This window comes from Armatimonadota bacterium (genome assembly GCA_020354555.1).
Taxonomy (GTDB): domain Bacteria; phylum Armatimonadota; class Hebobacteria.
In genome coordinates, this window is the sequence record CP070648.1 from 2,543,842 (window position 1) to 2,601,512 (window position 57,671).

The 57,671-nt window shown below is 66.6% G+C and carries 45 protein-coding genes and 1 tRNA gene (1 of these 46 running past the window's edge); 20 read left to right on the forward strand and 26 right to left on the reverse strand.

Annotation, left to right across the window (positions count from 1 at the left end):
• The first annotated feature begins 188 nt into the window (after positions 1–188).
• Positions 189–1,166 carry a Gfo/Idh/MocA family oxidoreductase gene (locus JSV65_10405; GenBank protein UCH33004.1) on the forward strand — a complete coding sequence of 326 codons (978 nt, stop codon included), beginning with the start codon at positions 189–191 and terminating at the stop codon, positions 1,164–1,166.
• A 140-nt stretch (positions 1,167–1,306) separates the two neighbouring features.
• The gene (locus JSV65_10410; protein UCH33005.1) at positions 1,307–3,943 is read left to right on the forward strand and encodes a PD40 domain-containing protein; all 2,637 of its coding nucleotides are present in this window, start codon (positions 1,307–1,309) and stop codon (positions 3,941–3,943) included.
• Between the two features lie 44 nt (positions 3,944–3,987).
• Here JSV65_10410 and JSV65_10415 read toward each other — a convergent pair whose 3' ends face one another.
• Entirely contained in the window at positions 3,988–7,203 is a 3,216-nt protein-coding gene (locus JSV65_10415; GenBank protein UCH33006.1) for a heparinase II/III family protein, read from the reverse strand.
• A 256-nt stretch (positions 7,204–7,459) separates the two neighbouring features.
• Between JSV65_10415 and JSV65_10420 the strand changes: the two genes are divergently transcribed.
• The 5 genes from JSV65_10420 to JSV65_10440 all read left to right on the forward strand — a co-directional run bounded on the left by JSV65_10420 (position 7,460) and on the right by JSV65_10440 (position 13,862).
• Entirely contained in the window at positions 7,460–8,584 is a 1,125-nt protein-coding gene (locus tag JSV65_10420) for a hypothetical protein (GenBank protein ID UCH33007.1), read from the forward strand.
• 144 nt (positions 8,585–8,728) lie between these two features.
• Positions 8,729–9,439: a hypothetical protein gene (locus JSV65_10425; protein UCH33008.1), complete on the forward strand. Its 711-nt coding sequence runs from the start codon at positions 8,729–8,731 to the stop codon at positions 9,437–9,439.
• Positions 9,440–9,464: 25 nt separating this feature from the next.
• On the forward strand, positions 9,465–9,926 hold the full coding sequence (locus tag JSV65_10430) for an FHA domain-containing protein (GenBank protein UCH33009.1): 462 nt from the start codon (positions 9,465–9,467) through the stop codon (positions 9,924–9,926).
• A 125-nt stretch (positions 9,927–10,051) separates the two neighbouring features.
• Positions 10,052–12,964, forward strand: coding sequence for a phosphotransferase (locus JSV65_10435; GenBank protein ID UCH33010.1), 2,913 nt, complete (start codon positions 10,052–10,054; stop codon positions 12,962–12,964).
• 112 nt (positions 12,965–13,076) lie between these two features.
• On the forward strand, positions 13,077–13,862 hold the full coding sequence (locus tag JSV65_10440) for a class I SAM-dependent methyltransferase (protein ID UCH33011.1): 786 nt from the start codon (positions 13,077–13,079) through the stop codon (positions 13,860–13,862).
• Between the two features lie 245 nt (positions 13,863–14,107).
• Here the strand turns inward: JSV65_10440 and JSV65_10445 are convergent, their stop codons facing one another.
• Positions 14,108–14,875 (reverse strand): PEP-CTERM sorting domain-containing protein, encoded by a 768-nt coding sequence (locus JSV65_10445; protein UCH33012.1) that lies wholly within the window; start codon positions 14,873–14,875, stop codon positions 14,108–14,110.
• On the reverse strand, positions 14,872–15,717 hold the full coding sequence (locus tag JSV65_10450; GenBank protein UCH33013.1) for a hypothetical protein: 846 nt from the start codon (positions 15,715–15,717) through the stop codon (positions 14,872–14,874). The genes JSV65_10445 and JSV65_10450 overlap by 4 nt, the downstream gene beginning before the upstream one ends.
• Before the next feature lie 472 nt (positions 15,718–16,189).
• Here JSV65_10450 and JSV65_10455 point away from each other — a divergent pair, with 472 nt between their 5' ends.
• The 4 genes from JSV65_10455 to JSV65_10470 all read left to right on the forward strand — a co-directional run bounded on the left by JSV65_10455 (position 16,190) and on the right by JSV65_10470 (position 20,800).
• Complete coding sequence (locus JSV65_10455; protein ID UCH33014.1) at positions 16,190–17,248, forward strand: deoxyguanosinetriphosphate triphosphohydrolase; 1,059 nt, start codon at positions 16,190–16,192, stop codon at positions 17,246–17,248.
• Positions 17,249–17,475: 227 nt separating this feature from the next.
• Positions 17,476–18,732, forward strand: a complete 1,257-nt coding sequence (locus JSV65_10460) for an adenosylhomocysteinase (protein ID UCH33015.1) — start codon at positions 17,476–17,478, stop codon at positions 18,730–18,732.
• 116 nt (positions 18,733–18,848) lie between these two features.
• Positions 18,849–20,663, forward strand: a complete 1,815-nt coding sequence (locus tag JSV65_10465; GenBank protein UCH33016.1) for a WecB/TagA/CpsF family glycosyltransferase — start codon at positions 18,849–18,851, stop codon at positions 20,661–20,663.
• A 61-nt stretch (positions 20,664–20,724) separates the two neighbouring features.
• A tRNA-Arg gene (locus JSV65_10470) sits at positions 20,725–20,800 on the forward strand.
• A 104-nt stretch (positions 20,801–20,904) separates the two neighbouring features.
• Here the strand turns inward: JSV65_10470 and JSV65_10475 are convergent.
• The 3 genes from JSV65_10475 to JSV65_10485 form a co-directional block, all read right to left on the reverse strand.
• A complete protein-coding gene (locus tag JSV65_10475) occupies positions 20,905–22,293 on the reverse strand; it encodes a hypothetical protein (GenBank protein UCH33017.1) in 1,389 nt (462 codons plus the stop codon).
• 268 nt (positions 22,294–22,561) lie between these two features.
• Positions 22,562–23,521, reverse strand: a complete 960-nt coding sequence (locus tag JSV65_10480; GenBank protein ID UCH33018.1) for an ABC transporter substrate-binding protein — start codon at positions 23,519–23,521, stop codon at positions 22,562–22,564.
• A gap of 74 nt (positions 23,522–23,595) precedes the next feature.
• On the reverse strand, positions 23,596–24,576 hold the full coding sequence (locus JSV65_10485) for an ABC transporter permease (protein ID UCH33019.1): 981 nt from the start codon (positions 24,574–24,576) through the stop codon (positions 23,596–23,598).
• Between the two features lie 113 nt (positions 24,577–24,689).
• Between JSV65_10485 and JSV65_10490 the strand changes: the two genes are divergently transcribed.
• A complete protein-coding gene (locus tag JSV65_10490; GenBank protein ID UCH33020.1) occupies positions 24,690–25,793 on the forward strand; it encodes a hypothetical protein in 1,104 nt (367 codons plus the stop codon).
• A 108-nt stretch (positions 25,794–25,901) separates the two neighbouring features.
• Positions 25,902–26,636 (forward strand): ThuA domain-containing protein, encoded by a 735-nt coding sequence (locus tag JSV65_10495; GenBank protein ID UCH33021.1) that lies wholly within the window; start codon positions 25,902–25,904, stop codon positions 26,634–26,636.
• A 160-nt stretch (positions 26,637–26,796) separates the two neighbouring features.
• Here the strand turns inward: JSV65_10495 and JSV65_10500 are convergent, their stop codons facing one another.
• Both JSV65_10500 and JSV65_10505 read right to left on the reverse strand, forming a co-directional pair.
• On the reverse strand, positions 26,797–27,174 hold the full coding sequence (locus tag JSV65_10500; protein UCH33022.1) for an RNA-binding protein: 378 nt from the start codon (positions 27,172–27,174) through the stop codon (positions 26,797–26,799).
• Between the two features lie 569 nt (positions 27,175–27,743).
• Complete coding sequence (locus tag JSV65_10505) at positions 27,744–28,211, reverse strand: YbhB/YbcL family Raf kinase inhibitor-like protein (GenBank protein ID UCH36748.1); 468 nt, start codon at positions 28,209–28,211, stop codon at positions 27,744–27,746.
• Positions 28,212–28,636: 425 nt separating this feature from the next.
• Between JSV65_10505 and gcvH the strand changes: the two genes are divergently transcribed.
• Together gcvH and JSV65_10515 are read left to right on the forward strand one after the other, a co-directional pair.
• Complete coding sequence (gene gcvH / locus JSV65_10510; GenBank protein UCH33023.1) at positions 28,637–29,026, forward strand: glycine cleavage system protein GcvH; 390 nt, start codon at positions 28,637–28,639, stop codon at positions 29,024–29,026.
• 104 nt (positions 29,027–29,130) lie between these two features.
• Entirely contained in the window at positions 29,131–30,030 is a 900-nt protein-coding gene (locus tag JSV65_10515) for a DMT family transporter (GenBank protein ID UCH33024.1), read from the forward strand.
• Positions 30,031–30,090: 60 nt separating this feature from the next.
• Here JSV65_10515 and JSV65_10520 read toward each other — a convergent pair whose 3' ends face one another.
• The 3 genes from JSV65_10520 to JSV65_10530 all read right to left on the reverse strand — a co-directional run bounded on the left by JSV65_10520 (position 30,091) and on the right by JSV65_10530 (position 33,621).
• Positions 30,091–31,890: an ABC transporter ATP-binding protein gene (locus tag JSV65_10520; protein UCH33025.1), complete on the reverse strand. Its 1,800-nt coding sequence runs from the start codon at positions 31,888–31,890 to the stop codon at positions 30,091–30,093.
• Positions 31,891–31,984: 94 nt separating this feature from the next.
• The gene (locus JSV65_10525; protein ID UCH33026.1) at positions 31,985–32,617 is read right to left on the reverse strand and encodes a 1-acyl-sn-glycerol-3-phosphate acyltransferase; all 633 of its coding nucleotides are present in this window, start codon (positions 32,615–32,617) and stop codon (positions 31,985–31,987) included.
• Positions 32,618–32,685: 68 nt separating this feature from the next.
• Positions 32,686–33,621, reverse strand: a complete 936-nt coding sequence (locus JSV65_10530; protein UCH33027.1) for an ADP-ribosylglycohydrolase family protein — start codon at positions 33,619–33,621, stop codon at positions 32,686–32,688.
• A 230-nt stretch (positions 33,622–33,851) separates the two neighbouring features.
• Here JSV65_10530 and JSV65_10535 point away from each other — a divergent pair, with 230 nt between their 5' ends.
• Both JSV65_10535 and JSV65_10540 read left to right on the forward strand, forming a co-directional pair.
• Positions 33,852–34,268 carry a hypothetical protein gene (locus JSV65_10535; GenBank protein ID UCH33028.1) on the forward strand — a complete coding sequence of 139 codons (417 nt, stop codon included), beginning with the start codon at positions 33,852–33,854 and terminating at the stop codon, positions 34,266–34,268.
• 6 nt (positions 34,269–34,274) lie between these two features.
• Positions 34,275–35,276: an NDP-sugar synthase gene (locus JSV65_10540; GenBank protein ID UCH33029.1), complete on the forward strand. Its 1,002-nt coding sequence runs from the start codon at positions 34,275–34,277 to the stop codon at positions 35,274–35,276.
• 68 nt (positions 35,277–35,344) lie between these two features.
• Here the strand turns inward: JSV65_10540 and JSV65_10545 are convergent, their stop codons facing one another.
• The 4 genes from JSV65_10545 to JSV65_10560 all read right to left on the reverse strand — a co-directional run bounded on the left by JSV65_10545 (position 35,345) and on the right by JSV65_10560 (position 37,928).
• On the reverse strand, positions 35,345–35,614 hold the full coding sequence (locus tag JSV65_10545) for a DUF3467 domain-containing protein (GenBank protein UCH33030.1): 270 nt from the start codon (positions 35,612–35,614) through the stop codon (positions 35,345–35,347).
• Positions 35,604–35,870: a hypothetical protein gene (locus JSV65_10550; GenBank protein ID UCH33031.1), complete on the reverse strand. Its 267-nt coding sequence runs from the start codon at positions 35,868–35,870 to the stop codon at positions 35,604–35,606. The genes JSV65_10545 and JSV65_10550 overlap by 11 nt, the downstream gene beginning before the upstream one ends.
• Before the next feature lie 142 nt (positions 35,871–36,012).
• Positions 36,013–36,933 carry an NAD-dependent epimerase/dehydratase family protein gene (locus tag JSV65_10555; GenBank protein UCH33032.1) on the reverse strand — a complete coding sequence of 307 codons (921 nt, stop codon included), beginning with the start codon at positions 36,931–36,933 and terminating at the stop codon, positions 36,013–36,015.
• Positions 36,930–37,928, reverse strand: coding sequence for an ROK family protein (locus JSV65_10560; protein UCH33033.1), 999 nt, complete (start codon positions 37,926–37,928; stop codon positions 36,930–36,932). Before JSV65_10560 ends, JSV65_10555 begins: the two co-directional genes overlap by 4 nt.
• A 214-nt stretch (positions 37,929–38,142) precedes the next feature.
• On the opposite strand from JSV65_10560, the gene JSV65_10565 reads away from it, so the two are divergent.
• Entirely contained in the window at positions 38,143–39,189 is a 1,047-nt protein-coding gene (locus JSV65_10565) for a polyprenyl synthetase family protein (GenBank protein ID UCH33034.1), read from the forward strand.
• 125 nt (positions 39,190–39,314) lie between these two features.
• Positions 39,315–40,664, forward strand: coding sequence for a tetratricopeptide repeat protein (locus JSV65_10570; GenBank protein UCH33035.1), 1,350 nt, complete (start codon positions 39,315–39,317; stop codon positions 40,662–40,664).
• A 35-nt stretch (positions 40,665–40,699) separates the two neighbouring features.
• Here the strand turns inward: JSV65_10570 and JSV65_10575 are convergent, their stop codons facing one another.
• The 4 genes from JSV65_10575 to JSV65_10590 form a co-directional block, all read right to left on the reverse strand.
• A complete protein-coding gene (locus tag JSV65_10575) occupies positions 40,700–41,980 on the reverse strand; it encodes a hypothetical protein (GenBank protein UCH33036.1) in 1,281 nt (426 codons plus the stop codon).
• The gene (locus JSV65_10580) at positions 41,977–44,148 is read right to left on the reverse strand and encodes a DUF4129 domain-containing protein (protein UCH33037.1); all 2,172 of its coding nucleotides are present in this window, start codon (positions 44,146–44,148) and stop codon (positions 41,977–41,979) included. The genes JSV65_10575 and JSV65_10580 overlap by 4 nt, the downstream gene beginning before the upstream one ends.
• Complete coding sequence (locus JSV65_10585) at positions 44,139–45,377, reverse strand: DUF58 domain-containing protein (protein ID UCH33038.1); 1,239 nt, start codon at positions 45,375–45,377, stop codon at positions 44,139–44,141. Before JSV65_10585 ends, JSV65_10580 begins: the two co-directional genes overlap by 10 nt.
• A 198-nt stretch (positions 45,378–45,575) precedes the next feature.
• Complete coding sequence (locus JSV65_10590; GenBank protein UCH33039.1) at positions 45,576–46,991, reverse strand: 2-isopropylmalate synthase; 1,416 nt, start codon at positions 46,989–46,991, stop codon at positions 45,576–45,578.
• 298 nt (positions 46,992–47,289) lie between these two features.
• Between JSV65_10590 and JSV65_10595 the strand changes: the two genes are divergently transcribed.
• Entirely contained in the window at positions 47,290–48,405 is a 1,116-nt protein-coding gene (locus JSV65_10595; protein UCH33040.1) for a trypsin-like peptidase domain-containing protein, read from the forward strand.
• A gap of 52 nt (positions 48,406–48,457) precedes the next feature.
• On the opposite strand, the gene larC is transcribed toward JSV65_10595, so the two are convergent.
• From larC to JSV65_10630, 7 genes are all read right to left on the reverse strand, one after another.
• Positions 48,458–49,627, reverse strand: a complete 1,170-nt coding sequence (gene larC / locus JSV65_10600) for a nickel pincer cofactor biosynthesis protein LarC (GenBank protein ID UCH33041.1) — start codon at positions 49,625–49,627, stop codon at positions 48,458–48,460.
• Positions 49,628–49,688: 61 nt separating this feature from the next.
• Positions 49,689–50,744 carry a hypothetical protein gene (locus JSV65_10605; protein ID UCH33042.1) on the reverse strand — a complete coding sequence of 352 codons (1,056 nt, stop codon included), beginning with the start codon at positions 50,742–50,744 and terminating at the stop codon, positions 49,689–49,691.
• A gap of 5 nt (positions 50,745–50,749) precedes the next feature.
• On the reverse strand, positions 50,750–51,628 hold the full coding sequence (locus JSV65_10610; protein UCH33043.1) for a hypothetical protein: 879 nt from the start codon (positions 51,626–51,628) through the stop codon (positions 50,750–50,752).
• A gap of 142 nt (positions 51,629–51,770) precedes the next feature.
• Complete coding sequence (larB, locus tag JSV65_10615) at positions 51,771–52,556, reverse strand: nickel pincer cofactor biosynthesis protein LarB (GenBank protein ID UCH33044.1); 786 nt, start codon at positions 52,554–52,556, stop codon at positions 51,771–51,773.
• Positions 52,557–52,708: 152 nt separating this feature from the next.
• Entirely contained in the window at positions 52,709–55,390 is a 2,682-nt protein-coding gene (locus JSV65_10620) for a pyruvate, phosphate dikinase (GenBank protein ID UCH33045.1), read from the reverse strand.
• A gap of 90 nt (positions 55,391–55,480) precedes the next feature.
• Entirely contained in the window at positions 55,481–56,602 is a 1,122-nt protein-coding gene (gene mazG / locus JSV65_10625) for a nucleoside triphosphate pyrophosphohydrolase (protein UCH33046.1), read from the reverse strand.
• Between the two features lie 141 nt (positions 56,603–56,743).
• Positions 56,744–57,671, reverse strand: the 3' portion of a protein-coding gene (locus JSV65_10630) for a peptidyl-prolyl cis-trans isomerase (protein ID UCH33047.1). It continues 56 nt past the right edge of the window; only the last 928 of its 984 coding nucleotides appear in the window; its start codon lies beyond the right edge, outside the window; it ends in the stop codon at positions 56,744–56,746.

A 57,671-nucleotide genomic window follows, 5' to 3' on the forward strand; every position in this document is an offset into this window, starting at 1 on the left:
CCACGGCGCACGATCTGGTCGCGCCCGGCGAACTGGAGGCGCTCAAGCGCAGAGACTTGCGCGCGCTGGACGAGGGAATCCGCGTGACGTTCATGCCGGTATTCTGGGCGGTCGGCCGCAAGGGCACGTGAGGCCGTGCCTCGTCGGCGGAGATCCGATCGGCGCGCGGAGCGGCAGCGGAGGTCAGAGTGACGGAGAAACCCAAGGTCGCCATCGTTGGGGCGAGCGGCATCGGCAAGCATCACGGGAAATGGTACGCCATGGAAGGCTGCGAGGTCGTCGCCTTTGTCGGGACCTCGGCGGAGTCGGTGGCCCGGACCCAGGAAGCGATGGCGCAGATATTCGACTTTCAGGGGCAGGGATACACGGACATCAGCCGGATGCTGGCGCAACACGAGTTGGACGCGGCCAGTGTGTGCAGTCCGCATCAACTCCACCGCGAGCACTCCCTGGCCTGTCTCGAGGCCGGGGCGCACGTGTTGTGTGAGAAGCCCCTGGTGTGGGACGTCGCCAAGTCGCCCGAGGATGTGCTGGCGGACGCCAAATCCATGATCTCGGCCGCCGAGCGAGTGGGCCGCATGCTCGCAGCCAACACGCAGTATGTGGCCGCCATCAAGCCGTACCTCGCGCTCTACGAGCAACACCGCGGACCGCTGAACCGATGCGAGCGTCTCGATTTTCGGATGGAGTCGAAGGGCGGCGCGAGCGGCCCCAACCAATACGACGAGATCTGGATAGACCTCGCGAGCCATCCGCTGAGCCTGATGCTCAGGCTGCTGCCGGGCGCGATGTTCGTCGCGGACTCCGCTGACTGCGTGATCCGGCGCGACGAGGTCGTAGCCGTGTTCGCGATGGAACTGCCGGGCGGTGAGCGCTGCCCGGTGACGATAGAGCTGCGCAACGTCTACGACGGCCCGATGGTGCGCCGGCTTGGCGCCGACGGCTTCACGGCTGACCTCTCGGGCGCGAATGACGAGCGCGGCATCTATCGAACTCACGTCACCGTCGGTGACGAGCGGGTGGTGTGCGAGGACCTCGTGCACACCTCGGTGCGGCGGTTCGCGGAGGCGGTGCGAGGCGAGGGCGGACCCCTCGCGACGGCGGCGGAGGCGTACGCCAATCTCGAGATCCAACTTGCGTTGTACGGGGCGGCGCGTCGGGAATAGGCCACGCCGCAGTCCGCGCGCGGGGCTGCCGCATCGCGGCCGTCGCTGGACGGCCCCCGTATGCGATTGCCGCATTCGGCGGGCCGGGGTATAATGACAGGTGGCGCGGAGCAGCTCTCCCGCGCGCAGGAGGAAGTGCTATGCTAGCCAGGGCCAGGCTGTGTCGTGTTGCGGTGACGGCCCTTGTCGCGATGTGGTTGTTGGCGCAGATGTGCGGCGCCGACCGTATCGCGTATCAGGGCCGTCTCGTGATGGGCAGCCGAGGCATTGTCGTCATGAGCGGCAACGGGGACAACCCGGTTGAATTGCCGCACCCCTCCGCGTCGGATCGCATCACGCCCGCTCTCAGCCCCGACGGCACCATGCTCGCCTACGCGGCCATGGCCGACGATGCGTACAAGATATGGATCGTGCGGCTCGGCGACAACAACTCGCCCGCCGCCGCGCCGGTTCAGGTGACCACCGGCGACCCCGACGACGAGCAGCCCGCCTGGTCGCCCGATGGTCGGCGCATCGCCTATGTGTCCGGGAAGGCCGAGGAACGAGGGCTCTACACCATATCGGTCGAAGGCGGCTCGCCGTCGTTCGTGACGGCCCTCGGGAGCGATTTCCGCAGCGCGTGCCCCCACTGGTCGCCGGACGGATCGCGACTCGTCTTTACGCGTGACGAGAAGCTCTTCATCGTGGGAGCGGACGGCGGCAGCGCACGCGAGCTGACCGATGACGGCATGTACCCGTCGTGGTCGCCCGACGGAAGCCAGATCGCATTCTTCAGACAGAAGCAGGAATCAGCGCTCAGCCTCATCTCCCCGGGAGGCGGAGCGCCTCGTACGCTGGTCAACCACGTGGGCTTCTTCGGCGAGACCGCATGGTCGCCCGACGGGAAGTCCATCGCCTTCAAGGCGGACGAGGTTGACGGCGTCGAGGGGAGCCTGTGGGTCGTCACCGCCGCTGGGGGCGAGGCGAAGCCTCTGCGGTCGTACGGCGTGCCCCACGGGTATCTCGACTGGTCGGCGAGCCCGGTGCAGGTCGCAGCGGCACCGACTCCGGAAGAGGTAGTCGTCTCTGACGCCAGCCCACGTCCCTCCGGCGAACAGGCCTCTGGGACAGCGGCGACGACGCCGAAGCCCGCGCCGATGCGGCTTGCCATGGCGACCGAGGAATCGAGCAAGCAACCGCCGAAGCCCGCGTCGGTCAAGCCGTCTCCGCAAGTGACGGCGTCAGTGAAGGCGAGCCCCAAGCCGGCGGCATCGGTGACGCCGACGTCGCCGCCGCCGGAGCCCGTGCAGTCGGCGTCCGCGTCCGAGGAACCGGCCAAGCCCGTCGAGGCGCTGGCGCAGCAGCCACCCGTGCGGATACTTTCGCCTGCCGACAATGCGACGGTACGCGGCCTGACCAAGGTGACGGTCAGCAAAGACTCGCCGGGCGGCTATGTCGGCTTCTTCGTGGACGGCACGTTCGCCAAGGCGACCGTAGCGCCCTTCGAGATGGAGTGGGACACGCGGCCGAGCGGGGATGGGCCCCATACGATTCAGGTGACGGCATACGGCGAAGCGGGCCGTATCGAGGGCACGGCTGAAGCGCGGGTAGAGGTCCGGAATGCGATTAGCGCTGACACGCTGCCCGAAGAGGGAGTGGCACTGCGCTATCGCTACAAGGAAAAGGAGAAGTGGGATTACGGGATCCGCGTCACGGCTCAGGCGGGCGCCAAAGGAGAGGTCCCAATGGCTGCCGTGGCCGCTCAGGCCGGGACGCTGGATGCTCTCATCACACAGCGTGTGGAGTCGGTAGGCGAGGCCCCGCAACAGGAATCGGGGCGCCCGGGAACGCCGGGGGCTGCCCCGCCCGGCGCGGCGGGGCCCCCGGCCGGCGGGGAGCCGGCCGAGATGGAAACGATAGCGACCATCATCACGCAAGTCAGGACTGGGAGATTGGACGCCCCAGGCACCGGAGGACGGTTGCCACAAGTGGGGCAGGCTGGGCGGTCGAGGCAGAACTTGGAGGGCGAGCTGACGCCCCTGGCGGGAGGAGGGAGCCAGCCGATCGCGCTGGGGAATCTGTCCATCGTGTTCCCGGAGGAACCGATCAAGATAGGTGACAAGTGGACCGCGCCGATGACCGTGCTGCCGCTGCTGCGGTCGAACGCGGTGGCGCGCGTGACCGCAGAGCACACCGCCGAGGCGCTGCAGTGGGAGCAGGGGCTGGAAACCATCCGCATCGTCTCCACCTTCAAGGTGGGATCGCTTCCGGTCGGACTCGCTGGCATGTCCATGCTCAACGTTACGGGCACGCGGACAACGTGGTTCGCGTACAAGGAGCATCAGGTCCTGCGGATAGAAGACACGGTTCAAGGCGTTTTCAATCAGAAGGCAGCGCTTGCGGCGGCGCAGACGGCCGCAGCGCCGGCGACGCGCACGACCGGTGCCGGACAGGTGGGGCGGCGCACCGCAGGCCCGGGCACTGCACGAACCGCCCGGCCGTCAGGAGGGTTGGCGCTGCGCCTCGGAGGGGGACGCGACAGGCAGCCCGCTGGGACCCGGCCGAGCCCCGCGACCCGCCCCCGCGGAGCGGTTGGGCCGGGCGCTCTGCAACTGCGCCTCGGCGGTGCCCGGGGTGGCCGACAGGCGCCTCGCACAACCACGCGGCGGCAGCCCGCTGCGACGGCGCGCACAAGCCAAGGCGCCGTTGCCGCTGCCACCGCTGCACAGCCGGCGGCGAAGCCGCCGACCCCGACGCTTCGCTACACGCTGACGTTGGCTGCGGCGCGCCAGAAGTAAAGCGCTGGGGTGAGAGCGGCGCGAGCGATGCTGGCTCACTCGGCCTAGCGCGCCGCTAGGCGCAGCTCGCCGTACCCATTGCCCACGTCCTGGGCAGTGATGACGACGCGCAGGAGACCGCGTTCGCTTCGCGTCTCGACGCTTCGAGCCGCCTCGCCTTCCCTCTGCCACAGCGCGCGCGTGCCCTCCTCGACAGGCAGAGAGATCTCGACGGTGCCCGTCGCCTCGATTCGATAGCGCCCGTGGGCAGTGCGCTCAACGTGGGCGGTGGGCTTGACCTCCACGGCGTCGCCGACCCCGAAATCGAACAGCCGCACGAAGGTCCTGCCGTCACCATCGGCATCGGTCGGCCTGGCGTCGGAGTTGTCGAAAGTAATGCGAGCGGCCTCGATGCCAGTAACCCGCCCGAGTCGCCGTCCCTCCTCGTCGAGGGCCGTCATCCCGTCGTAGAAGTCGAGGCCGGCAAGGTGAAGGTGGTTCGGCGTATTCACCCAGCCCGGACCGCTCTCCGATACCAGGAGGAGTGCTGTCTGCGGATCCAAGTCCTCCAGGCGCAGGATCACCGTGCCGTCGCCAGCCGCAGTGGCATCCACGATGCCCCACGCCGTTGAGCGCCCGCCGCCGCCGAAGACCACGGTGCTGCCGGCCAATGCCGGCAAAGATGCACCGCAGGCGCTTGGCCTCATCGTCACGGTCCGCGCCTCGTAATCAGCAGCGATAACGCGTCCCCGCAGTCCCTCCGAAAGGGTGAATCGCAGGTCGCCGATGCCTATATGTCCGGGGCCGCAGAGAAAGGCGCGGTTGATCCGGTTGGCGGAGTGCGAAATGAGGCCAAAGCTGCCGGCGAACGTGAAGCCTCCCTCCGCCTCCAAGCTGCCGCCGCGCGGACAGCTTCCGATGTAGTCATCTCCGTCGGCGGTCTGGACGCGCGCCGCGAAAGACAGCGGATCGGCGTTCCTGACGGGCAGGCTGCGCGCGCTGATCGCCGGAGGGCGCTCGCGGTATGGTTCGAATAGGGAGGCGAATACGCTCGTCAGCGGCTCGCGGGCGGACTCACTGCCGACCTCTTGTCGACGGCACAGGACATACTTGAGCTGGTCGGGATTGCCGGGCCGGAACGGCGGGGTCCCGTCGCACACGAAGACCTGCTGCGACTGCTGCGGAAGCCATGTGATCCGGAGATGGCCGGCGTCCTCGGGCAGGGTCCACAGCGCGCTCCACGGGTTCTCAGCTTCGCCTCGCTGTACGTTGGTCAGGAAACTGAACCCGCTTCCCGCATAACCGTAGAACGGGCCGTCGTAATCGAGGGCGCTGCGCTCGGGATCATCGTAGAAGTTGGCGAATGGCACCTCCGGCCCGGCGAGCGTTCCTGCGGTCTGCGGCGGGGACAGGTCGAGGCCGGTCGCCTCGAACTCGCCGTCCGGCCCGTGGAGCGAATAGTCATGCTGTGTGCCGCCGACGACGCGGAAGATGTCGAGAGCGTAGGGGCCCGCGGGATTATCAACGAGCGCGACGGTGCGGCGATACATCTCCACCTCTTCGCGATAGGCGTCGGGCGCGTCCACCTCGACGAGCTGCACAGTAGCGGACGACGCGAAAGCGACGATCTCGCCGCAGTCGCCGGTCGTCTGCCCCTTGGCGTTCACGACCACCGTGTTGTGGCTCACCGTGTTGCGCGACCAGCCAGGCGGCTCGGGGTCATCCGCCGCGAACTGCGGGTAGCCGAGATCGGGCATGAGCTTGCGCCCGAGCGCGAACAGCTCGATGTTGAGGCGATCGGCGTGGCCGTGGCCGACACCGGTGCCGTAGAACAGCGAGATATCGGCGGGGTGCTCCAGGTCGCGGCCGCGCAGCAGCGCGAGGCCGTAACCCCCGAGATTCTCCGAATCGCGGGGGAAAGCTGGCGGCGGCATCTCGGCCGACGCAGCGGGCTCGTCGAAGATATCCTCATACGTCGCGAAGCCCGGCGCAGTGACCGGCTTCACGCCCGGGAGCGCGTCGAATACATCCGGCCCGTACTCGCGAATCGCGATGCGGGTCATCCACGCGGGAATCGTGACCGAGCCCGCGGTGACACTGCTCGAGTCGCCGATGGCAGGAGTGAAGCCGCCGTGGACGATCATGCGCGGCGGGCCGAGGTAGAGCTGGCGCATGCGCGGCTCGCGGTACAGGTCAACCCCGGCGCCGCGCAGCACCTCCGCGATGCGCGTCAGCGTATTGGCCCAGATGAAGCAGTACCCCGGCGCGGTCTCATGCACCGACAGCCCGTCGCGTGAGAGCAAGTTGACCAGCGCGTAGCGAATGCCTTCGTATTGCATGCCCCGGCCCGTCGTGTGCAGGAGGAAGTCCACGACATCCCCGAGATCCTTCTCGCCTACCATCGCAGCAGTCAGCAGCGTCTCTTGGTGCATCCCGTAGTTGCCGCGGATCGTGGCGTCGTATACACCTTTGACCACTTCATCCACTACGTTGCGCTCGATGTTGGCGCGTATGTCGGCGCCGGACTTGCCCAGGAAACGCTGCGCGGCGCCCGCTTCGTCAATTGCATCGTACACGTTGTCGTACGCCTCGGCCAGCGTTGCCCCGGTGTACGTCTCCCAGATCAGGTTCAGGATCTTGCCGGTGTACGACGGAGAGAACTCCTGCGCGTAACGGGACTGCTTGTTATAGTCCATCGCCGGGTAAACTTCCGCGATGCGGTCGAGCAGAATGATCGCCTGCTGCGCGTAGTGCGGATCGCCGGTCAGCAGGTAGGCGCGGGACAGGTTCAGGGTCATCGGCAGAACATGCCATCGCCACGCCCAGTGATTGTAGTACGCGACGAACCAGTACTTCTTCTCTTCGCCGGGCTTGTGCCAGCCCCAGCCGTCGTCGGGGTAGTCGCCCGTCAGCAGCGACCGGTCGGTCATGCCGGAATCGAGGAACGCCCGGAAGTCGTTGGATGGGTACTCCTCGCCCCCGACCGGACACTTGACCTTGAACGGGCGGTCGAGGTCTATCGAGAAGGAGTAGTTACCGTGCTTGAACGCGTCGCGCCCATGGATGGGGCAGCCGGAGAAGCTGATGTTGAAAGCCCGCGGCGCCTCCGGCGGCGTGACGAGGCCGGCGACCCATTCGTCGCTGCGACCGCGCCATGCATCGGCCGCTTTGACAATGGAATCGGCAATCGCCTGCGCCCCCGGGTATTCGGCGATGTTGCGGCGGGCGCGGGCGATCTCTGCGCCTGTGTGCAGCGCGCGGCGGGTCTTGACTGAGCGCATAGGTGCCTCCTCGGGGACGGCGGGCATCGCGAACGCGATCGCGAGGGCAAGGGTGAGCGAGGGGGTGATGCAATTCACAGCGATCCTCCGCGAGGTGATTCGGCATGCGCCGGGGCCCGCCCTGCCGAGGCTGTCTGGAGGATGAATCCACTCCACAGCGAAGTTAGAGCCCAAGCCATGAATGGCGAGAAGCCTTGGCGAGATCCTGCGCTTCGTTTGGCACAGCATCTCGGCTGACGACACGGGAGGGTCACGCATGACCTCGCGGGAACGCCTGCTGGCGCTGCTTCAGGGCAGGCCGGTTGATCGCTGCGGCGTGTGCACCTACACCCACGACGGGCTCAACAACTCCCGCCTGAGAGAGGAGCCGAGTTGTGCGGAGATGATGCCGGTCATCGACGCGGAAACAGAGATCTTCCTCGGCTGGGGGCCCAAGGTTGAGCCCAACGTATTCCTGTCCACATCACCCGACATCTCCATCTCCGAGGAGGAGCACCCCGAAGACGACCACGTCGTGATTCGCTCCACGCTCCACACGCCGAAGGATGATCTGCATTCCCTGTGCGTGAGGCACGACGGCGTCGCGACGACGTGGAAAGTGGAGCACTATCTCAAGACCGACGAAGACGTCGAGCGGTTCCTCTCCATGCCGTACGTTCGCCCGCGCGTTGAAGACAATGATTTCGCTGGGGCCCTGGCGCGCGTTGGCGAGCGGGGGCTGGTCGAAATCGGGATGGCCGACCCGATCTGCTACGTTGCGGACCTCTTCGAATTCGGCGACTGGACGATAAGAGCGTGGCAGGACCGCAAGACGATCCGCCGGTTGCTCGACGCGATAGCGCCTCGCGTGTACGATTGGCTCGACGGCGTGCTCGCGCTGGGTATCAGCGGCACGGTGTTCAGGCTGTGTGGCCCGGAATACGCGAGCGAGCCGTACGTGAGCCCTGCGCTGTTCCGCGAGTTCGTGACCGAGTATGATCTGCCCATCGCGCGCAAGATGCATGACGCCGGATGCTACCTGCGCCTGCACAGCCATGGGCGGCTCGGCAACGTGCTCGACCACATCATGGAACTGGAGCCGGATATTCTCGAGCCCGTCGAAGGACCGCCGAGCGGAGACATCACCATCGGCGAAGTGGCGCGGCGCGTGGGGCGCGACTGCGTGCTCATGGGCAACCTCGAGCCGCGCGAGTTGGAGTTCGCCGATGCCGAGGTGGTTGACGCGCTCGTGCGTGAGATCATGGCATCGGTGGCCGGTCATTCGCCGTTGATCGTCGCTCCGACCGATATGCCGATCGCCTTCCCGCTGTCGCCTGTCTACGCGCGCAACATCCGACGCTACGTCGAGGTGGTGTTGGAAGAGGCGGGCGAGTATAATTGAGGATAAGCTCGGCGCGAGTCGAGTCACGCCGCGTGCTGCTTGCGGAGAGCTGACGGCTCGGGCCCGAGGGGAACCGCGACGCAGCAGACAAGGAACGCAATGAGTGGCGGCTGTGCTGCGAGGAGACGGACGCGCGAGTGGCGTGTGGAACGCGTGGTGGCTCCGGGGCGAGGGTACCACGCCGCGCTGACGCTCGTATCCGACGGTACGGAGCAGGCGTTGGTCAAGGACTACTCGGGCAGCGGGCCCTTGTTCCGCTTGGTCGCGGCGCCGTGGCTTGCGGCGCGGGAGGCGCGAATATACCGGCGATTGGCGGGCACCCGCGGGGTGCCGCGCTCCTACGGCCGGTGGGGGCGCACCGGGGTGCTGCTCGAATACGTCGACGGGCGCAACTGCCAGGAAGTCGCGCAAGGCGAAGTCGGCTCGTGTTTCTTCGACCGCCTGCGCGAGGTGGTGAGCGCGATCCACGGGCGCGGCGTGGCGCACTGCGACCTCAAGACGGCAGACAATATCGTGGTGACGCCCACGGGCGAACCGATCATCGTGGATTTCGCGCAAGCCATCAGACGTCCAGCGCGATGGAATCTTCTGGCGCAGGCGATCTATCAGCGCTTCGAGCGCGACGATTGGCTGGCACTCTCGAAGCTCAAGGCACGGCTGGCGCCGGGACTGTTGACCGAAGTGGAGATTCGCGCGCTGCGGTGGCGCAGCCCGGCTGAGCGGTTCGTCCGCGCGGTACGTGACCGCCTGCGGGCGCTGTCCCAGTGGGCGTTCGAGGCGGACGCGCGCGTCTCGCGCGCGCAGGAGAGAACTCGCGAGCGCGGCGCGTCGGCGCGAGTGCTGGCGCGGAAATAGAGATCGCTGTCTGAGGTCATTCCCTATGCCGAGATGCGTCAGATGCGGCACCGAGAATCCTGACGGCCGCTCGCTGTGTTCCCAGTGCGGGGACGATCTGGCCGCTCAAGCGCAGATCGAGGACGACGACACGCTGATCATGCGCCTCGTTACCGGGGAAACGGCACGCCCACGGGAGCAGGCGGCGCGCGCGTACCTGTGGCTCCTCGACCCGACCGGGGAGCAGGTCGAGCGTGCCGCGGAGATCTCAGACGATGAATCGGTGATCATCGGACGGCGGGCGGATTGTACGGTGGTCCTGCCCTCTAACACGGTCTCGCGGCGCCACGCGCGCATCTGGCGTGACGGCGACGACTACCTTCTCGCCGATCTCGGAAGCACCAATGGGACGCTGCTCAACGGCGAGCCCGCCATCGGCGCGGAGCGACTGAACGACCGCGACGAGATCGCAGTGGGCATCTACAAGTTGATATTCCGCAAGACCTGATGCGACAAGGTCGTTGCGTTACCGGAGAGTCCCAGGCCGGGCCGATCATGCCCGAGGGCTGCATTGCGGAAGAGCTTCGGGCCCTGCGATGACAGCCGAAACTCCATAATTGCGTCACACGACCTATGCTCTATCCTGCGGCGGCTTTCGCTATCGCTTTCGTCGTGACCCTCGGCGGCACAGCGCTGCTGCGCCGCCGGCTCGGGGCATTCGTCTCGCGCGAGGCCAAGCCGGGCAAGGAGAGGATTCACCGGCTGTTCCCCAAGCCGCGCAAGCCCCTCGGGGGCGGCGTCGGCATGATGGCGGCCTTCGCCGCCGGTACCCTGGTCGCGGCGTGGCTGCGCGGCGATCCGCCCCGGATGATTGAAGCCGCCCTCGTCATCGTCGCAGGTGCTTGGCTGTTCGCCGCCATCGGCATCGGCGATGACCTGCGCAAGGCGCGCGGGGCGGGCATGTCGGAGCGGAGCAAGTTGCTGCTGCAGATTGCGGCGGGGCTCGCGCTCGGCCTCTACCTCAAGCTGCGCGTGATGGGCGCGGGCGACGTGTACGTCCCGCTCGTCCGCTACACGCTTCACACCGGATGGCTCTATGTCCCGTTCGCGGCGCTGGTGATTATCGCGACGGCCAACGGCGTCAACCTGGCGGACGGCGTGGACGGGCTCGCGGCGGGCAGTGTCGCGATCGCGGGGTTCGCTTACTTCGTCATCGGGTCGTTCTGGAACCCGCAGGTGATGGTCGCGGCCCCGGCGTTGACGGGGGCGTGCCTCGGCTTCCTGGTGCTGAATTACCCGCCGGCGCGCGTGCTCATGGGCGACACGGGTGCGTTGGGCCTCGGCGCCGCGCTGGCCATGATGGCGCTGCTCTCGATGGGCGAGTGGGCGCTGGTGCTCATCGGCGGCGTGTTCGTAATTGACGCGATGTCTGTCATCCTCCAAACCGGAGCGATACGCCTGGTGCGCGGGCCGGTGCAACTCCTGCGCCACCGCACGACGGAGGCCTGGCGGCCGTTCCTGTGCACGCCGCTGCACCATCATTTTCAGTGGTTGGGCTGGCGCGAGCCGCGCATCCTTGCGTTGTTCTGGAGCGTCGGCTTGCTGCTCGTCCTGCTCGGGTTTGCCGACTACGCGCTGCGCGTGGATTGGCCATGGCTCGTCGGGCTGGGGGTGATGGCCGCCTTCCTGGCCGGGGCGGCGTGGCAGAAGGTGGCGCGCGCCAACTTCTTCCTCGGGCTCATGCCGTCGCAGGAAGGGGAGGACCTGCTCGCGCTGTTCCGCGGCATACCCGTGCGCCTGCTCGGCCGTAGGCTGTATCAGCCCTGCAAGGTGACGCCGATACCCGAGAGCGCGGTCGAGTCGGTGGCGGAGGAGAATCTGTGGCGGCCGATGGGGGAGGTCGAGGCGGAGATCATCCTCGGCAAAGTCTACTGCGATCATAAGCTTTACGACCAGGCGATTGGGGAGTGGGAGCAGGTGCCGGTGCGCAACTTGATGCTGCGCGAGGACGTCGTGCTGCGCCTGGCGCGGATCTACTACGCGCGCAATCGGATTCTCGACGCCGTGCGGCTGTGGGAGAGGCTGCCGTCGGCGCGACAGGACAACGGCGAAGGTCTGGGCTCGGTCGTGGCACGCGCCAAGGCCCGCCTCGCCGACCTCGCAGGCAAGTCCTATCGCCAGGCGATGCGCTCCGGTGTCCGCGCCGAACTGGCACAGGCGCGCCGACTCAACCAGGACCTGCTCGAACTCCTGGTTTACGAGCGGGAGAAGCTGGAGGCTCCTGGGGCAGGCGCCCAGGTGCCGCAGGCGACGCACGAGCGCGGCCTCTTCCGACGGATGGAGCGGGCGGTGCTGCGGCGCATCGGCGACCTCGACCAGCGACTGGAAACCCCGGCGCCCGCCGTGCGCGCCGTGCCGGCGGCCGCACTCGACGAGCAGACCGAGGCTGTCGCGCGTCGTCTCGGGATCAGCACACAGGAACTCGTCGAGGCCTTCGCCGCCTGTCCCTACGGAGTCCCTCGCCTGCGATGGTGCGAGGCGGTGGCCGGAGCGTCGCGCAACGAAATCTACCGCATGGAGGCGGAGTGGGCCGGCCCGGAGACCATGATCGCGAAGCGCTATGACCCGGCGCGCATTCAGTTCTTTTCGGCGTGCTACCGGCGGGAGGCCGAGGTCGTGCGCTTACTCCATCAGTACGCGGTCAGCGTGCCGGAGTTCTACGGAGGAGTGGATAACGAGAAGCGTGCGGTGGGGTTCTTCGAGGATCTCGGTGCGGTGACCCTCGCCGGGCGCCTACGCGAGAACAAGCGCGAGGCGCGAGCACGACTGCTGGAGGAGGCGGTCAGAGCGGTCGCGCGGATGCACGCCGTGGCGCGGCGCAACCTGCCGCGGCTTCGCGAGGAGATCCTGCGCATCGACAAGGAAGCATTGAGCGAGCGGTATTACATGGACGCGTTCCGCATCGCGCTCGAACGGCTCGTGGAGACCGCTGGCGCGGAGCTGTCCGCCGATGAGCGGCGGATTGTGGAGGGCCAACTGAGCGAAGTGGCGGCGACCCTCGCGACTCAGCCCAAGACATTCATCCACTTCGAGCTCACGCCGCATCATCTGGCGGTTCGCGGCGATGACTTCGTGGCGTTCGACTTCGAGCAGGCGACGCTCGGCCCGCCCGAGTTCGACCTCGTGACGCTGCTGCGCTCCCCGGACAGCGACTTGCAGGATTCGGAAATCGAGCGCCTGCTCGAACGCTATCGGCTGTGCATGACGGAGTCGGATCCCGATCCCCTGCCTCCTCGCGCGCCCGCAGCCGCAGACTACGCGGCATTGTTCAAGGGACTGTTCTACGCCGGGGCCGCGGCGAATTTCTGGCGCAAATTCGACGACGAGGCGTGGCTGACTCGCTTGCGCTGGTACCTCAAGGACTGGCAGGCCGTGGCGGCGCGCTACCCCGGGCTGGCGGAAGTGGGGCACATGCTGCGCTCCCGCTTCGGGCGCATGCCGCGCGCTTCGGGGCAGGGCAACGGCACAGGTGGCGGAGCGACCTAGCCGGCGCTGCCTCGGGCCCCAATGGCGCGCCTGCGAACCGGGACCCCCTCGGGAAGCGTTCGAGGCGTTCCCGTCTCGGCGCGGGTTCAGCATATGGAGGAGCACCCCACAGATGAGCGACGACGAGGTGGGCCGCTGCTGGGACGAGAACGCGGAGGTGTGGGCGCGGCACGTCCGCGCCGGCTACGATCACTACCGCGATCTCTACAACAACCCGGCGTTCTTCGAGTTCGTCGGTGACCTGGCGGGCCGGATGGTTCTTGACGCCGGCTGCGGCGAGGGCTACAACACCCGGCTCCTGGCGCGCCAGGGCGCGACGATGACCGGCGCGGATATCTCGACGAAGATGATCGAGTTGGCCCGCGCGGAGGAGCAGCGCGAGCCGCTGGGGATACGGTATGAGGCCGCTTCGATCAGCGACCTGTCGCTGTTCGCCGACGCGACCTTCGACGCTGTGGTCTCCACAATGGCGCTGATGGACTGCGCCGATTACGAGGGCACGATTCGCGAGTTCCAGCGCGTTCTGCGACCGGGCGGCTTGCTCGCCTTCAACGTGTGTCACCCGTGCTTCACCTACGCGATTCGCGACTGGGACTACGATGAGAAGGGCGACGTCGTTGGCATTCGGCTCGGGGCGTACTTCCAGCGGGGCTCCCACGTCGAGCGCTGGCGGTTCGGCGCCGCACCCGACTCCGAGGATGCAGATCCGTTCACGGTGATCTACTTCCACCGGACGTTGGCAGAGTTCTTCAACCCCTTTTGCGCGGCTGGGTTCAGCATTGAAGCTGTCGCCGAGCCGCAGCCAACGGAAGAAGCGTGTCAGGCTGATCCACGGCTGCGCAAGCACCGCCTCGTCCCGCAAACGCTCTGTGTCAAGGCGCGCAAGGCCGAGCGGTGAGGAGGGTCGCCGGCAGGCGCAGTGACACAGGACGCGCGGCCCCGCTTGCGTGTGAACTGCGCAGAGGCAAATCCGCGCAGCGCGGACCTCATATGGCACCAGAGCGGCGCGTTCGGACGTGGATCATCGTGAGACCGTCGTGCGCGGTAGTGCCGGTTGCGCGGGGATGAACGAATCTGCCCGGCGCTGTGCCGAAATGCAGGGCGGGGACTCAGCAGGGCGCTCTGTCACCGCAGACACGCCTGCTAGGAACGGCGTCGGCGGCGCAGCCCGCCAAGCACTGCGAGGCCACCCGCCAAGAGCAGAATGCTCGTGGGCTCGGGAATCACCCGGGGGACTATGATGCCGTGGTGATGCTCCAGCAGCGGGATGCCGGCCGCCAAGGGCCACGCCGGGAACCCGCGCTTGCCTGCTTCAACCGCTTGCGCCAGAGGAACCTCGAGTGCCGCCGCGCGCGGCAACTCCACCAGCAGCGTGTACTCCTCGGGACAGTGAACCGCCGTCGCGCTGGGCATCTCGAACGTCGGCGCAACGGGGAGCGATACCACCTGGGTATACTCTTCCGGCGCGTGAGTGCTGGGTGCTTCCCACGTTACCACGGGTGCGACTGTTGGGAGTTCTGTGACGATGGGGTTGGCGCACGCGTATTTCATCAGCGGCGTTCCGTCGCTCAGGCCGAATACCTTGCCGCCCTTGCGGAAGTAATCGCGGCTCTTGTAGATCCGTCCCGTGCGGGTGACGCCGTAGACCGGCCGCCAGCCGGACTCAGAGAACGTAATGACTTGGATGTTGTCACGCAGATACTTGACCAGATCCGCTTGCGAAACGTGGAAGTGCTTGGCGAGCCGCTGGCAAACGACCGCGTCACTCTCGACCTGCGCCACCAGCTCGTCTACCGTATAGGCGCGGTAGGGGACAAACGAATCCGGTCCGGTTCGTTCCTTGGCGGCGAGAGCAGGCAACGCCAAGAGGCCGAGCAGAACCACCGCCAGCAATCGCGCGGGCACTCTCACTCGGCTGCCTCCAGGGCTTTGACGTCTACCGTGACCCAGGCCGGTGCACCGAACCGCCCCGCTCCGTCACCCGCCCGCATCGTGAAGATGAGCCTGCCGGGCTCCTGCCCTTGGCCCTCCTCGTTCCGCGGCTCGAGCAAGACGTGAGTCTCAATCGGCAGTTTGGGGGAGACATAGGTCACTCGGCCGTCGCGGGTCAGGGTGTAGAAGAACTCTCTGACCGCGGGACCGGCGGAAACGAAGAACAACGTCGCCTTGGACACAGTCGTCGGGGCCGCGGCCTCTGTGAGTTGCTCGTCCGCCTTCGGATCACGTGACCGGATGGTGCAGGCCAGTCGTTCCTCGTCGGTCACGGGCGGACCGCTTTCCGCAGTCGCGCCGCCGAGGGCGCGCAGCAGGGGATCGGTCTCGGGGACGACGAGAAAAGTCGCGGTCGCGCTGTTCTCCATGGCATTCGGCTTCTTAGTTGCCGCCCATACTTCGACCATGTGATAACCGGCCTCGACGTCGGCGGTGTTGACCTTCACCCGCCATGGGGGCTCAGCCTTCGACGACAACTCATCGTTGTCGAGGCGCACCCGCAGTTCGGCCAACTCGGCCCCGCCGGTGGTGATCATCGGATTGATCGTCAACTCGTCGCCTTGCACTACCGGTAGTTCCTGCGCCCAATAGGTGGGAGGCTCTCCGGCGCGTTGGAAACTGCGCAGGTCTCCCTGCGGACTGCGCACCTCAAACACGACCTTGATTGCGGGCACGTAGGCTTTCTCGTCGGCCTGCGCGGACAAGGGCGCGACGCACAACAGGGTTGTCGCGACGACGGCACAAATAAGCCATTTCATCATGTCGCACCAGCACCTCTCACTCATGTTTTACTAGCACGAATCGTGCCAAGCCCCTGCAAACGGGCGTTTCGGAGAGCAAAAAACGCCGCTCACCGACGCCTGCCGCCCCACCCCTGGTCTTAATGCGGCATGATGGACGGATCTTCCTTCAACTCCAGCGGATTGCACCCGGGCGCGATCCGCCCAGTCCAAGATCTCACCGTAAGCCAGACGCATCGCGGCCAAGTACCATCTCGGCGCACAGGCGCTGACGCCCGCGCGATCGCAGTGGTTGCCGATGAGCCGGGCCGATTCGTGACGGTGTCCGGTCGAGCTTCGTCCCGCACTTGCGGCACTACCTGCGCTGTGGTATGATGCGCGGCGAGGCCTCACGGTATTACGCCGAGGCCTTCACGCTCATGCGCAGGCCGGAGGCAGGCATGCAGCAGCGCCGCCCGTTTACCCCGACGACCGCACTTGGTGACGCCAAGCGATGACGATCCGCGAGCAGACGGAGGAGTTGGAGGCTGAGCTGCTGTCACCTCGTGCTGCGAAGGCGGCGGCGAGCCGCGGGCGCGAGCGCGACGAACCAAGGTGTCCGCTGCGAACCGATTTCCAGCGCGACCGCGACCGCATTATCCACAGCAAGTCGTTCCGCCGCCTCACCTACAAGACCCAGGTCTTCATTGCCCCCGAGCGCGATCATTACCGCACCAGGCTCACCCACACGCTCGAGGTAGCGCAGATCGCGCGCACCATCGCCCGAGCGCTGCGCCTCAACGAGGATCTGACCGAAGCCATCGCCCTCGGCCATGATCTGGGTCATACTCCGTTTGGCCACGCGGGCGAGCAGGCGCTGGATCAGGCGTATCGCCGCTTCGATCCCGACGCTCGGTTCACCCATTGGCGGCAGAGCCTGCGCGTGGTGGAGGTCCTCGAAAACGACGGCCAGGGATTGAATCTGACGTGGGAGACGCGCGACGGCATTGCCCGGCACAGTAAAGGGCAGGACGACCTTCCCCGCCACGGCGAGCAGCGCGGCGGCGACCAACCCGCAACCGTGGAGGGCAGAGTCGTCATGATCGCCGACCGCATCGCTTACATCAATCACGACATTGACGACTCCATTCGCGGGAACCTCATTGCCCTGAATGAGCTGCCCGAGCGCTGCCTGCGGGTGCTCGGCAACACGCATTCGCAGCGCATCACGACCATGGTCGCCGACCTCGTCCATTACACTGCGGACGGCGACGACATCAAAATGGGAGAGGACGTCCTCGCGGCCACGAACGAGTTGAAGGACTTCCTGTTCGAGCGGGTGTACGGCGGCTCCCGCGCGGTACAGGGGCTGCGCAAGGTATCCGAAGTGGTGGGCAATCTCTTCCGCTACTACATGGAGAACTCGCACGGGATTCCCGGCGGCGCCCGCCCCGGCGAATCTCAGCCGGAGCTTGCTCGGCGGGTCTGCGATCACATCGCAGGCATGACGGACCGGTACGCGAAGCAGCAGTTCATCACGCACTTCCTGCCCGAGGAGTGGCGGGCCGAGTAGCCCCGCCGCGCGATGGTGCGCGCGGTGCCCACACCGCGCGCGGGAGTCTATCGCCTTCGCTCGCTTGACCCCGCATTTCCGGCGCTGCTATAATCCGACCGTCTCCCGCCTGCCGCGATAGTGCGCGAACCGAGGGGTGACTTGCCCGCGCTGCGCGTTGCGGATGCGGACGTCGTCGCTCTGCTGCACAGGACTGGAGCTATTCCCGACGATGATTGGAGGGGTGCATGGCATATGATGTGACTGATATCGGCCTCGCGGAGCAGGGCCGTCTGCGGTCGGAATGGGCGGGTCGCGAGATGCCCGTGCTCGGCCTGCTGGCGGAGCGATTCGCGCGCGAGCGGCCGCTCGACGGGATACGCGTTGGCGCGTGCCTCCACGTGACCACGGAAACCGTCAACTTGATGCGCCTGCTCAAGGCTGGCGGCGCGGAGCTTGCGCTGTGCGCCTCGAATCCGCTGAGCACGCAGGATGATGCCGCGGCGTATCTCGCCACCGAGCTGGGCGTGCCCACGTTCGCGCGCAAGGGCGAGGACGAGGAGACTTACTACCAGCATCTCGACGCCGTGCTCGACGCGCGCCCGCACGTGACGATTGACGACGGCGCGGACTTCACGTACACGCTGATCATGAAGCGATCGGAGCTGGCGTCTGACGTCATCGGCGGATGCGAGGAGACCACGACGGGCGTGATCCGGCTGCGCAATATGGCGCGCGACGGTGCGCTCGCTTATCCCGTGATCGCCGTCAACGACGCGAATACGAAGCACCTCTTCGACAACCGCTACGGCACCGGGCAAAGTTCGATTGACGGTATCCTGCGCGCGACGAACCTGCTCCTCGCGGGCAAGCGCTTCGTTGTCGCTGGCTACGGCCTGTGCGGGCGCGGGGTGGCGATGCGAGCGCGCGGCATGGGCGCGCACGTCGTCGTTACCGAGGTGGATCCGCTGCGCGCGCTGGAGGCGGTAATGGATGGCTACGAGGTCATGCCTATCGCCGAGGCCGCGCGCACGGGGGATATCTTCATCACCGTGACCGGCGACACGAGCGTGATCCGGCGCGAGCATTTCGAAGCCATGCACGATGGCGCCGTCATCTGCAACACGGGCCACTTCAACGTCGAGGTGGATATCCCGGACCTCGAGGCGATGTCGCGGTCGCGACGGAAGGTGCGGCCATTCGTGGAGGAATTCGAGCTGAAGGACGGCCGGTGCCTGTATCTGCTGGGTGAGGGGCGTCTGGTCAATCTCGCGGCTGCGGAGGGCCACCCGTCGAGCGTGATGGACATGAGCTTCGCCAACCAGGCGTTGTGCTGCGTGCACCTCGTGAAGCACGGGCGGGAAATGACCAAGGCCGTGCACCCCGTGCCGACCGAGATAGACGAGGAGATCGCCCGCCTCAAGCTGTCGGCGATGGGCGTCGAGATAGACACGCTGACCGGGGAGCAGGAGAAGTATCTCGCGGCCTGGGAGGAAGGGACGTAGGCTCGGTCGCGGTCGGCCGCACGGCGCCTTGAGAGCGAGTACGAGGCGCCCGGTCGGCGGGCCCGCAAGGTTCGGACTATTGACGACGGCCGACAGACGTCGTGGAGGCCACGTTGGTGTTGGCGCTCGGTAATGTGCCGCCGCTGGTTATCGGACTCGCCGCCGCAGCTCTGGGCTATGCGCTGCCGGCGATATGGCTGCGCGTGACGGCGAGGCGTTGGCGCAAAGCCCCTCATTCGCGCACGGTGCGCATCGTATCCGGCGCAGGGGTGTTCGCCGCCTTCGTCGTTCCCCTGGTCGTGCTGGCTTCGGGTGAGGCGATACGCCCGGTCGCCCTCGCGTGCGCTGCCGTGTTCGTCGTCGGCGTCGCCGACGACGTCCACACGCTGCCGCGCTGGCTCAAGCTCCTGTTGTTTGCAGCGGTCGCCTATTGGGCGCACTCGCTCGGGATCCGCATCGACACGGTCAAGCCGCCGTTCACCACGGCATACGCGAACCTGGGACTGTGGTCGGCCCCGGTGACCGTGATCTGGCTGCTCGGCGTGATGTGGGCCATCGCGCTCAGCCGCCGAGTACCGGGCCTCACCCCGGGGCTGGTGGCCCTCATATCACTGACGTTCGCCGCGGCTGCGGGAATCGCGCCGGGCAGCCCGAGGGCGGTCACGGTAGCGATTACGTTCCCCCTGGCCGGCGCGGCGCTCGGTTATCTGCGCTATGAGCTGCCGCCGGCGCGGATGATGCTCGGCAGCAGCGGACACTATGCGCTCGGCTTCGCGCTCGCCGCCGTGAGCGTCATCGGCGCGCTCAAGAACACCGCCTTTCTCGTTGTCGGGCTGCCGTTGCTGGTGCTGGCGGTGCCGCTGCTCAATACGACCTATGCGGCGGTGTACGCGTCTCGCCGCGGCCGCGCAGCTTTCACCATCGCGCCGCGCGCGGAATACCTGCACCAGATCATGCTCCGCGAGGGCGTGCGCTTGCGCCACGTCGTGCTCTTGTTCTACATGATGACGGCATACCTGTGCCTCGTGGGTCTGATCCTTGTCGTCGTCATCGAGGTGTCGTTCCTGGTCAAGTTCGCGCTGCTGGCGGTTCTGGTCGCCATCGGGCTGGTTGGATTCTATGTCACGGCGCGAGTTCTCTCGCATCCCGACGCAGTCGGGCACAGCGCCGTCGAGCTCCTGGGCGTGGCGGTGCATCGCACCGACGTCGCCGGCGCGCTGCATCGCATAACGCAGTTCGTCGAGGAAGGCGCGCCGCATCATGTCGTGACTCCGGATTCCTCGGCACTGGTGCGCGCTCAGGAGGACCCGGAGTTGATGGATATTCTGCGCTCGGCCGACCTCGTCACCGCCGATGGCGCCGGCGTCGTGTGGATGGCCAAGGTGCTGGGCTTGCCGCTGTGGGAGCGCGTCTCGGGCGTGGATCTGATGGATCACATCTGCGAACTCGCCGCGGAGAAGCGCTACTCCGTTTACCTGCTCGGGGCCGCGCCCGGCGTCGCCAAAGCCGCCGCGCAGAAGCTTCAGGAGTGTTACCCGGGCCTGACCGTGGCGGGCACGACGCACGGCTATTTCAACGAGACTCAGGAGTCGCAGGTGGTGCACCGCATCGCCGAGGCGAAGCCGGACATCCTCTTCGTGGCGCTCGGCGTGCCGAAACAGGAGAAATGGATCCGGCGCCATCTCGACGATCTCAAAGCGCCGGTGGCGATCGGCGTCGGCGGCAGCTTCGACGTCATCTCGGGGCGCGTGAGGCGAGCGCCCGCGTTTATGCGGCGGTGGGGCTTGGAGTGGCTGTGGCGAACGCTGTGGCAGCCGTCGCGCCTGCCGAGGCTCGCGGCGTTGCCGAGGTTCGTATGGATGGCCGCCGCCGACCGGATACGCCGCCGCGGGCAGGCCGGACGCCCTGGGCAGTCGGCGCCCCCCGGTTGAACCGGTTAGAGTATCACGGTATAATCGTAGCAGTTCCCGTGTACTGCCACACTAGTCCTGCGCCCCCGTAGCTCAGCGGATAGAGCGAGGGCGTCCTAAGCCCTGCGTCGCCCGTTCGATTCGGGCCGGGGGCGCCATGATCACTCGGCGACCGCATCCCGCGGTACGCGTGGACTGCCGGCACGGAGCCCAGACGGGTCGTGGCGGCTAGGTTGGCCCGAGCAGGAGGCGGACTCCTGCCCTACGACTCCGCGTCCGCAAGCCGCGCCGGCATCACCTCCCGCGACTTGAACCGCCCGCCCTGCGTCACCAGCCCCCAGTGCAGGCTGTCCTCATTCATGTAGTGGTCGCGCCATACCCACCAGCACCAGCCGAGCATGTCATTCGCGCGGGCGAAGCGCTCCACTTCCCGCACATATTCGGCACGGCGCCGGTCGCGCTCCGCCTCCGCCGCCTCGGGATAGACGTGAAAGACATCCATGCCGACCTCCCACACCAGGAACGGCTTCGGGCGCGTCGCGCGGCTGCGAATCGCATCTATCTCGCGAAGCAGATGGCTCTGGGCGTCATCGAGTTCCTCTTGCGACCACGGATACCAGCCCTGGCAGTAGAAGTCCACGCTGCCGACACCCCAGGTCATCTCGCGCCAGTACCCGAAGCGCCACGGATCAACGCGCTGCACGACGAGAGTGTCGGGAGCCCCTCGCCGCAAGGCGGCGGTGATGGCCTCTATGACCTTGATGGACAGCGGATTGTGCCAGCGATTGAAATCCTGCCACTTCTCTTCTTCGTAAGGCGTGACCGGCAGGTCACGGTACGGCGTCCCCTCGAGCCTGCAGATCGAGTCGCGCGCCCATTCGTCAACGGGAAACAGCACGTCATCCCACGACGGGTTGCTCTCGCCCCAGCGTTTGTTCCAGTAACCGAGGTCCGGGTTATCCCGGCGCAGGAAATCGCGCCACGAGCGCAGGTTGAGCGGATCGTTGAAGTTCCAGTGATTCAGGTTGAGATGCTGCCAGTCCAGCGGGTCGAAGATGACGTTGTCGTAGCTGCGGCACACGCGCGCGACGCGTTCGTGAAAGCGCAGGAACGCCTGCCAGGAGTAGGTGTCGTAGTCCGCAATGGCCGGCCAGTCAGTCACCAACCAACCGTAGTACGCATCGTGTTTCCGGCCGCCCAGATCGGTAAACGCAGCGTTGAAGAGGCCGTTCACCCCGGCGGGAACGCGCGACATCCCGAACCACAGGTCAACATAGAGCCCGTGGCGCTGCGCCGAGTCGAGCAGATGAACCAGCTTGCGCTGCGCGTTCCGGCTCCACTCGTAGCGCCCGCCCTCGACGTCCACGCTCGGCATGAAGCTGCCCCAGTTGACCTGCACTGCCGCCAGGTTAAACCCCTGGCGCTGCATCGCCGCGAAATCGCGCTCCACCATCGCCTCGTCGAGGTCCTCCCAGAAGCAGTGGTGGAAGGCGTGCGGCTGCCAGTACATCGCGCCGCGGATGAACACGGGCGCCCCGCCGTCTACGAGTCGGCCGTCTTGCAGCTCTAGGCCCGCCGGAGCGCCGGTCGCGGCCAGCGTCAGGGCCACAGCGGTGACTGCGACGGTCAGAGATGCGATACGTGCCGTCATTCGTAACCCTCCGCGTTCACGTCTGGTTGTCAGTCGTACTGCTGACGCAACGGCGAACGCATGCCGTCGTGAGGTGTGTGGGTGATCGAGAGCCGCCGGTGTCGTGCGCGCCGGTCACGTAGAGCAATCGCCCTCGATAGAGACACCACCGAGCCCTCGCCATGTCGTCCGTACGGAGATACGCAACGGACGAAGCGAAGCGTCCCCGCCCCGTCACGACAGTTATTCAGGCAGGGCGTAACGAGACCCCGCGAGCGCGGCCCGCCCGCTATCGCCCGAGCAGGCTCTTGATCTCCGGCGTGTCGAGATTCTCCTTCGTCACCGCGCTGACGCCGGTATCAACGTAGCGCGGAACCGGCTCGCCGCGGATCGCCTTGACGACAGTTTGCACGCCCTCGTACCCCATCTTGAACGGGTTCTGCACGATGAGCGCTTGAATGGTGCCGCGCTCGAGCGCGGCAATCTGGCTGTCGGCGGCATCGAACGCGACGAGCTTCACCTTCCCCGCCAGGCCTCGCTGCTCAATCGCCCGCGCCGCGCCGATTGCGCCCGGCTCATTGGCGGCGAAGATGCCGGCGAGGTCGGGGTTCGACGTCAGCATATTCTCCGTAACGGCCATCCCCTTCGCGGCATCGCTCTCGGAATACAGGACGCTGACGATCTCTACCTGCGGATGCTTCTTGATTTCCTCTTTGAACCCATTCTCCCGCATCGTCGAAGTGGCTGCTCCCGCGACGAACGGAATCAGGCCGACCTTGCCTTTGCCCCCGATCAACTCGACGAGCGTTTCCCCGGCGATACGCGCCCCTCTAATGTTATCGGTGGCCACGAGTGGCACAGACGGGTCGTCCACACCGGAGTCAATCGTGATGAGCGGTATCTTCGCTTCCGCCGCTCTCCTGACGATCGGCGCCAACGCCTTGGAATCACACGCGGCCATGACGATTCCGTCCACGCGCGAGTTGATGAGATCCTCGAGCATCGAAATCTGGCCGGCCACATCGCGCTCATCCGACGGCCCACGCCAGATGATGGTGGCGTCGTTCTCCTCCGCCGCCTGGTCCGCGCCCGCCTTCACCGAAAGCCAGAAGTCGAACGCAACGGCCTTGGGCACGACGGCGATGGTCAGTTTCCCGGCGCCGGGCTGCGCGCCGCGCTCCCGGCGCGCGCAGCCACAGATGACAACGACGACAGCCAGTGTGAGACAGATAACGCGCAAGGCTCTCATCTTCCACTCCTCAATCGTCGGTGTACGAGTACCCGTCGCTCGTGCACGTCTATGGTTCGGCCCCCGGCAGCCGGCTACCTCCGCCGGCGAAACTGGTCGAGGAACACGGCAGCGATGATGATGACCCCGATTGCGACCTGCTGCCAGAATACCGGAACCCGCAGGAGGTCGCACCCGTTGCGCAACACGGCCATTATCAGCGCGCCAATGAGCGTCCCGGCCACCGTTCCCTGGCCGCCCATCAGGCTCGCGCCGCCGATTACGGCTGCGGCAATCGCGTCCAGCTCGTAGCCGACCCCGGCCGTCGGTTGCCCGATACTGAGGCGGCTGGTCAGCGCGAGGCCCGCCAGGGCCGACAGCAACCCCGCGATGGCAAAGATAATGGTCACGACTCGCTTGACGGGAATTCCCGAGAGCCGGGCCGCCTCGGGATTACCGCCGATGGCGTAGATACTGCGCCCCAGTGATGTTCGGGTGAGCACCACGTGCGCCGCGACCGCGACTGCACCGGCGAGCAGCGCGGGCAGCGGAATGCCGACCCGTCGCGCCATCGAGAGGTCGGCGAACCTCTGCGGCACCCCGAACACGTTCACCCCGCCCGTGATAATCAGTGCGGCGCCCCTCGCAATGCCCATCATCCCCAGGGTGACGATGAACGAGGGCATTCGCCCAAACGCGGTCAGCGCCCCGCTCAGTGTGCCGACGCCAACGCCAAGCGCAACGCCGAGCAGCACCGACGGCGCGATCCCCACCCCGCTGCGCATCAACAGCGCCGCCGCACAGCCGCACAGCGCCAGCACCGATCCCACCGACAGGTCAATGTTGCCGCTGATGATGACCATCGTCTCGGCGACCGCGAGGATTGCCACCGCCGACGCCTGTACCGCGACAGTTGCCAGATTATTGGGCGTGAGAAAGTGAGGCGAGGCGAAGGATAGGATGACCCCCATCACGATCAACGCCGCCAGCGGCCGCAGCCACTCGGCAACCCGCTGCCACGCCAAAACGGGTGCGACGTCTCCTATCACATGCGAGTTGTCTCTCTGTTGCCCCATACGCAATCCAATCCGAGTCGCTCAGTTGGATTCGCGACAAGATAGCACGCTCCTGCCCGCAGGCGTACGGGCAGGCAAAGGATGACGCACTCGCGGCGTGGAATCAGTGCGCCATGACCGACCAGCACGTTGACGATCAACAGCCCGCTGCCCTCGATCGCGCCGTCGAAGAGCGCATCGCCCGCTCGATCAACTTCGAGGAGGGCGACCGCGTTCCAATCTGGGACTACATTGACAACCCTTCCGCCATCGACCACTTCGCGCCGGGCGAGGAGGATCTGCTCGCCGCCAATGTCAAGGTCTATCACGGCCTGGGGATTGACCTGTGCCGAGGCTTCGGCGGCAGCTACGCGGCAGAGCGCAACGGCGAGCAGCACACGGACGACGAAGGCGCGGTGCGCAGCATCATCTCGGGGCAGACCTGCTGGTCGGTGCGCAAGGCGATACGCAGCATCGAGGAACTGCGGGCGTACAAGCCGCCCGCGCCGCGCGACATCGAGCAGATGCGCGCGGAATGGGTGCCGCACGTGCGTGCCGTGCAGGCGGCGTTCGCGCCCCTGACGATGTACGTCCCCGGCCACGGCTGCGGCTTCCACGGCACGTACGACATGATGGGGCTCCAGCTCTTCTCCTACGCCATCTACGACTGCCCGGCCGAGGTCGAGCGGCTGATCGAGGCCGGCAACGTCCCCGGCGTGCACATCGCAAGGATCGCCGCGGAGGCAAAGCTGTGCCCGCTCTTCTTCATCGGCGACGACATCGCCTACAAGCAGCGGCTGATGTTCTCGCCGGAATTCCTGCGCCGCACGTTCATCCGCGCGCTGCGCAACATGTGCGAGCCGCTGCGCAACGCGGGCATCAAGGTGATTTTCCACAGCGACGGCAATGTCACCGACATCCTCGATGACATGATCGAGGCGGGCATCAGCGGGCTCAACCCCATCGAGCCGCTGGCGGGGATGGATATCGGCTGGCTCAAGCGGCGCTACGGCAAGGAGTTGATCCTCGTTGGCAACGTGGATTGTTCCCAGGTGCTGCCGCTCGGCACGGTCGCGGAGGTCGTTGCGGCGGCAAAGGAATGCCTGCGCCAGGCCGCGCCGGGAGGCGGCCACTTCATCGGCTCTTCCAGCGAAATCACGCCCAGCACGCCGCTCGAGAATGTCCTTGCATTCTATGAGGCCTGCCGCGAGCACGGCAGGTATCCGATTCGCCTGTGAGCGCATCCGCGTCTTGCGTGAGCGCAGGACATCGGGGATTGCATCGCGAATCTAGCTCGTGGTGGAACGCCGCTTCAGACAGGTCTTCGACGAAAGGATACGAGGAGGATGGACAGACCGATTCGCGTCACCGTATGGAATGAGTACCGCCACGAGAAGAGGAATGAGCAGATCGCCAAGCTCTACCCCAAGGGGATGCACGGCGCGATTGCCGAGCATCTGTCCAAGCAGCCGGGCATCGAGGTGCGCACTGCGACGCTGGACGAGCCCGAGCACGGGCTGACGGAGCAAGTCTTGGCCGAGACCGATGTCCTCACCTGGTGGGGGCACACGGCGCACGGGGAAGTCAAGGACGACATCGTCGCCCGCGTGCGCGAGCGAGTGTTGGACGGCATGGGGCTCATCGTGCTGCACTCCGGCCACTTCTCCAAGATCTTCGGGGCGCTGCTGGGCACGACGTGCAATCTGCGCTGGCGGGAGATCGGGGAGAAGGAGCGCCTGTGGGTGATTGACCGCAGCCATCCCATCGCCGAAGGCGTTGGCGAGTACTTTGAGTTGCCGCATACCGAGATGTACGGCGAGCCCTTCGACATCCCGGCGCCGGACGCGCTGGTCTTCGTGAGCTGGTTCGCGGGCGGCGAGGTCTTCCGCAGTGGATGCTGCTTCAACCGTGGCCGCGGGAAGATCTTCTACTTCCGGCCGGGACACGAGACGTTCCCCATCTACCACGACGCGAATGTGCTGAAGGTCATCACCAACGCCGTTCGCTGGACAGCGAGCGGGCGCGCCGCGGCGCCGACCTTCGGCAACATGCAGCCCCTGGAGGATGTGAAGCCCGAGTAGAGGCTCCCGCAAAGGGCCGGCCGGGGCGTGATGCAGCGTTCTGTGTAGAAAGAGACGCCCGCCGAGAATGATCTCGGCGGGCGTCGAGGTTCAGCTTCACACGGTACCGGCCCCCGGCGCTGGGTGGCCGGAGGCAAGCGAGTCTATTTCAGCGCGGCGATTACCAACGCGGCTCGCGGCGCCCGCCGCGACCTCCGCCGCCGCGACCTCCCCCGCCGCGACCTCCGCCGCCGCGGCCTCCGCCGCCCCGACCGCCGCCGCCTGAGTCACGACCGCCGCGGAACCCGCCGCCGCCGCCCGTGCGCTCCGGTCGCGGTTGCGCCTCGTTGACCGTAAGCGGACGCCCCTGGAAGTCTTGACCGTTGAGCGCCTCGATGGCCCCGGCCGCTTGCTGTTCGTCGAGCTGGATGAAGGCGAACCCCCGGTTGCCGATCATCCGCACCTCCGTCAACGGCCCATACTGCTCGAACAGTTGACGCAAGTCGTCCTCGGTTACGCTGTAGGGGAAGTTCCCTACGTACAACGTCTTGTCAGGCATGTGCCCTCTCCCTGAGTTCCGCGCACCGCGGAATCTATAGTCGCGGCGCTTGGCCGCGCAGCGCGGTTCGTCCGCTGAACTAGCTCTGCTTCACGAGCCTCGGAAGCGCTCGCGCCGCTCCCCGGTGCAGGGAAGCGACCGCGTCATCGCGCTTCGCAGAGCGATCTGCCGTCCGCTCGACAGTCAGAGAGGACAGGGACGCCTTCGCTTGAGCTTGAAAGTTCTCCGCGCGCGGCACATCCCCCTTTGGCGATTTGATGATTCATCATACATCGTGGGATGACGCGATCCGTTTGCGAGACACATTGCCCGGCGACGCGAGCCGCCCTCCGGACGCCCCGCCGGCTGGTGCGATCGCCATGTGACACTCCGCACCAGCGCGCGGCGGCGGTCGAGATCTGCTCGAACCGACAGTCAGAGAGCGTTGCCCTTAGAGGCCGAGCGTGACACTGCGTCCTGCTCGGCGCTCCGGGTTGGACGTGCCAGAGCATCCGCGACGACGAACCAGCTGCGCCGTTCCGCACCTTCGGCTGCCAACGGTGACCTGGTTGCCGACGCGTCTTCGTTTCTCAGCGGCCATAGAGGCCGACGAGTTGTGCCTGACCGAGGATATGCCCCTGCGTCGCCTTGTCTACGTCGCCCTTGCGCCCGCGGGCGGGCAGGTCGAGCTTCGCGTCGAGAGCATAGAGCCTGAAGTGATAGTGGTGCGCCGGCCCGCGCGGCGGCGATGGCCCCCCGTAGCCCGCGATGCCGAAGTCATTGAGGCCGTGCTTCGCCCCGCCGAGCTCCGGGACGGTCTCGCGTGAGGGAACGCCCTCGGGAAGCTCGGCACGGTCCGCGGGCAGATCGTAGAGCACCCAGTGAGTCCAGGTCCCGGCCGGCGCGTCGGGGTCGTCACAGATCACGGCGAGCGAGACCGTGCCCTCGGGCAGCTTATCCCATGACAACGGCGGCGATACGTCGGCCCCGTCCGCCGTGTACTTGGCGGGGATCCTGTCGCCGTCCTTGAAAGCGCTGCTGGTCAGGCTGAAGGTCATGGCGGTCACCTCCTCTGGAGACGGGAGCGACTGCGGTGCCGGCGCCGGGGCGCGCTGGGCGCATCCGGCGGCATAGAGGACGACAAGCACTACCGTTACGATGGCCGAGCTGTGGCGCATGGCTCGCCTCCCTGTACCGGATCGAGATGACAATTCGGGCCCGCTCTTGTATGCTACCATAGGGCGAAGTGGTAAGGAAGGCGTCCGGCACGGCAAGCAGTGCTGGAGTAATGTTCCCGTTGGCGGTTGCCGAGACACGCAGGGCTTGCGCCAAAGGGCGCCGCGGGGCGTTTCGGACGAGAATCCGGCCGGCACGCAGGCGCCGCGGGTCATTGCGATTGAGCGCTATCCCCGGGCAGGTATTCCATGCCGACCGACGAACAAGGCGCAGAATATGGAGATAATTTGTCCCGAAGGAGGTTCTGATGTATCCGGATGACTTGGTTTATACTGAAAGTCACCAATGGGCGCGCATTGAAGGCGATATTGCGATAATCGGCATTACCGATTACGCTCAGGATCAGATGGGCGACCTCGTGTACGTTGACCTACCCGAGGTGGGGGACGAGGTGAACGGTGGTGCGCCTCTTGGGCAGGTGGAATCGGTCAAGGCGGTGAGTGACGTTGTAAGCCCCGTCAGCGGCGAGGTCACGGCGATCAATGAGGCGCTGGTGGATGAACCGGAGACTGTGAATCGCGACCCGTACGGTGACGGATGGCTGGTGAAGGTGCGCATGAGCGATCCTACGGAAGCGGAGTCGCTGCTGGATGCGGCTGCTTACCAGGCGGTGCTCGAGAAGGAACAGTCGTCGTAAGATGAGAGGTGCGCGTGAGTAGCCGTCGCGTACCCGGCGTTGGGCGCGCGACGGCTAAGCGTCTCGGAGCGGTGGGCGTCCTATATGTTGTAGCGGCGGTGTTGTTGTGGAGCTGCGTCCCTCTATTAATCAAGCAAGTGGCGCCGCCGTTTGATGTCAGGTGGGTGGCGCTGCTGCGGCTCGTGATGGGCGCGGCTTTCCTGGTGGTCGCGGAGGGGCTGATCGCGGATAGGGCCTCTGCGACCGGCGCGCGAATTCGATGGCGCGGCCGGGAGCGCGTTTGGCTGGCCTTGGGCGGGGCCGGCATCGGCGGGAACTACCTTCTCTACACCCTCGGCGTTGCGCGCACTACTGCCACGGCGGCGAACCTCATCGTACAGGTCGAAGTCATCGGTCTCGCCCTGTGGGGCATACTCATCCTCAAGGAGCCGGTCACCCGCGCCAAAGGCCTCGGGATGGCCCTGTGCTTCAGCGGAGTATCTCTGGTGGCGTGGAACGGTGAAAGCCTCGCCGGTCTCGCGCAATCCCGGTATCTTGCGGGCAACCTGATAATAGCCGCAGGCGGCTTGAGCTGGTCCATCTACGGGCTCAGCCAGAAGGTGCTGCTGCGGTCGGGCGGCGTGGCCGAGACGGTGATTCCGATACTCGTCATCGGAGCCGGCATCGCGGCGATCGCAGCGGCTTTCGCACCGCCGTTAAGCCGGCCGCCGACGGCGCTGGAACTGGCTTACCTCGGGGCGCTCGGCTTCGCCTGCACGGGAATGGGCTATCTGCTCATGGTGCGCGGGCTGCGCGTCATGGAGGCCAGCTCTGTGGCGCTGGTGAGCGCCTTGATGCCCGTGTTCACCATGATCGAAGCGCATCTGCTGCTGGGCGAGGAACTGACGGGCTTCATTCTCGGCGGCGCCGCGCTCGTCGTCGGCGGAATCGCGCTGATGGTGGTGACCGGCGCGGGCGGGCGCCTCAAGCCTCGACGGGTGCCCTCTGAAGACGCGCCAGCGTAACCGGCCGCCGCCGCCGCGTGATGGCCTGCGCGGCTGATGCCGCAGCAGCGAAGTAGCGCCCTAGAATCCCGCCCAGGGAGGACGTCCGTCTGCGCCGTCAGCGGGCGCCGACCGTTGCTCCGCCTCCGACGCCGCCTCGACGCGGAACTGCATGTCGTACAACTGCGCGTACACCGGGCTGGTGGCTAGCAGCGTCTGGTGATCCGCCTGCGCGACGACGCGGCCGTCTTCGAGGACGACGATGCGGTCGGCGTTCTTGATCGTCGAGAGCCGATGGGCGACGATGAACGTGGTGCGCCCGCGCATCAGCCGCTCGAGTGCCTGGTGGATCAGGTACTCCGACTCCGCGTCCACCGACGATGTCGCCTCGTCGAGGATGAGAATGCGCGGGTCGGCGAGCACCGCGCGCGCGATGGCGATGCGCTGCTTCTGCCCGCCGGACAGCTTGATGCCGCGCTCGCCAACCTGGGTCTCATAGCCGTCGGGGAGTTCCATGATGAACTCGTGCGCGTTGGCGACCTTGGCGGCCTCCTCGATTTCGTGGTCGGTGGCGTTGAGATTGCCGTAGGCGAGATTCTCTCGCACGGTGCCGCTGAAGAGGAATGTCTCCTGCAGTACCATGGCGATGCGTGAGCGGAGCGAATCCAGCGCGGCAGTGCGGATGTCGCGGCCGTCAATCCGGATCGCGCCGCTCTCCGGGTCGTAGAAGCGCGGCAGCAAGTTGATGATGCTGGTCTTGCCCGCTCCGCTGCGCCCGACCAGCGCAATGCGCTCGCCTGGGTTGACGTGCAGGTTGATGCCCTGCAGCACCTGCTCACCGGTGGCGTAGCGGAAGTACACGTCGTCGAACGCCACCTCCCCGCGGAGGTCCTCAAAGGCCACCGCGTCCGGCGCGTCGCGCACCTCGGTCTGCGCGTCGAAGATCTCGAAGATGCGGTCGGCCCCCGCACTGGCGCGGAGAATGACATCGTAGACCCGGAAGAGTTCCCCGACGGGTCGGTAGAACATGTCGACGTAGAGCAGCGCGGCGGCGACGGTGCCGAAGGGGAACCTGTCCTGGATGAAGAGCCAGCCGCCCACGGTAATCACACCCACCATGCCGAGGCTGACCAGATACTCGATCTTCGGGAAGAAGCTGCTCCACAGCCGGATGCCGCGAACGTTCATGTCGTAATACTCGGTGCTCTCGCGGTCAAAGCGCTCCTGCTCAAACCCCTCGCGGGTGAAGGCCTTGATGACGCGAATGCCCGAGAGGTTATCCTGCAGACGCGCGTTGATGTCACCCAGGCGGTCGCGGATCGAGCGGTAGATGGGTCGAATGCGGAGGCTGAAGCGGTAGATGCTTACCAGCAGAATCGGGACCGGCGCGAGAATGACCAGGCCCAACTCCCATGACAGATAGCCGAAGACGATGGCCGCGGCGCCGACGAGGGTCAGGATCTGGACGATGACCGTATCCGTGCCGTGGACGACCAGATCCTCCAGCACGTTGACGTCGTTGCTGACGCGGCTCATGATTTCGCCGGTCTGCCGCGCATCGTAGTAGGTCAGCGAGAGGCGCTGCAGATGGTCGTAGAGGCGGCGGCGGATATCGAGCACGAAGCGCTGCCCAAGTACGTGCATGACGTACGTGCGGCGCGCCACAAACAAGGCGTGCACGCCGAACACGAGCACGAACGCGATCGCCATCGGCAGCAGCAGCGCGGGCTTGTGCGCCAGCAGCACATCATCAATCGTGCGCTTGATCAGCAGCGGCGGCAGGAGACCGGTGCCCGCGACACCGATCATCAACAGGGTGCCGATGGCGACGGTACGCGTGTGCGGCCGCAATATGGGGAGCAGTCGGCGCAGGGAACCCATGCGGGCGCCATCCTCCCTCGTCCGTATAGTATCCGCGTGAGCGAGGTAGTGTCAATTCGCGAAGCGGCAGGCAGATGCCCACGCGACTTGGCTGTTACCGGTCCTGGGTCATCGCCCTGACACGTGCTGTCCGCCATGCGGGCAGCAGTTCGACGAGGGCGGCGGTGATTCTCCGCGCGGCCTCCTCGACCGCCTGGCGCCTCAGCGGGCCGCCGCCGTGCAGGTCGTCGAACCTGAGCGGGCGCGCGATCCTGACGCGGATCCTTGCCGGGCGGATGATGGGAGAGTGCCGGGGCAGGGCACGGTCGGTGCCATCCACTCCGATGGGCAATACCGGCACGCCCGTGCGCAGCGCGAGCATGGCGATCCCCAGTTCCGACGGCATCAGTCTCCCGTCAGGGCTGCGCGTGCCCTCCGGGAAGACCATGACCCCTTCCCCGGCCCGCAGCAGTTGCTCTGCGCGCCGCAGCGCGGCTCGGTCCGCTACACCGCGGTTGACCGGGAACGAGCCGTACTGACCAATGAGCCAGCCCAAGAAAGGGATCTCGAACAACTCGACCTTGGCCATGAAGAATATCTGGCGGTGCAGGGCCGAGCCGGCCACCGGCGGATCGAGGTAGCTGATGTGGTTCGGTGCGACGATGAACCCACCCCGCCGCGGGACATTCCTGCGTCCGGTCACCTGCCAGCGGCAGAACACGAACAGCAGCGCTCGGATTGCGCGCACGCAGACGAAATAGAGAAAACGGCGGGCAAGGCCCTTGTCCCCGGGACCGCGCTCAGTGCTGCGGCGATCTACGCCAGGGCGTGAATCTCGCGCGCCAGTTGCTGCAGTTGCTGTGATCCTTCCACTCCTTCCGCCCACGCCGGCGGAATGCCCGGCAGACCGAGGTAGGCTCCGCTCAACGCCCCGGTCACAGCGGCAATCGTATCACAATCGCCCCCGCCGTTGACGGCCAGCAGAACCGATTCCGCGAAGTCATCGGGCGTAGAGACAAAGCAGTAAACTGCCGCCGGGACCGCTTCGACGGCGAGGCCGGAGCAACCCAACTCGTTCATCGCCAACCTCGGCGGGAGGTCGAGCACATCAGGAATGCCTCGGATCGCGGTGGTCATTCGGCGGTCGTGTTCTTCGGCGGCTGCGGCGGCATGATCCAGGAACGCAGCGACGTCGAGCGGCCCCTGTGCGAAGAGCAGGTGAGCGACCGCCGCGGCGATGGTCACGGCACCTGCGACCGCGCGCGCGTCGCGGTGGGTCATCAGGCTGGATGCCACGACGTCCTCGACGAGTCCCCCCGGGCTGCGGCAGTCCAGGAGGCCGATCACGACCGCCCTCGGGACGGGGCCGCAGCCTGCCGACTGTGATCCCGCGTCGCGCCATGCTGCGCCGCGCAGGAGCCGTTCGCACGCCTCCGCGGTGCCAGCGCCCGGTCGGCGCGGATCGCCTCCCGCCCACCACTCGCTCAGTGCTTGCGCAGCTGCATCGGCGTCAAACCGTCCGACCCTGACGATGGACTCCCCGATGGCGATGGCCATCTGCGTGTCGTCGGTGTACTGGCCCGCGCGTAAGTCGGGCGCGGGCAAGAAATCGGCGATCCTGCCCCAGCGCGCGTGGATCTCGTGCCGCGTCAGTCCCTCAGCAGGCATGCCCAGCGCGTCGCCTATCGCGAGGCCGACGAGGCACCCCACAAGACGCCCTGCATCCGGTTTGTCCGGCGTCCGATTCGACATCGTGCTTCGCCGCAAGGGTTCACCGAGCGCCGCAGGTTTCCCTGCCCGCAGGTCGCGTGTCGGGGCCGGTGCGAGCTGCGTCTCCGCGTTCTTTCGCATTACACCCGGTCCGTTGCGTGCCGCGATACGAACAGACTCGCCTTGACCCTACAAAGCCGCCCCGCTATAATCAGGCGACGTAGCGCCGGAGCCCCGGGGCCTTCTGGGCTGCTGGAGACTGGAGGAATCCGATGAGCCAAACGACACAGGTGCTGCTCGGAATCTACCTCGTGATGTATATCGTGCTCGCCCTAGCGCTCCTTATTGCAGTCCTCTACGTGATATTCAAGGTCAAGTCGCTGATCCGCCAGATCAACGACCGCGTGAATCCCGTCATCAAGCAGGTCGAAGACGCCGTATCGAAGGTCACCGGGGCGGCGCACACAGTGGCGGATCGCGCGGAGCATATCGCGGAGACCGCGCAAACCACTGCGGATCACGTGGCCAGGCGCGTCGAGTCGACATCCGAGGTCATACGGGATACCGTGGTGCAGCCCGCCATCGGCGTCAACTCTGTGCTCACCGGAATGCGCCGGGCCGCGGAGGCCCTGCGCGATCGCTGGATGCGGCGCGCGGGCGCCGGCGGCAAGACCTCAGACGAGGGCTGAGCGCCGTTGGCCTCGCATCCAAAGGGGATGATCCTGGCTGCGGGCGGCGGCACGCGCCTGTATCCCCTAACCTTTGCCACCGCCAAGCCGATGGTGCCCGTGCTCAACCGCCCGGTCATGGCGCACATCGTCGCCCTCCTGCGGCGCCACGGCGTCACCCACCTCATCGCCAACCTGCACCACCACGGCGAGCAGATCGCATCCTACTTCGGCGACGGTTCCCAGTTCGGCGTCTCCCTGGAGTACTCCCGCGAAGAGCAGATCCTCGGCACGGCCGGCGGCGCCAGGAACGTCGCAAGCTTTTTCGGCGGCGAGTCGTTTCTCGTGATCGGGGGCGATGACCTGGCGGACTTCGACCTCACGTCGATGACGGCATTTCATCGGGAGCGGAGTGCTCTGGCAACCATAGCCGTGTCCCAGGTGGATCCGGGGCGAGTCAGCCAGTTCGGCATCGTCGTCACCGAGGACGATGGGCGGATTAAGTCGTTCGAGGAGAAGCCCCAGGCCAACGAAGCGAAGAGCCGCCTCGCCAATACCGGCGTCTACATCCTGGAACCGGAGGTGCTGGATCTCGTTCCGGCAGGCGAGTTCTTTGACTTCGGCAAGCAAGTGTTTCCGCTGCTGCTCGAGCGCGGCGCCCCGTTCTTCGCGTGGGTCGCGGCGGGGTACTGGAAGGACATCGGCAACCCGCAGGAATACCTCGAAGCAAACGTTGATTCTCTCGATGGGCGGGCGGGCATTACCGCCGAAGGCGAGGAGATCGCACCCGGTGTATGGCGTGATGGTGCGGCGGAGATCGTCTCCGGCGCAGTCGAGGGTCCGGCGGTCCTCGGGGCGGGATGCCGGGTGGAAAGCGCCGGGCACGTGCGTCGGCCGGTCATTGGGGCTGGGGCGCGCATCCCCGGCCGAGCGCGGCTGGACGAATGTGTCGTGTGGGACGGGGTGGACGTCCCCGAAATGGCTGCCCGCAGGGCGATATTCGCCCCCGGGTGCGTGGTATGGGCATAAGGCGCTGAGGAGGCCCGACGCGCAGCCCCTGTAATGGCCTCCTGCCGCTAGGCCGGCGGCAGCGCGATCTAATGCACTACCGACGGCGGATGGGGCGGTTCGGGGATGACGCCGAAGTTCTTCTCGTAGTTGCGGACGTTCTCCTCCAGCGCGCGCACGAATGACTTCGCTACGGCCGGATGGAGCACAACGCGGGTGAGGGGCTCGGACTTATTCGGATCCGGCTGCTCGGGCGTGCTGCGCTTGAAGTCGAGCAAGAACTCCAACGGGCCGTGGGTTATCCGCGCGAAATTGGCGTAGACAACGGGGAAATCCTCGGTCGGCTCTTCATCGGGCACTGTCACTGCTCTCCCCGGAGGCGCTTTTCTCTGCGCGCTCCTCCAGTTCAGCTTCGGCCTCCTGTGCCATGCGGCGCAGGTCGGCCCTGATCGCGGCCTCAGCGAGGGGAACGAGCGACCCCAGGAAGCCGCGTGCGGGCGCATCGAGGACGATCGGCTGCGGCTCCCCGTCCTCATCAGGAGCGAGATAGACCGAGAGGTCGCCCAGATGTCCCAAGGACAGGGGGAAATCCAGCGGGTTCTCCTCGTGCCTCATCCCTCACACCCTCCATTCCGGAAAACGCTCGCCTCACCGCTAGAATTCTAGCATTTGGCTCCCCGGTTGGCAAGGGGAGAGGAGGGCGAAAGCAAACACCCATTTGCATCAGTGGGCTCGACACGCGCCGGATGAGCACGGCCTACGCGGCTCCACGGAAATGCTCGACTACCCGCGTCAGTCCGTCGTCCATCGGAACCTGGGCCGACCAGCCGAGGCAGCGCTCCGCCAGGCGGCAGTCCAGGTAGATCTCCCGCACCTCGCCGGGCCGTTCCGGGGCATGCCGCGCGGCGTGCTGGAAGCCGGTGAGCGCGGCCATCAAGGCGTAGAGGTCGTTGACGGACGTCGGCCGCCCGGTGCCGATATTCACCGGTCCGGGAGGGTCAGCCTCCGTGGCGAGTATGTTTGCTCGCACCACATCGCCGACATAGACGAAGTCGCGCGTCTGCTCCCCGTTGCCGAATATCGTCGGGGCATCCCCACGCAGCATGGCATTGGCAAAGATGGCGATCACCCCCGCTTCGCCGTGGGGATCCTGGCGCGGCCCATACACGTTGGCGTAGCGCAGGATCGAGCATTTCGGCCCACCCTGCTGTTGGAAGATACGCAGGAACTGCTCGGCGGCGAACTTGTCGAGCCCGTACGGCGCGAGGGGCTTGACCGGATGGCTCTCGTCCGCAGGCAGGTATTCCGGCTCGCCGTATATCGCGCCGCCCGTGGACGAGAATATGACCCGCTCCACGCCATGGGCTGCGCAGCGTTCCAGGACGCGAACCGTGCCGACGACATTCACTTCGATATCATGCGCCGGGTCGGCCACCGATCGGCGCACGTCAATCTGGGCCGCGTGATGATTTACGACCTGCGGCTGGTGCGCCGCGAATACCTCTTCGAGGCACGGGTCGAGAATGCTCAGCTGGTGAAAAGCCGCTGCCGGGTTGACGTTCTGGCGCGCGCCGGATGACAGGTCGTCCACGACCGCGACCTCGTGGCCGGCCTCGACATACGCGTCCACGACATGCGACCCGATGAACCCGGCGCCGCCGGTGACCAGAATCCTCACGCGCCGCGCTCCATTTCGCGCATGACGAGCACGGAAGCGCCGACGATGCCCGCGTCATCGCCCAGTTCCGCGGGTACGATGCGCGCCGAACTCGCGGGTACCATCATGGCGCGTGCCGCAACCACCCGGCGGGCGGGCGCGAGGAGCACCTCTCCGGCCTGCGCGATGCCGCCGCCGACGACCAGCACCTCGGGGTTGTAGAGCGTGATCAGGTTGGTCAGGCCGACGCCGACGTAGTGCCCCGTCTCCGCCATCACTTCCACGCACAGGCCGTCGCCCTCGCTCGCGCATTCCACGATAAGGGCCGGGGTGACGCGCGAGATGTCGTACTCAATACGCTCGCCGAGCAGGCTCTCGCGGCCGGTTTGCAGTTTGACGATGGCGCGGTCAATGATGGCGTCGCGACCGGCGAGCGCTTCCCAGCAGCCGTGGTTGCCGCAGCCGCATTTCGGCCCGTTGACCTCAATCACCATGTGTCCGACTTCGGCGAAGCCCTCGGTCGAACCCAGGCGCAGTTCGCCGTCGCTGACGACGCCGCCCCCAATGCCGGTTCCGAGGGTGATCATGACCATGTGCCGGGCGCCCTTGCCGGCGCCGAAACGGTACTCGCCGAGGGTGGCCGTCTTAACGTCGTTGAGCATGAAGGTGGCGACGCCGAGCGCGGCCTGAACGGGTTCCGTCACCGCGACGTCGCGGCAGTCCGCGAAGTTTGGTGAGAAGTGGCAGATCCCCTGCGGCGAATCGTGGAGACCGGGCACCCCCATGCCGATGCCGCACAGATCCTGAGCCGTGATGCCGTGCTCTGCCATCGCCTCGCGCAATGCCTCGACAACCTGCTCGAGCGTCTTCGGCATGCCCTGATCGGCGAGCGCGGGGCGGCGCGCGTCACACAGGATGTGCGCTTGCTTGTCGAGGATTCCGGCGCGCACGTTGGTGCCGCCGATGTCTACGCCGGCGACGTACTGCGCCTTCGGGTTCGGCTTGAGCTGAGCCATGGGAGCGCCTCCGTCGAAGAAAGCCAGCGGCCGCTTCCGCTGGGAATGGCTGTTCGACAAAGACGCGGCCGTTCCCTGCGAGTCGCGGGGGCGGTGTGCAGCGGACCGGCCGCCGACCGCCGCCCCTGCGCACTATTAGTGGTTTAGGCCACCGTTCTGCGGTTACACAGCCGCGCCTCGCCGTCAATTGACACTCCCCCGAGTGTTGTCTATAATGTTCGTGGCGGAGGGAACGGGCTCGGCGCCCATCGGCGTGCGCCCTCCGCCGTTTGCCATGATAGTCCTTGAAGAACTGTGCCCTGATATCGCGTCGGATCTCGAGTGCGTGGCGGCCGAGGTGGCTGCGATCGCGGCCGGCGACCAGATACCGGTAGCCGAGGCCGCCCGCCACCTGGCCGCGACCCCTGGCAAGCGACTTCGGCCAGGGCTGCTGCTGCTCGCCGCGCGGGCGTGCGGTTACGCCGGGCCGGCGTGCATACTCCCGGCGGCTGTGATCGAAGTCCTGCACGGGGTATCGCTGGTTCATGACGATGTGATTGACGAAGCCGACACGCGTCGTGGAATGGCCTCCACGCGCGCGGTGTGGGGCAACAAGATGGCGGTGCTGCTGGGCGATCACCTGCTCGCGGGCGCCTTCAAGCGGTTGACGGAGAGCGGCGAGCGCCTGGTCATGATGGAGATCGCCGACACCGCGCGGGAAATGTGCCGCGGCCAAATCCGGGAGACGATGTTGGCCGGCCTGGATCTGACCGAGGCGCAGTACCTCGACATCGTGTCGGAGAAGACCGCTTCGCTCTTCGCGGCGAGTTGCCGCCTCGGAGCCGCCGCCGCCGAGGCGGGTGAGCGTGAACGGCAGACGCTTGATTCCTTCGGCAGGCGCTTCGGCATTGCCTACCAGATCGCGGATGACGTATCCGACCTCACCGGGGTGCCGGAGGCCATGGGCAAGCCGGTGGCGCGGGACCTGGCGCAGGGCCAGATCACGCTCCCCATCATCCACGCGCTGCGCGACGGCTCGCCCGCTTCGCGTGACGAACTGAGGGCCATCCTCAACGGCCAGGTGGGCGCAGGTGTGGATCTGGCGCGCATACGCGAGGTCATCGCTGAGGCCGGGGGCTTCGAATACGCGACGGGCCGCATTCGGCGCTTCGCCGACGAGGCGGCAGACCAGCTCGTCGAGCTGGCGGAGTCGCCGGCGCGCGAGTGTCTTCTCGCCCTCACCCGCGACGCACTCGCAGCACCCATCACTACCCGGAACTGACCCTCGTGAATACCGGCCGTCGGCCTGACTCCATGCTCAGTCCAGGCGCGTCCGCGCTTTGCGTGCTGGCGATCCCACTACTCTGTCTGCTCTTGACCCCCGCGGCTGCGGATCCGTACGTGGCATTGGCGGAGGCACGCGCGGCCGCCGCGCGCGGTGACCGGGAAGCCGCCATCACTCACCTGGAGCAGGCCGTCGCCGAAGACGACGGTCTCGCGCTTGCCCATCGCTGGCTGAGCAGGTTATACGCCGAGAAGGGACTGCACGAGAAGGCGCTCGACAGCGTCGCCGCGGCATGGCTCCTCGACCCGGATCCCCGCGACGGCGAGCACATGCAACGCCTCCTGGAGGAACGCTTCCCTCGGTCCATGGCTCGGCGCACCGCCAAGGCCATCCCTTTCACGAAGGCCCGAATCGCTCTCGAACTCGTCGAGCGCGGTTGCGGCGCAGCCGCCCACCTCCGCGAGGCGCTCTACTTCCCAGGCGATGATCGCGATGCTCCTGCGACGGATCCCCAGTTCGGCTGGCGCTTCGACCGAGCGTGTTACGGCTATGTGCTCGATCCCGAGGTCGGCCGGTGGAGTCTGACGTTTGTCGTGCACTACAGCTCCGCCGCAGGCGCGACGCGCCGGGAGACGGCGGGCCATTGCACGGCGCTGCTGCTGCGGGCCGCGTGCGCGCGCGAGGAGCACCTCGGGCCGGTCGGACCGCCTGGCAGACCGCTCGACGTGTGGCTCGCGGAGCTGGGCCGGGCCGGTGCGGAGACCTCGGGCGGCAGCATCTACCTGCTCGACGCGGCCCGCGAGCGGCATCCGGGCGAGTGGGTGCGCCAGGTGATCCACGAATGCGGCCACGCGGCGCTGCCCGGCGTGAATCATTTCGACGAGCCCGAACCATGGGCGAACGGGAGGCTCGGCGAGCATCTCTTCTCCCGCTGGCTCACGGACCGCAGGGCAAGTGCGCCGGAGCATCCGTGGCTCTCCGCCGCCGACTTCGCGCCGCTCATCGCGGACGCCGAGCGGTGCATGCACCTCTTTCTGCAAACCGGCCCGGGATCGTCCTTGCTCGATGATGCTTCGGCGAGGGGGATGGACTACTACCTCGGCTATGCGAGCTACCTCGAGCGAGCGTTCGGCGGGCGGCTTCTCGCGAGTGCGATGCGCCTGACGGCCGGCAACGCGAGCCGCGATTTCGCGGCAGGCGTGGAAGAGGCGCTGCGCCGGGCATCCTCGACTGGTATCGAGTTGCGGGCCGTCCAGCGACCGACTGAGGGCGATGTCGCCCACTGGGTCTATCTCCCCGCGGGCGCGTGGCGCGCGGTTTGTAAGGGATGCGGTGCGGCGACTGCGTTCAACGGGCATCTGCTGGGCGGCGAGGATGGTGACGTCGGCCGGCTGGACGGGGGTTGGCACTCAGTGGTTCTGCCCCCCGGCGCGGTCGTCACATTCCGCCCCGCCGCGGCAGAGCAGCGTTAGGCGCCCGAACACCGCTGGGCGAACCCGCGCCGCAGTCAGTGGCCAAGCAGAATCCGTGACTCCTCCAGCAGGTCGAAGCACACGTAAGCCCGCCCCGCGTGCCACGCCCAGGTCCGATCGCGCAGCCCGGTCAGAGATGCGACAGGCCGGAGCCTGTGACCGTTCGCCGACACGCGCGCGGGCCTGCGCGCGACGGGGACGCTTACCGTGAAGCGGGGGCACGCGAACGGCGATCGGATGAGGATGCCATCAGTTGTCAGGCGTGCGCGGGCCGTCTTGGCGGCGGCGAAGTACCGCGCCATTTCGCTGCACTTCAGCCAGATAATGCGCGGGCCGAGTATCTTTCGCGTCCGCCTCAGGACGCGGCCGAGGACGGTTAGACCGGCCTCCGTGCCGTTAGAGTACAGCGACTGCCAGTGGGTGAGCACGGCGAGGAAGCTGCCGCTGTCTACGAGATCCACCAGTCGGCCCTGGCCCTGCGTGGTCAGATAGAGGTCGGTTCTCCGGCGCAGATACGGCTCGTCATCGCGCATGGTGTCCTGCGTGTCCCACAAGTGATCGGAGCAGCCCACGACGACGTGCACGACACCCTCGCCGGATGCACGGCGCATCACCATCAACCGCGGCAGGACTCGCCGGCGACTACTGCTCGCCAGGAAATACCATGTGAGTGAGCGGCCGTTCACCTGCTGCTGCGCCCGCAGCGCCGCCTCCGCGTAAGCCGGTTCCACCTCACTGCCGAAACTCCACGGCGACGTGAAGCCGTTCGGATCGAGACTCGCGCGCTCCAGGATAGCGGCGCCGTGCGCCAGATAGCGGGTCAGGGACTCCACGCCCTGATGCCGCGACCACGCGTTCTCGTTCTCCGGCAGCCGCCGACCCGTGTCGAGGTCCAGGGCGTGTCCGTGCGTCACCATTTCCGGCGTGATGTCGAAGTCGGCGCTCAAGCGCGAGCGCACGGTGCGGATGAAACGCATGCAGTCCCGTCTGGGGCAGTCGCGGAATCCCCGGTCGATCTCGCCGAGCCCGAACGGATTCGGAACCACGGAGAACTTGCCCCTCGCGCCGCCGTCTTTCACGACATCGCAGAAGCGGTCGAGGAAGTCCAGCGGGATGGTGCGCGCGAGTGGCTGCCCCGCGCTGTTGTGGGGGCGCTGGTGGCCGTCGAAGAACTTGCGGTGGTAGTACAGCGGATTCAAGCCCGGCATCGGGTCGTCCACCAGCAGCGCCATGGGCGCGCGGAGCATGGGCAACTCCACTCGCACCCCCGGCGGCATGCTTGCGATGTGCGGCGGCAGGTCGTCCGCAGTTCTCACGAGCCGTGATCCTCCCTCTCCGTTCGCTCTCGCGCGCGCCGCAGCAGAAGCTTGCGCATCGTTAACACGGTGTGCAACCCGTCCGCAATGCCGGCGGCATCGGCGCGCTCCAGCGGCCGCCCACTGTACTCCGCCGCGAGGTACGTGCCGATGACGCCGCGGATGACCTGGGCCTGCGCGCCGAGCGTCTGCGCCAGGCCGGCGGCGTACTCGCTCGCCGTGGCGCCGGGCGGCTTGGGCAACCCCCAGGCGGCAAGCCATCCGCACATGCGATCGTAACTGCGACGCACGTATTGCCGAAGCTGCTCGGCATCCGATGTGCGAGGCAGCGGGAGCGGCTTGTCGCGGCGCAAATAGCGCACCCCCAGAATGACGAGCACCAGAGAAGCCACGATCCCCGGCAGCTTCCACCACCATCCCGGCGTCGCGACCAACGCACGCAGCGGCGCAAGCGCCGCGCGCCTGACCCGCTGCAACGCCTGGCTCATAGCCTTCTGTGCCCGCTCGAGCAGCGACGGTTGCCGGCCCGGCGCCGGGCTCGGATCCAGCTCGAGCCAGCCGTAGCCGTCTATGAACACCTCGACCCAACTGTGAGCGTGCTTTTCGCGCACGACGTACCAGCCGGTTTCCTCGTCATCTTCGTCGCTGCTGAACCCGGCAACCACGCGCGATGGGATGCCGTTGAGCCGGGCGAGGACCGCCGAGGCGCTCGCGAAGTAATCGCAGTACGCGCCGTCCATCTCGTGCAGGAAGTAGTCCACATAGTCGCCTACCTCCGCCGGCGGAAGCTCGACGCGCTCACGATAGACGAAGTTGCTCTCGAGATAGGCACGCAAGGCGATCGCGCGGTCGCGGTCGTCGCGCTCGGCGGCGGTGATCTTACGCGCCAGGCGCCGCGTACGCGCTGGGATCTCGGGCAACGCCAGGTAGCGTTTGCGCTCTTCGTCGGCCATAGTCACGCCCGGCCGGTATACAGCGGCGCCAGGTGCCGTCTTGCGCTGCGAGACGACAGTGTACACGGTGCTCGAGCGGAACGGCGCTGCGTTGGTCAGCACTGATGAATCGCTGACGCGCGGGTGGAAGAACGGACCGGAGAGGGAGCGCGGCTCGTAGGCAGCGACGACGACGCCTTGCATCGGGACTGCGAGATGGAAGACTTGCCTCAAGTCGCTGCTCGGCACGCCGGCCGCGATGCCCATATCTCTGGTTGGCACGGACCACGAATCGCCCTGCCGCTCGAGCAGAACTCGGTACGGTGTGCTCTCGGTGCGCCAGCCGCGGCCGGTATAAACGTCGAGAGTCTCCGCGCGCCACAGTGCGCTTTCCGTGGAGTCGACCCGGAACACGATGTTGTTGCGTAGCGACAGCCCGTCGCTCAACACCATTTGATTCGACCAGCGGGGCACGACCCACGAGGGCGCGGCGATCTGAAGTATCTGCCGCGTGATGATGTACGGGAGGTAGTTGCTGTAGCGCATCATCAGGGCGCGCGGCAGGTTGATCCAGCCGAAGACGATCGCGGCGACGAAGGTGGCCGGGACGAGCACGAGCCACATCGTCGAGATGCCGCCGGCGAGGAGTGATCGGCGGCGCGGCGGCGCGAGCAGGCGTGCGTCGCCGCGCTGGCCGAGTGACTCCTGGTGGTTGAAGGCAAGCAGATAGAGCGCGCCGAGGAAGAACAACAGCAGGGAGATGATGATGCCGGCGCCGCGTACGATGATGGACGATAGCAGTAGCGTGCTCACCGCGGGGACGACCGTGAGGGTCAAGTCGCGGTCGGTCAGCAGCGAAAAGCTGCGGAACATCGCGACCGTGATGAACATCTGGATGACCAGTGCGACGGCAACTCGGTCATCGATGAACAACGCAATACTCACGAGGTCCCCACCGGACGGCAACTGGATGCTCCTGAGCATGCTGAAGATGAAGACGAGGCTGACGCCGACGATCATGATGTTGAGGATGCGTCGGTTGGCGTTCGCGGCCCGCAGGTACATACTCGCGGGCGTGCCGATCGCCACGAGCACCAGGGCGACGTAGGGGAAGAACGATAACAGGTAGATCGGCCAGGCAGACAGGATCGCCGCGACGGTCACGAGCGCCGCAGCGCCGTACGGCAGCCACTGTTCGGTCCAGTATGCTTCCTGGCGTGCGCTTGCTAAAGCCATAGTCCAGCGGCTCCCAGAGCGGATGCGATGTCATCGCCGCGCCGCACCGGGCACACCGCGTCGGCGACACCGAACGCGGCGGACAAGAGACTTCCGTACGCCTCCTCGGCGGGCGGGTCCGGCTCGTCCACAAAGCTGTGGGCGGCGATGAGCACCGCGGTGACGTGAGCGCCGGCGCCCCGCAGCATGAGCAGCGGGTAGCTCAACTGCGAATCGGCCGAGGGTGTGATGACGAAGACGGTAGAGGCAGCCGGGATTTCCGACAGCCGCGCGCCGAGGGCGGAGGCGAAGTCCGTATTGCCGTCGCCTCTCGCCACCGCGAGGTGCTCCAGCGCCTTGTTGAGCTGATGTTCCCCGCGGTCCATGGGCAGCAGGAACCGCTCCGCGCCGGTCGAGATCAGGCTCAGGGAATTGCCCGAGGCCACGACGTGCTGAGCGAGCGAGGCGGCGATGGCAACTGCGTACTCCAACGTCGCCTGCGCGCCGGCACCGCGATGCGCCGCATCGTGGAGGTCGAGGACGATCGTCGCCGCGGTGGAAAGCCGCTGCTCGTACTCCTTAATGGCGAGGCGCCCGGTGCGGGCAGTGGACTTCCAGTGTACTCGACGCAGGTCATCGCCGTACTGGTACGGGCGAATGCCGTAGAATTCCTGAGTCGCTCCCGCCAGGGGCGCGGTGCGAAGCTCACTCAGTCTGTACGACGAGAGGCCCTGAAGATACATATTGGGCAGCGGGAGCGGCCGCGGATAGACGATCACATCGGCTGATTGGCCGGCCTGCGATTTGCGGACGAAGAGTCCCGTGGGATCCGACCCTTCGAGTACCAGCGGCCCCAGACGATAGTGACCGCGCAGAGGGAACTGAAGTGCGCGCTTGAGGACGCCCTCGGCGGTGCCCGGCTCCGCCTGGAAGACGTACTCCGACTCCTCGGTCGTGTCTCGCGTGATGCTGCGCACCGGGTCCCTGATGAGGATAGCCTGGGATGACCCCGGGGGATGATGCACGCGCAGCGTCATCTCGAGCGGGTCGCCTTGGAACATCCGGTTGCCGGCCAGGTGTCGCGCAACGGAGATACGGCGCAGCGACCGGCGGGCGTACACGTAGGCGGCCCCGAGCAAGCAGACGGTCGCCCACCACAGGACGTACGCGGGGAAGGTGTCGTTGACGAGCGCGACGACGTAGAAGGCCGCCGAAATCAAGACGAGCATCTTCGCGTTTCGCGTCCACATCGGGGCAGCTCCGCCGCGCGGCTCGCCGTAGGACTGGCGAGCCAGTGCGATGGCGAAGTTCGCCGGCTGCGCGCCTGCCTCACTGTGCCGGCGTGACGCCGCAGTACGGGTCGCCCGCCTGGGATGGAGCGAACGATCCCGGCGCGTCCTGAGCAACCGCCCGCGCGCGCAGGCGGCGCGGTCGCACGAACGTCAGTCTCAGTCCTGAGGGGATGCCCCCGCCGCGCCTCCCTGCCGTATGCGCTGCTCGTACAACTCGGGCAGATGCAGTCGCACCTGCTCTTTTAGCTCATCGTCCGAGATCCCGGTCAGGCGGCCGTGAACGGTATACTGGTCCATCACCCACCGCGCGATCTTGAGCACGTCGCGCTTGCGGACCTGCCCATCGCCCTCGAGACCGAGGAAGTCGTTGACCCAGTGGGTGATGCCATCCACGCCGCTCTTGTCGGTGATGGCCACGCGGGGTGGTTGGCCGAGCAGCACGCGCGTGTCGAAGATGTTGTAGATGCGCTCGTCGCGCCGCAGGCCCTCGGCATGAATGCCCGCCATGGTGCGGTTGAAGTTGCTGCCGACGAAGGGCTGTCCCGCAGGGATTTGTGCGCCGACATGCTCGTCGAAGTAGCGGGCAATCTCGGTCAGCACGCTGAGGTCCGCCCCGTTGAGCGTGCCCTTGAGGCCCGCATACTCGACCAGGGCGCCTTCGAGCGGTGGATTGCCGGTGCGCTCGCCGAAGCCGAGCAGCGTCGTGTTGACGGCGTCGCACCCGTAGAGCCAGCAGGTAACGCCGTTGATGTGCGCCTTGTGGAAGTCGTTATGGCCGTGCCATTCCAGGCGGTCGGAGGGGATCCCACCCTCGTTGACAATGGTATGAACCAGCTTGGGGATGCTGCGCGGCAGGGCCGCCCCTGGGAAAGTGACGCCGTAGCCCAGGGTGTCACACAGCCTGACCTTGGGCTTCAGATGATCGGGCGCCTGCTCTCCCAACTCCGCCAGCTTCTGCACAAACGGCAGCACGAAGCCTTCGATATCTGCGCGCGTGACGTCCTCGAGGTGGCAGCGCGGGCGCACACCGGTCGCCAGCGCTCCCTCGACAACGCGGATGTATTGGTCGAACGCTTCGCGCCGCGTCATCTTCTGCTTGTGGAAGATGTGGTAGTCGCTCGCCGAAGTCAGCATGCCGGTCTCGTCAAGACCCATGTCTTTGACCAGCCTGAAGTCGCCCTCGTCCGCGCGAATCCATCCCGTGATGCGAGGATACTCATGCCCCAACTCGCGGCACAGGTCAACCGCCTGCCGGTCCTTGGGGGTGTAGAGGAAGAACTCGCTCAGCCGAATGACTCCGTTGGGCCCGCTGAGCCTAACGAGCAGGCTGTAAATGTCCCGGATCTGCTCCAGCGAATACGGCGGGCGTGCCTGCTGACCGTCGCGGAACGTAGTATCGGTGATGAACAGGTCGCGCCTCACCGCCTCCCGCGGGTCGAACTCCACGACCCGGCCGTTGATTTCCTCGCGTATTCGCCCGTCAAAGGTGATCAGCGGAACCCTGTCGTACGGGAACACGTCTTCGAGCAGGTTAGGTTGACCCACCTCCTGAACTTCGCGCCGTTCGGTCATCAACGAACCTCCTGTGTGATACTCGGAGTATATAACATCCCTGGGTAATAAGGCAACTCCGCCGTGACACAACCAACGCCTGTGCCCACGGAAGTGCGGATTCCGCAGGCAGAAGCCGCGGCTGCGACCCGGCGCGAAACGGGTCCTCGCCAAGAGCGCCGTGAAGCGCGCTGCTACAGCCGAGTCTCGCATGTCTATCCAAGGCTACAGGGAACGGTCCGCCCGCACGCCGCGCGCTTGACGCGCCGGCGTACGCGTGAGAGAATCCGGCAAGCAGACCTGATTGGAGTGAGACGCTATGCGCCGCAACATCGCTGTGATTATCGCCCGGCACTCGCTGGTCGTCGGGATTGCCATCGGTTGCATCATCGGTGCCGCCTTGACCGGCCTGGTCATGGGACGCAGCCGCGCGGTGCTCGCCAAGCCGGCGTACGCGCAGGCTACGGCTCCGGAGTCCGAGCCGGCGATCATCGCCGCAATCCAAAAGGTCGGGCCCGCCGTGGTCAACATTGACACCATAATCCAGTCCAGAGCCGCAGAGCTGCCCGCGCCCCTGCGCGAGTTCTTCGGGGAGCCGTTCCCGCGGCAGGGACAGGCTTCGGGTGTCATCATTGATGCGCAGGGCCACGTCCTGACGAACAACCACGTCGTGCAGAACGCGCGCGCGGTGAGAGTCACTCTCGCCGACGGGCGCACGTTCGATGCCTCCGTCGTCGGGACCGATCCCCTGACCGATATGGCGGTGGTGAAGATCGAAGGCGCTGACCTGCCCGTGGCCGAGTTGGGGAGTTCCGTGGATGTGCCGATCGGCGGTTGGGTGATCGCGATCGGCAACCCGTTCGGCTATGAGAACACCGTCACCGTCGGCGTCTTGAGCGCCCGCAACCGCCAACTGCGCGCTCCCACGGGAGCGAACCTGCACGAGCTGCTCCAGACCGACGCTTCGATCAACCCCGGCAACAGCGGCGGCGCATTGGTCGACATTCGGGGCAAAGTCATCGGCATCCCGACGGCGATCATCCCCTATGCCCAGGGCATCGGGTTTGCGATCTCCTCCGAGGCCGCCCGCGGTGTGGCCGATGAACTCATCGCGAAAGGCCGCGTCAGCCACCCGTGGCTGGGGATTTCCAACGTGCCGGTGAGCGAGCATATCGCACGCCAGTTGAAGCTCCCGGATACCAAGGGCGTCGCAGTCATCGGAGTAGTGCCCGACAGCCCGGCGGCACGAGCGGGGATCCAACCGCGCGATGTGATCGTTCGCATGGGGGAGCGCGAGATTGCGAAGCAGGACGACGTCGGCGAGGTGCTTAGGGAAAGCGCGGTGGGACAAGTGCTCGCCCTTACGGTGCGCCGCGCGGGGCAAGAGGTGGAACTCGCGGTGACCGTTGGGGAACGACCGGTGCGGCAGCCGTAGATCGCGGGTCCGGTCGCAGCGCGAGCGCCTCATGGGCCGGACGCGATGACGGCTAGGCCCCGATGGCGGCCGCCCGCGCCCGCTCGTAGACGTCCTTGAGCGGCACGCCCTTCTCACGCGCGAGGCGCCTGCAATCCTCATATTCCGGCGCCACCGTGACGATTTCGCCCTCAAGCCTAGCGATCTTCACGCGCACCTGGCCGAACGGCGTCTCCACCGTGACCCAATCCCGGTCGAGGCAATGGCGGCTGACCTCGCGCGCCCGCACGCCGAGGGTCGTCGTCTCGCGGAACAGGATGCGCAGCAGTTCGGCCTGCTTGTCCGGGGCCGCGAGCGTCGTGAGCAGCGAAGCCGGGCGCGATTTCTTCATGATGATCGGCGTGATGAAGACGTCCAGCGCGCCGGCCTCGAAGAGCCGCTCGACAACGCGTTCGTAGAACTCCGGGTTCATGTCGTCGAGGTTGGTTTCGAGGACGACCAGTGTTTCCGCGGCAGACGCGCCTGGTGCCGCCGCGTCGCCGAGGAACATGCGCAGGCAGTTGGGGTGGGGGAGATCCTTGCTGCCGGCGCCGTAGCCCACGCGGCGCACGGTCATCGCAGGCATCGGCCCGAAGCTGTCGCAGAGGCCGGTAACGAGAGCGGCGCCCGTGGGAGTCACCAGTTCCGTCTCGGCGCCGCCGCCGTAGGTCGGAAACCCCTCGAGCAGCTTCGCCGTCGCCGGAGCCGGAATCGGCAGCCGGCCGTGATCCGTCTCGACCCATCCGGAGCCGAGAGGCAACGGCGAGCAGGTGGCGCGTTCGATGCCGAGCATGCCGAAGCCGACGACCGTGCCGACAATGTCCACGATGGCGTCAACTGCGCCGACCTCGTGGAAGTGCACGTCTTCCACCGCGACGCCGTGGACCGACGCCTCCGCCTCCGCTAGGCGTCGGAAAATGTCGCCTGCGCGCCGCGCGACCTGCAAATCGAGGGAGCCGCGCTCGATCACGCCAAGGACTTCGGCAAGGCGCCGCTCGGGCTGGGATTCGGAGACCTCGACCTCCACCAGCGTGCACTCGATGGGCCCCCGTTGAACGCGCTCGGCCCTGAGCCGCCAGCCCTTCAGATCGAGGCCCGACAAGGCGGACTGGAGCCCGTCGCGGTCGAGTCCGCAGTCAACCAGCGCGCCGAGCAGCATATTGCCGCTCGCGCCGGAGAAGCAATCGAGATGCGCTGTTTTCATGCCGCCGTTGTATTCTACACGCCTGACCGCGAAGACCTGCTTTCAAGAACTGTCACAGGGCCTACTCGTGCCTTGCCCGCGGCGGCACGCGCGCCGGCAGCAGCCACCGCGGGCGCTTGATGAACTCGCCGCCCTTGGGGGTCTGCTCAACCAGGCCGGCCTTTTCGAGGTGGTTGAAGCAGCTGCGCATGCAGCCCCGCGAGCCCTCGACCCCGTAGCTGCCTGCCTCACCCCACTTCTGGAGCATCGCGTGCCCCTCGACGACGTAACCGGAAGGGAACTCCTCCGTCGCCCGCCAGCGCCCGGTTGAGAGCGGCCAGCACAGCTTGTAGGCGGCCTCCTCCGACAGCTCCTGCTCGGTCACATCGAAGCTCCACCCCGGGAGATCGCGGTGCAGGAACGGCGAAACGCGGGGGTCGCCTCCGTGGTAGATGAGTGTGCACTTGCCCATGTCCACATCGGCCCACTCGTAGGTTCTGCCCTCGATTCGGATTGAGACTGACTTCCCCTCTGTGATGTGAGGGATCGCGCCCGGGCACCCCTTGACGCACTCCATGCAGCGCCGGCAGATGGCGCCCGGTTCGATCAGCGGGTCGGGCTGCAGGGGCATGTCAGTGATGATGGCGTGAAGGCGCTGGCGTGGCCCGAACCTCGGCGTCAGGAAGACCTTCGACCAGCCGATCTCGCCCAGGCCGGCGGCGACCGCTGCGATGCGTATTGCGAGTTGCACATCAGGCGCGGCGGCGCCCGGTCGCAGGGCTTCGGTCGGCGGCTGCGCTTCCGGCACGCCGGGGTAGTAAGGCACCGCCTCCCACCCCTGATCCTCCAGCAGACACGCGACTTCGTACAGCGGGATGGGGATGAAGACAGTGTTGAGCAGGCCGTGGTAATCGAAATACGTGTATGACGGCCAGTAGGTGCCTTCCTCGATCCCTCGCCAGCCGCCGCGCAAGATGCGTTTGCCGACGACGATGACGGACCGCGCCTCCGGGAAGATGGCGGCTGGATGCATCCGCGCGGGAGCACCGTCAAAACGCTCGATGTTGGCGACCCCCAGCAGGTCGAGGCCCTGGGAGACGGCGAACTCGCGGAGCGATTCTGTGGTGAGAGCGGCCATGGCGCTTACAGCAGTCTCCGGTCCTCGACGATTCCCCAGGGCGGGCGCTTGCGGAACGGATGTCGGAACGTGTTGGCGACGCGGTTGTTGGCCTCGAGGTAGGCAATGCAGCTGCGCGTGCAGAGGGCGGCGAGGCGTTCTGGGCGACCGGAGGGATGATATGGGTTGGGCGCGGCACCGTTCTTGCACTGCGCACACTTCGAGTGATCGAGTCCGGCCACGAGCATATCTTTGCCGCAAATCGAGATCGTGCGCTCGGCGCCGGGGTCAATCGCTCCGAGCGGGCAGAAAGCAGCGTGATCCCGCTGGCGGTCGCATACCGGCGCCTCAAGCAGCGGATCGGGCGCCAGCGCTGCGTCGGTAAGGATGAGCTGTATCCGCTGGCGCGGCCCGAACTCAGGGGTCAGCAGTAAGCCGCAGTAGCCGATCTCGCCCAGGCCGGCGCGCACGGCGGCATCGTCAAAATCGGGCATGACGTTGGGCGCCGGTTGCCCCGGCCGCACCGGCACGCCGAGCGGCGGGACCTCTGCGGGCAGGTTCGGCAGCGGCACCGCTTCCCAACCGCTGTCCTCCAGCAACTGGGCGATCCTCATCGTGGCCGTGGCGAGCACGCGGTTGTTGAGCCAATCCCGGCCGTAGAGATGATAGAGCTGGAACTGGGTACCCTCCTCGACGCCGCGCAGCGCCCCGCGCGTGATACGCTTGCCGACAACGAGGACCGATTGGATTTCCGGGAAGATCGCAGCCGGGTGGTGGTCGGCCGCGACGTCGCTGAAGCGAGCTATGGAGGCGATCCCCAGCAGATCGGCGCCGAGGTCGCGAGCCTGGGCCTTCAAGTGACGGGTCAGATCGTGTGAATCGCCGCCCGGTTCCGGTGCAGGCATGGACGGTCTCCTGTGTCCGCGGTGGCGGGCGAACGCGGCGGCAAGGCCGTTGGTTCGCTGTCCGGCCGCGCTCGGTCGAGCACGGCTTCGGCCTCGCCTGTGGAGGCACAGCATGCGTCCCCGCATCCGAAGGGCTGTGCCTCTACGGTTCGCGCGTGTCCGGTGACGCGTCGGGTGCCGCGGCGCAGGTCGCGATCAGGGCGGCATAGTAGCCGGCGCCGTAGCCATTATCAATATTAACCACGGCGACGCCGCCGGCGCAGCTATTGAGCATGGTCAGCAGCGCGCCGATCCCGCCGAAGCTCGTGCCGTAGCCGACGCTGGTGGGCACCGCGACGACAGGCGCGCGCGCCAACCCACCGACGACGCTGGCCAGCGCGCCCTCCATCCCCGCCACGACAACGATGGCGCTTGCCTCGGCGAGCTTGTCCGCGTGTCCGAGCAGCCGGTGAATGCCCGCGACACCGACGTCGTACAGACGCTCGACGCGGCAGCCCATCGTCTCGGCGGTGACCGCGGCCTCCTCGGCGACAGGTTGATCGGCGGTACCCGCGGAGATGACGAGCACCGAGCCGCCGCCGGTGGGCGCATCATCACCCGAGCGCAGCACGATCATCCGCGCAAGCTCTCGGTATTCCGCTTCGGGCAGTTCCGGCCGCACCGCCTCGTACACCTCGCGCGTCGCGCGGGTTGCGAGCGCGGTCTGCCCGTGCTCGACAAGCCGCTTCATGAGCGCCGCGATCTGTTGGGGGCTCTTGCCCGGGGAGTAGATCGCCTCGGGGAAGCCTTTGCGCAGGATGCGATGCGTGTCGAGCTTGGCGAAGTCGAGGTCCTCGAACGGCAAGTGCCGCAACCGTTCGAGCGCCTGCTCGACCGGCATTTCGCCCGACTTGATCTGCTCCAGTAGCTCGCGGAGTCGTTCCTTCATGGTCAGCCTATGCATCCTGGTTACGCCGCGGCAGGCCGCACCTCCTGCGCGGGCCAGCAGCGCCTTGGGCAGAACTGATAGGGGCGCACGGCCGTGCGCCCCTACATGAAAGAGATATCCGTCCGGGACTCGGACGGCGGGGAACAGGGTCTCTACTTGTCGCGGAACGCGGTGTCGGCGAGCACCGCCTGGGCCGCCGCAAGGCGCGCCACCGGCACGCGGTACGGCGATGCGCTGACGTAATCCAGACCGACGGCGTGGCAGAAGTGTATGCTGTCCGGGTCGCCGCCGTGCTCGCCGCAGATACCGACCTCCAGGCCCGGGTTGGCCGCGCGTCCGCGCTCGACGCCCATTCTCACCAACTCGCCGACCCCGTCGCGGTCCAGTGTCTGAAAAGGATTGACGGGGAGGATCCGGTCCTCGACGTACTTGAGCAGGAATTTGCCCTCCGCGTCGTCGCGGGAGTACCCGAAGGCCGTCTGCGTCAGGTCGTTAGTGCCGAAGGAGAAGAACTCGGCGATCTCGGCAATCTCACCCGCGGTAATGGCCGCGCGCGGGACCTCGATCATCGTGCCGAACTTGTAGTCAATGTTGACGCCTTGCTCCTTCATGACCTGCTTGGCAACGGGCTCAAGGCGCTCGCGGACAAACTTCAGCTCGTTGACGTGGCCCACGAGGGGGATCATGATCTTGACGTGGACATCTACCTTGCGCTTCTTGCAGAGACAAGCCGCTTCCATAATCGCGCGGGTCTGCATCTCGACGATCTCGGGCATGATGATGCTCAGGCGGCAGCCGCGCAGGCCGAGCATGGGGTTCATCTCGGCCATGCCCTCGACGGCGGACAGCATCTTCTCCAGTGACTTCAGTTTGCGCGAGTTCGGCGACTTCACCCGCAGCGTCGCGACCTCCTCGATCAACTCCTCGCGGTTGGGCAGGAATTCGTGCAGCGGCGGGTCAATCAGCCGGATGACCACCGGCAGCCCGTCCATCGCCTTGAAAATGCCTTCAAAATCGCTGCGCTGAAACGGCAGCAACTGGTCGAGCTGCTTCCGTCGCTCATCGCCGTCCTCGGCGAGGATCATCTTCTGCACGATGGGCAGACGCTCGGCCTCCATGAACATGTGCTCGGTGCGGCACAGGCCGATGCCCTGCGCGCCGAAGCCCCGCGCGCGCTGCGCGTCTCGCGGGTAGTCCGCGTTCGCCCACACCTCCAGGCGCCGCACCCTGTCCGCCCACTGAAGCAGCGCCTGCAGTTCCTCGTTCTCCTCCAGGCTCGGCGCGATCGTCTCGATGGCGCCCGCAAATACCTCGCCGGTGGTGCCATCAAGCGAGATCTCGTCGCCTTCCCTGATCGGCTCGCCGTCGGCGTAGAACACCCGCTTCGCCTCGTCGACGCGGATGCCCTCGGCGCCCGCGACGCAGGGAAGCCCGAGTCCCCGCGCAACGACGGCCGCGTGGCTCGTCGCGCCGCCGCGCGACGTCAGAATCCCCTTCGACGCGAGCATCCCGTGAACGTCGTCCGGGGTCGTCTCGGGACGGACGAGGATAACGGCCTCGCCGGCCTTGCCTCGCTCCTCGGCACGGTCGGCGTCGAAGACGGCGATGCCGGTGGCCGCGCCGGGCGAGGCATTCAAGCCCTTGCCGAGCATGCGATCGCCCTTGCGGGCGGCGTCGAGCGCCCGGTCGTCGAAACGCGGCAGCAGCAGGTGGTTGATCTGCGCCGGCTCAACCCGCAGCAGCGCCTCGCGCTGGGTGATGAGCCGCTCCTTCGCCATGTCCACGGCGATCTTGACCGCCGCCGCGGCGGTGCGCTTGCCGACGCGGCACTGCAGGATGTACAGCTTGCCGCGCTCGATCGTGAACTCGATGTCCATCGCGTCGCGGTAGTGGCGCTCGATGCGCTTGGCGATATCCAGAAACTGGCGGAATATCTTCGCGTTTTGCCTGCCGAGTGCGGCGATTGCGATCGGCGTGCGGACGCCGGCGACGACGTCTTCGCCCTGCGCGTTCATCAGGTACTCGCCGTAGATGACCTTCTCGCCGGTGGCGACGTCGCGCGTGAAGGCGACGCCGGTGCCGGAGTCCTCGCCCATGTTGCCGAACACCATGGTCTGCACGTTCACTGCGGTGCCGAGGTCGTGCGGGATCTTGTGGAAGTTGCGGTAGTCAACGGCGCGCTTGTTGTTCCACGAGCTGAAGACCGCGCGCATCGCCATCTCCAACTGCTGAAGGGGGTCGATCGGGAAGTCATACCGCATCTTCTTGCGGAAGAACGCCTTGTACTCATCAACCAATTCGGCGAGCGCGTCGGCGTCCACCTCGGTGTCGAGCTTGACGCGGAGCTTCGCCTTCTTCTTGTCGAGCATTTCCTCGAAGTGATGCCGGTCGAGATCGAGCACGATGTCGGAGAACATCATGATGAAACGCCGGTACGCGTCATAGGCAAAGCGCGGATTGCCCGTTAGCCGGATGAGCCCTTGCAGCGTGTCATCGTTGAGCCCCAGGTTGAGGACCGTGTCCATCATCCCCGGCATCGAGAACTTGGCGCCGGAGCGCACGCTGACGAGCAGCGGATTGGCGGGGTCGCCGAACTTCTTCTCCGTGGCCTGCTCCACCTGCTTGAGCGCCGCCTCGACCTGCTTCATCAGTCCCGCGGGGAGTTCGCCCGACGCGGAGTAGGCATTGCACGCCTCGGTGGTTATGATGAAGCCAGGAGGGACGGGCAGGCCGAGGTTGGTCATCTCCGCCAGGTTCGCCCCCTTCCCCCCCAACAGATCCTTCTGGTCCTTGTCGCCTTCCTCAAAGGCGTACACCCATTTCTTGGCAGCCATCAAATCCTCCTTGGATCCTGTATTATTGCCATGTTGCGCGGCGGAATGGTTCCCGAATCCCGCCGGTGCGGACGATGGGATACCGGTCAATCAGGGCGAGCCGGAGCCGCGTGCGGCTTTCGCTCGCTCCCACAGCGCGTCCATCTCTGCAAGCTTCATGCCTTCGAGAGTTTTCCCCCGTTCGGCGGCGAGTTCCCGCATTTTCGCGAAGCGGTCGGCGAAGCGGTCAGCCGCGGCTCTGAGCGCCTGTTCGGCATCGACCCCGGCGAAGCGCGACACATTCACGACCGCGAATAGTATGTCGCCCAGTTCGTGCTCCAGGCGCGGCGAGCCCGGCGTCTCGGTCGCCAGCTCCCTCTTGAGTTCCTCGATTTCCTCCAGCAGCTTCGCCAGCGGACCCTCCGCCTCGGTCCACTCGAAGCCGTAATGCGCCGCCCGCCGCTGCACCTTCTGTGCGCGATCGAGCGCGGGCAGCGTGGGCGCCACGCCGGAGAGCAGCCCTTCTGACTCGTCGCTGCCGGCTTCGTCACGCTTGAGTTCATCCCATCGCCGCAGCACCGCGGCCGCATCGTCGACGACCGCGTCCCCGAACACGTGAGGATGGCGCGACACGAGCTTGTCGCGCAGCCGCCTCGCGACGTCATTGAAGTCGAACTCCCCGCGCTCGGCCGCGAGATGAGCGTGGAAGATGATCTGGAGCAGGATGTCGCCCAACTCGCTCGCGAGTTCCTGCCAGTCCGCGCGATCAATGGCGGCGATGGCCTCGTGCGCTTCCTCGAGCAGGCAGCGCCGCAGTGTGCGGTGATCCTGCTCCCGGTCCCACGGGCAGCCGTCCTCACCGCGCAATCGTGCCATGATGGCGCGCAGACCGTCCACGTCCGCGCGCTGCTCCGCCGGCAGCGCGGCAACGAACACACTCACCGGCGGCGGCATCTCCGCCGCCGGTTCCAACTCGGCGAGGGTAACCGCCCGTGTTGCTTGGTGCGACGAGCCGGGGCGACTCACGACTGTCGCAGGATGATCCATGGGATAGTGCGCAGTCAGCGTGTCGCGCAAGCGCGAGGCAACATTCGCATTACCTATGCCGATGAACAGGCTGTCGGCGCCGGCATCGGGCGTCACCTCTCCTCGGCGCACATCGAACACCCGGACGCCGGTGAGTTCAGCCCCGGCCGCTCTCACAGCGGCCTCGATGGAACTAGCTTTGGGCACGATCGGTCGCTCGACCTCCGCCGCTCCGCACTCCGCCTGACCCGGTGAAAAGAGCGTAAGCGCCCGCTAAACGGTGCAGGCGCCCACGCTGATTGTTTGCCGATCGCCTACGTCGCTGTCGCCGCGGCCTGGCAAGGAGCGCTACGGCCCGCTCGACTCATCGGAAGGCGGCGGGGGCTGTTGCTGAGGTGCCGGCTGCGGCGGCCCCGCTCCCGGTATCACCGGCGGCTTTTGCTCCTTGAGCTTCGAATACTGCTCAGTCAGGCTCTGGTACTTGGGCCGGAAGATCGTGATGCTGGCGTCCGCGCGCAGGTCATCAATGAACTTCTGCACCTCGGTCTGGCGCAGCGCCATTACGGACTGCATGACGCGGCTCTTGACCTCGTCGAACGAGTGCTGCTTGCCCTCGGTGCGCTCGACCACTTGGATAATCTGGTAGCTGCCCTCGGGGTAGCTGGACTCGATGGGTTCGCTCACCTCGTTGAGAGCGACGGTGAACAGCAGCTTGCTGACATTGGGGTCGCCGAAGCCCTCGGACACCGGGCCGATCTCCCCGCCGCGCTCCTTCAACACCGGGTCCTCGGACTTCTCCTTGACTGCTTGGGCGAAATCGAGCTTGCCGGACACGATATCCTGCCGCACCTTCTCTGCTTCCGCCTTGTTCGGCAGGATTATGCGCCGATACTTGGCCTGCGCCGGCTCGTCGAAGCGCGTCTTGTTCTCGTCGTAGTACTGCTTGAGTTCGTTGTCCGGGATCACCAGCTTGGTCAGGAGGAAATTCTTCTCCAGGTCGGCCCTGACGCCCGCCTCGGTCTGATCCGCCCGGCGCAGGAACTCATCCCACTTGTCCTCCCCGACGCGTTTCTTGAGGTCGTTGATGGCCTGATCCAACTCGGCATCGGCAACCTGGATGCCTTTCTCCTTCGCCATCTGCGCCATGAGGTGCTCGAGTATCAGCCGATCAAGCACCTGACGGCCCACGGTGTCCTCCAGCTTACTGTAGAACTCCTGCTCGGTGATGATGTCACCGTTGACCTTGGCCACGGCCCGCTTGGCGCAACCCGTGGGC

What these genes read in the sequence shown, in the direction of transcription:
- JSV65_10440 (UCH33011.1), top strand. Translation starts at nt 13,077, where the DNA reads ATGAGCGACGACGAGGTGGGCCGCTGCTGGGACGAGAACGCGGAGGTG.
- JSV65_10605 (UCH33042.1), bottom strand. Translation starts at nt 50,744, where the DNA reads ATGGCCGCTCTCACCACAGAATCGCTCCGCGAGTTCGCCGTCTCCCAG.
- JSV65_10480 (UCH33018.1), bottom strand. Translation starts at nt 23,521, where the DNA reads ATGAGAGCCTTGCGCGTTATCTGTCTCACACTGGCTGTCGTCGTTGTC.
- larB (UCH33044.1), bottom strand. Translation starts at nt 52,556, where the DNA reads ATGAAGGAACGACTCCGCGAGCTACTGGAGCAGATCAAGTCGGGCGAA.
- JSV65_10610 (UCH33043.1), bottom strand. Translation starts at nt 51,628, where the DNA reads ATGCCTGCACCGGAACCGGGCGGCGATTCACACGATCTGACCCGTCAC.
- JSV65_10410 (UCH33005.1), top strand. Translation starts at nt 1,307, where the DNA reads ATGCTAGCCAGGGCCAGGCTGTGTCGTGTTGCGGTGACGGCCCTTGTC.
- JSV65_10535 (UCH33028.1), top strand. Translation starts at nt 33,852, where the DNA reads ATGAGCCAAACGACACAGGTGCTGCTCGGAATCTACCTCGTGATGTAT.
- JSV65_10585 (UCH33038.1), bottom strand. Translation starts at nt 45,377, where the DNA reads ATGTGGACGCGAAACGCGAAGATGCTCGTCTTGATTTCGGCGGCCTTC.
- larC (UCH33041.1), bottom strand. Translation starts at nt 49,627, where the DNA reads ATGAAAACAGCGCATCTCGATTGCTTCTCCGGCGCGAGCGGCAATATG.
- JSV65_10560 (UCH33033.1), bottom strand. Translation starts at nt 37,928, where the DNA reads ATGGCTCAGCTCAAGCCGAACCCGAAGGCGCAGTACGTCGCCGGCGTA.
- JSV65_10430 (UCH33009.1), top strand. Translation starts at nt 9,465, where the DNA reads ATGCCGAGATGCGTCAGATGCGGCACCGAGAATCCTGACGGCCGCTCG.
- JSV65_10500 (UCH33022.1), bottom strand. Translation starts at nt 27,174, where the DNA reads ATGCCTGACAAGACGTTGTACGTAGGGAACTTCCCCTACAGCGTAACC.
- JSV65_10505 (UCH36748.1), bottom strand. Translation starts at nt 28,211, where the DNA reads ATGACCTTCAGCCTGACCAGCAGCGCTTTCAAGGACGGCGACAGGATC.
- JSV65_10620 (UCH33045.1), bottom strand. Translation starts at nt 55,390, where the DNA reads ATGGCTGCCAAGAAATGGGTGTACGCCTTTGAGGAAGGCGACAAGGAC.
- JSV65_10530 (UCH33027.1), bottom strand. Translation starts at nt 33,621, where the DNA reads ATGTCGAATCGGACGCCGGACAAACCGGATGCAGGGCGTCTTGTGGGG.
- JSV65_10460 (UCH33015.1), top strand. Translation starts at nt 17,476, where the DNA reads ATGGCATATGATGTGACTGATATCGGCCTCGCGGAGCAGGGCCGTCTG.
- JSV65_10495 (UCH33021.1), top strand. Translation starts at nt 25,902, where the DNA reads ATGGACAGACCGATTCGCGTCACCGTATGGAATGAGTACCGCCACGAG.
- JSV65_10550 (UCH33031.1), bottom strand. Translation starts at nt 35,870, where the DNA reads ATGAGGCACGAGGAGAACCCGCTGGATTTCCCCCTGTCCTTGGGACAT.
- JSV65_10590 (UCH33039.1), bottom strand. Translation starts at nt 46,991, where the DNA reads ATGACCGAACGGCGCGAAGTTCAGGAGGTGGGTCAACCTAACCTGCTC.
- JSV65_10435 (UCH33010.1), top strand. Translation starts at nt 10,052, where the DNA reads ATGCTCTATCCTGCGGCGGCTTTCGCTATCGCTTTCGTCGTGACCCTC.
- JSV65_10520 (UCH33025.1), bottom strand. Translation starts at nt 31,890, where the DNA reads ATGGGTTCCCTGCGCCGACTGCTCCCCATATTGCGGCCGCACACGCGT.
- JSV65_10485 (UCH33019.1), bottom strand. Translation starts at nt 24,576, where the DNA reads ATGGGGCAACAGAGAGACAACTCGCATGTGATAGGAGACGTCGCACCC.
- JSV65_10580 (UCH33037.1), bottom strand. Translation starts at nt 44,148, where the DNA reads ATGGCTTTAGCAAGCGCACGCCAGGAAGCATACTGGACCGAACAGTGG.
- JSV65_10415 (UCH33006.1), bottom strand. Translation starts at nt 7,203, where the DNA reads ATGCGCTCAGTCAAGACCCGCCGCGCGCTGCACACAGGCGCAGAGATC.
- JSV65_10565 (UCH33034.1), top strand. Translation starts at nt 38,143, where the DNA reads ATGTTCGTGGCGGAGGGAACGGGCTCGGCGCCCATCGGCGTGCGCCCT.
- JSV65_10490 (UCH33020.1), top strand. Translation starts at nt 24,690, where the DNA reads ATGACCGACCAGCACGTTGACGATCAACAGCCCGCTGCCCTCGATCGC.
- JSV65_10455 (UCH33014.1), top strand. Translation starts at nt 16,190, where the DNA reads ATGACGATCCGCGAGCAGACGGAGGAGTTGGAGGCTGAGCTGCTGTCA.
- gcvH (UCH33023.1), top strand. Translation starts at nt 28,637, where the DNA reads ATGTATCCGGATGACTTGGTTTATACTGAAAGTCACCAATGGGCGCGC.
- JSV65_10475 (UCH33017.1), bottom strand. Translation starts at nt 22,293, where the DNA reads ATGACGGCACGTATCGCATCTCTGACCGTCGCAGTCACCGCTGTGGCC.
- JSV65_10420 (UCH33007.1), top strand. Translation starts at nt 7,460, where the DNA reads ATGACCTCGCGGGAACGCCTGCTGGCGCTGCTTCAGGGCAGGCCGGTT.
- JSV65_10595 (UCH33040.1), top strand. Translation starts at nt 47,290, where the DNA reads ATGCGCCGCAACATCGCTGTGATTATCGCCCGGCACTCGCTGGTCGTC.
- JSV65_10450 (UCH33013.1), bottom strand. Translation starts at nt 15,717, where the DNA reads ATGATGAAATGGCTTATTTGTGCCGTCGTCGCGACAACCCTGTTGTGC.